Source organism: Pseudomonas fulva NBRC 16637 = DSM 17717 (assembly GCF_000730565.1).
Taxonomy (GTDB): domain Bacteria; phylum Pseudomonadota; class Gammaproteobacteria; order Pseudomonadales; family Pseudomonadaceae; genus Aquipseudomonas; species Aquipseudomonas fulva.
Window position 1 is genome coordinate 276645 of the sequence record NZ_BBIQ01000002.1, and the last position, 56226, is coordinate 332870.

The following is a 56226-nucleotide window of genomic DNA, read 5'->3' on the forward strand; positions in this document are numbered from 1 at the left end:
CCCAGGCACTTACTGCCCGTTGTGGGGAGCGCTACCAGTTGAACAGTTCGCGTCGCGCCCCTTCGGTGATGGCAACGATGCCAGGATGCTTGACCTTGCGCTCGACCGAAATGGCGTAGAAGGACTCGTTCACGGCCTCGGTTTGCCCAATCAACTGTACGCCATACTGCCGACACACTTCTTCGGCAATCACGCTGGGCGCCACGAAGATGCCGCTGCCAGACTGCCCGAACGCCTGCATCAAGGCACTGTCGTCGAACTCGCCGACGATGCGCGGTTGAAGATGTTGATCACCAAGCCAGCGTAGAAGGCGGCTGCGCAGCACCGTTTCTTGCCCGGGTATGAGCAGCGGCGCATCGTGCAGGCATTCAGGGAACGGGCCATCGTGCTGAAGGGCCAATGTTGGGGTTGCGAAAAAGCTCAGGCCGCATTCTCCCAGTTTCTGGCTATACCCTTTGATGTCCAGGTGGGGCGGCATCGGGCTGTCTGAAATGACCAGGTCCAGTCGCTGAATGGCAAGGTCGGCCAGGAGCCGCTCCAGCTTGTCTTCACGGCAGTTGATGCGCAGCACGTTCTCAAGCTCCATGGTGGGTGCCAATAATCGATAGACAATGGACTTGGGCACCACGTCAGCCACCCCGACCCGGAACAGGATCTGCTCCTGAGGGCCGGCACGCAGCATGGCTTCGAGTTCGCCCCCCAGCTGGAACATCTGCTCGGCATACGTCAGCGCCTGGCGTCCGGTCTCAGTGAGTTCCAATTGCCGGCCAACCCGCTGGAACAGCTCGACGCCATAAGCCTGTTCCAATAGCGTGATCTGACCGCTGATGGTCTGTGGCGTCAGATTTAATTGCTCGCTCGCCCGAACGATGCTGCCGGTTCGGGCTACCACCCAAAAGTAGTGGAGCTGGCGATAGTTAAGCATTAGCGCAGATGCCGATTCGGAAAAACCGAAGTATATCGCTTGAAAATACGAATTTTACAGAAGTATTGCGCCCTCTAGAATCCACTTCATTCAGGCGGATACGAGCCTGCGCACATCATTCCGGAGGCGCCTATGCTGTATTTCAAATCAATGGGTACTGCGCTGGTCATGAGCATGACGCTGTTGGCCCTGGCCGGCTGCGATCAGGCCGAGAAGTCTGCCCAGCAAGTGCTTGACCAGGCGGCGAAGTCGGCTCAGCAGGTGATCGAGCAAACCAACCAGGCGGCCCAGCAGGCCTTGAGCGACGCGCTTGGGACCGACCGGCGAGAGCCCGAGCAAGATGACACCGCTTCCGAAACCCAGGACATTTGATCCCCAACCCGCGTGACAGGATGTGAACAATGGAATATTTGCTGGAACTTGCCGCTAGCCCGACAGCCTGGGTGGCGCTCGCCACGCTGGTGGCCATGGAAGTTGTACTGGGTATCGACAACCTGATCTTCATCTCCATCCTGACCAACAAACTACCAGTCGCGTATCGCTCCAAGGCACGCCGCATCGGTATCAGCATGGCACTGGTGATGCGCCTGGCACTGCTGAGCACCGTTGCCTGGATCGTGCAGCTGACCGACCCTGTGTTCGAGGTGTTTGGCAACGCCTTCTCCTGGAAGGATGTGATCCTGATCGCCGGCGGCCTGTTCCTGCTGTGGAAGGCCACTAAGGAAATTCACGAGAACGTCGACCCACACGGTGCCAAGGAAGAGTCCAAGGCTTCTTCTACCGTTACCTTGGGCTTCGCCGCAGCGATTTTCCAGATTTTGTTGCTCGATATTGTGTTCTCGGTAGACAGCATTATCACCGCAGTAGGCATGACTGAGCACTTGCCTATCATGATCATCGCCGTGATCACTGCCGTGATCGTGATGATGGTGGCGGCCGATCCGCTGGCCAACTTCATCAACGACAACCCAACCGTTGTCATGCTGGCGCTCGGTTTCCTGATCATGATCGGCATGACGCTGATCGCGGAGGGCTTCGGAGCCCACGTGCCCAAGGGCTATGTGTATGCCGCCATGGCGTTCTCAACCGCTATCGAGATTCTGAATATCCTGGCGCGTCGAGCACGGCTGAAGCGTGAGGCCAAGCAAGGGTGACAGCAGGCGGGGCGCATGGCGCCCCATTCGCTGCATGTTTCAGGTGGGTTCAGTGCGCCGCTGCTGCGTGTGGAGCACGCCGTGCAGGGGCGGGTTGAGGGCGTGGCTGTGGTTGCGCAACGGGTTGAGCGTGCCGCCGTGCGATGCGCAGTACGCCCCAGAGCATGGCCGCTGCAACGCTGAGCCACATGCACACCAGCATGATGATTGCCAAGGTCATATTCATTTGTGCCTCCATCTCTACGGCGAGCGCTTGATACGCCAGCGATTGCCTTCCAGACACTTGATTAGTGTAGCCCTTGCGTGGGTACGTTCCATCGAATAACGCCTGCGGTGCCGAGATGATTCGCCAACATGCCCTGTCGGACTGTACCGCCATCGTTGTGGGACCTATCATCGCGAACACAGCAGGGCGCTGCCTGCCCTGCGTTCAGCAAGCGAGTATCCATGCCCAATTTCACCTTCTCGTCGCCGACCAAGGTCGTTCGCCAGCTCATCCTGGCGTGCTGGTTGGGTGTCACCTTGGCAGGTTGTGCCGGGACACCTTCTACCGCACTCCAGGGCCTGCCCCAGCGGGTGGAGCTCAGCAGCGTTCCGTTCTACCGCGGTAACGCCAACCACAGCGCAGCCATGGCATTGGCCGCGATTCTGTCGCAGCAAGGTGCGCCCATCACGCCTGGGCTGCTCGATCAGCCGCTGAACCTGCCCACAGGTATCGACAGCCTAGATACCAGCATCCCGCGCGTTGCGCGCGACTACGGTAGGGTGGTGTACCCCTTGGACAAGCGGCTAGATGCCTTGTTGACGCAGGTGGCCGCTGGAAACCCGGTGCTGGTTCGCTACCAGGACGGTTCGGCATGGTGGAGCGAACCCAGGTATGCGGTATTGATAGGGTATGACCGTTACAAACAGCGTGTGCTGATGCGTGCAGGCATGCAGCGCCGCCTGGTGATGGCATTCGACGATTTCGCCTCTGCCTGGGCGAAAGAGGGCCGTTGGGCAATCCTGGTGCAGCCGCCGGGGGAGTTGCCGGCGAACGTTGACCGTCAGCGCTGGCAACAGGCCGCTGACGATCTGGCGCGTGCGGGCCAGGAACTGGCGGCCAGGCAGGCCCTGGACAGCCTCAAGTGAGGCTGCTCGCATCAGGCTTCCCACGGTCACTGAAGGCGTGGCCTTGCCGGGGCGCTGGGCTGGTCGGCATGGGCCGCAACGCGGCCCGGCGAACATGAGTGAACCCCATCACGCCAGTGGCAGCCCTTTACTGGTTGCCACGCCTTGACTCAGAAGCCCAGACGGTCACGCAAGCTGTAGTACCAAGCGCCCAAGGCACTGAAGGGCACGCGCAGCATCTGACCGCCCGGGAAGGGGTAGTGCGGCAGCCCGGCAAAGGCATCGAACCGCTCCGCCTGGCCACGCATGGCCTCGGCCAGGACTTTGCCTGCCAGATGGGTATAGGTGACCCCGTGGCCTGAACATCCCTGGGAATAATAGATGTTGTCACCGATACGGCCGACTTGTGGCAGACGCGACAAGGTGAGCAGGAAGTTGCCGGTCCAGGCGTAGTCGATCTTGACGTTCTTCAACTGCGGGAAGGCCTTGAGCATCTTCGGACGAATGATCGCCTCGATGTTGGCCGGATCCCGTGCACCATAAACCACGCCGCCTCCAAAGATCAGGCGCTTGTCGCTGGTCAGGCGATAGTAGTCGAGCAGGTAGTTGCAGTCTTCGACGCAGTAGTCCTGGGGAAGCAGTGTGCGCGCCAGTTCATCGCCCAAGGGTTCGGTCGTGATGACCTGTGTACCGCAAGGCATCGACTTGGCGGCAAGCTCCGGGACCAGGTTGCCCAGGTAGGCGTTGCCCGCCACGATGATGAACTTGGCGCGCACTTTACCCTGTGGGGTATGCACGACCGGGTTGGCGCCGCGCTCGATGCGCACCGCCGGAGTTTGTTCATAGATGGTGCCGCCCAACGATTCGACCGCAGCAGCTTCGCCGAGGGCCAGGTTGAGTGGATGGATATGCCCGCCGCTCATGTCGAGCATGCCGCCGATGTAGTTGTCGCAGGCCACCACTTCGCGGATGCGCTGTTGATCCATCAGCTCCAGCTGGTTGTGGCCGAAACGTTCCCACAGGCGCTTTTGCGATTCCAGGTGACCCATTTGCTTGCTGGTCAGCGCAGCGAACACGCCACCGTCCTTGAGGTCGCACTGGATGTTGTACTTGGCCACCCGCTCGCGAATGATGCGCCCGCCTTCGAAGGCCATCTGGCCTAGCAGCTGGGCTTGGCGAGCACCCACGGTGCGCTCGATGACATCGATGTCGCGGCTGTAGCTGTTGACGATCTGGCCACCGTTGCGGCCCGATGCGCCGAAGCCTACCTTGGCCGCTTCGACAATGCTTACCTTGAAGCCATTTTCCAGAAGGAACAGGGCGCTGGACAAGCCGGTGTAGCCCGCGCCGATGATGCAGACATCGGTTTGCACCTCACCCTGCAGCGCCGGACGTGGCGGCACCGGGTTGGCCGAGGCGGCGTAGTAGGACTGGGGGTAGGGGGTGTTAGCCATGCTGCAGAACCTCGTGTTTTATATTTTTAACGAATGTAGCGATGCTATCAATAATAATAAACACCCGCTAGTCGTCCGCCGAAAATCATGAACAGTGCTCGCGCCTGACGCCTCTTTATAAAGAGTTTGCAATTCAGTGGGTTAGCTTCAAAAAAACTGTTGACACGCCTTTGTAATTGCGTAGAATGCGCACCACGACAGGCACATAGCTCAGTTGGTTAGAGCACCACCTTGACATGGTGGGGGTCGTTGGTTCGAGTCCAATTGTGCCTACCAAATTGAAAAAGGGTGATCCGCAAGGGTCACCCTTTTTTGCGTTTAGCTTTGGAAGCTCTTAGAGGGCTCCAATTCTCCGGCTGCTCGAAAGTTTTTGATTTATATCGAAAAAAAAGCTTTACAGGTGTTCAGTGAGTCTCTACTATGCGCACCACACGACAGGCACATAGCTCAGTTGGTTAGAGCACCACCTTGACATGGTGGGGGTCGTTGGTTCGAGTCCAATTGTGCCTACCAAATCCCAAAAAGGGCGATCAGAAATGATCGCCCTTTTTGCATGCCCGGCGGAATCAGCCTGTAACCTTTGGCCGCAGTTCGATGCTCAGTCTCGCGTGGTAGAATCCGCCTCTTCGAACCTGGAGGTACACGCGTGCGCAAACTGGTGGTGGTAATGGCAGTGCTGGCCCTGGCGGGCTGTGACAACGAGGTGGAGGGCGTGCACAAGCGTGTGGCCGAACACCTGCAAAATCCCAAGACCGCCAAGTTCGGTAACGTTCGCATCGATACGCAGGGTACGATCTGCGGTCAGGTGCGCGGCAAGGACGATGCCGGCCAATTCCAGGCCTACCGCAGCTATGTGGCCATCAAACGCGACGGTCAGTACGAAATCATTGTCGACGACAATGGCGACAACCTGCGTATTCGGGAGCTGTGTGGGGGTGCTGAATTGCAGCGCCGTGCGCAAGCGCTCGAAGGTGAGCCCGCGCCAGAGGGATGGGACGTCGAAGTGGTCCAGGGCGCCAACATGGGTGCACTCAGCGACATGACCGCGCGTCTGATCGAGAAAGGTATTCCGTCTTCGGTGGAGTACCGGGACGGCAAGCCTGTGGTGCTGCTGGGGCCATTTCCTACCCGGGAGCAGGCGCAGGCCCGTCGCGATGAAGTCATGGCCAAGCTTGGCACCGACTCGGTGGTCATCCAGCACGGCGCAGCCCGCTAAGCGCTCGTGGCCGGTCGATCAGCTGCACGCCTTGAGGTCGACCGGCCCTACAAACGCATTACCGTGCCCCATCAGGCACCCGACCCGCTGGTTACGTTGATACTCCCAAGGCTGCGGCGGATACGTCTTGTTCCATGCCTCGAACAGCTGACGGTCCTGCCTTGAGAGGCGCAAGTTGTATTGCTTGCTCATGTAGAAATAGGTGCGTGCAATCATGCCGCGGATCGAAGGCCGCGGCATGACCTTCCTGGCCTTGAAATCCACCTGGGTAAGGCATTGGCCGTATTGCCCACGTTGTTCCGGCAGCCAGCCGAAGCTGTAGTTGCTGCGGTCGCCGTTGACCTCCCCAACGCTTGGCACCAGATTGTGCAGGTCGGCTTCGGCGCGTTTGTATACCTCGTCGTGCTGCGAGCAGGCCTTACGACCGCCGCTTTGCCAACACTGGCGCTGATGGCCGATTTGCCAGGCCGGCACGATGTGCTCCCACTCGATGCGTGAAGCGCGTTGGGCATTCTTGCGTGGTGAATACCCACATGAAGCCATATCGACTTTGTTGCCGTTGTATTTGCAACCGCAGTAGAACTCGGTGGATTGTGGTGCGTAGAGTTGCCTGGCCACCTTCTTGGCTTCCTGGAACGTGCGGGGCGCATCGGCATAGGCAAGCGGAGCCATCAGCAGGCAGGCAGCTGCAATAAGCGAAACTCTCATGCGCGGTCAGTCTTCCTTGGGCACGGTCCAGAAAAGCTGTACGCCACCATCGTCGCGGTGGGCGAGGGTAACGTTGTCATTTTCGGCAATCTCGGCCAGCAACGTGTCCCAGTCCTCTGGTGTTTCCTGTTCCAGGCGAAAAATCAAAGCCGCCCGGCTGCGCTGGGCAATGGGGTTGTTGATGATTTTCTGAATGCGCATGCCCAATTGTTGGTAGCTGGCAGGTGAGGGCGAGGAGGTAGACACAGGCATTTCCTTTTTTTGCTGTATGCACGTACAGTATTTCACTGTAAGGGATTTCGCAACAGTTTGAAGGGAAAGTTCTGTGGATCGCCCTCGCCATGTTCGCGATTCAGGCCAGGGTCTGCTGTAATAGCGGCACTTTCCGGAAATTGCTCATGTATCGATTGGTCTTACGCGTTACCTCTTCCACGCACCTCGCCCTGCTGTTTGTCGGTGGTGTCACTTCTCATAATCAAGCCTGGGCCGACCCGGCAACCGCGATCGTTATCGATCCGATGGTTGTCACGGGTGCCTACGCGCCTACCAGCAGCTTCGATCTGCCGTTCTCGGTGGACACGGTCGACCTGTCCAATGGCACCGATGGACAACTTGGCGTCAACTTGTCAGAGGTGCTGACGAAGGTCCCTGGCCTAGTGGTGCAGAATCGCCAGAACTATGCCCAGGACCTGCAGATATCATCCCGCGGGTTTGGTGCTCGCTCTGCATTTGGCGTGCGCGGTATCAAGCTGCTCAGCGATGGTATCCCAGCCAGCACCCCGGATGGACAGGGCCAGGCAGCCACGCTGAACCTGGATGTGGCCGACCGTATCGAGGTGCTGCGCGGCCCGGCCGCTACGCTTTATGGCAGCAACGCTGGCGGTGTTATCCAGATGTTCAGCCGTGACGGGGTGGGGCCGGCTCGCCTGGGTGTCGAAACCACCTTTGGCAGCGATGGCTTCAGCAAGCATCACCTGTCGGCACAGGGGGACAACGAGATTGGGGGTTTCGTGCTGGACGCTTCGCGCATGGACACCAATGGGTATCGCGACCATAGCGCGGCCAAGCGCGATCAGACGTTCGCCAAGGTGCACATCAGGCCAGATACCGATTCACGCCTGGCGCTGATCTACAGCAGCCTGGAACAGAACAACACGCAAGACCCGCTGGGTCAGCTTTGGTCCAGCTACAAGTACGACCCACGTTCGGTCGCCGATGGCGCAAGGGATTACAACACGCGCAAGAGCATCGATCACCAACAGGTGGGCATGAACTACGAGCGCTACGTTGGCGACGCTACCCTTCAGTTCAATCTCTACGCAGGGCGTCGGAGCGTGGTGCAGTACCTGTCGATTCCTCGGCAGGTCGCCTCCAACAGCCAGCGCGGTGGCGGTGTGGTGGATTTTGACCGCGAGTTTCACGGCGGTACGCTGCGCTGGATTCAGCCGGTACCGGCCGTTCCCGGCCATTTCACGTTCACCGTGGGTGCCGACTACGACCAGAGCACGGATGACCGTCGGGGCTTCCAGAACTTCCGTGGCGACCAACTGGGGGTCAAGGGCGAACTCAAGCGTGACGAGAAAGACGTCGCGACCAGTCTGGACCCCTATGTGCAGGCGCACTGGGAAATCGGTAACTGGACCAGCCAGCTGGGTGTGCGCTACAGCACCATGAAGATGAAGGTCGATGACCACTACCTGGAAAACGGTGACGCCAGCGGTGCCAAGCGCTATCAGCAGGCCAACCCGACGCTGTCGGTGATGTACGCCTTCACGCCTGATCTGCGTGGCTATGCCAGCGTAGGAAAGGGCTTCGAAACGCCTACACAGGCTGAAATGGCCTATGCGCCAGGCTTGCAGGAAAGTTTCAACTTCGGGCTGGACCCGGCCACCAGCAAGCAATATGAGCTAGGAGTGAAATATCGCCTGGGCGCGGCCACGCGGCTGAATGCTGCCCTGTTCGAGATCCGCACGGATAAAGAAATCGTGGTCGATAATTCCACTAACGGCCGCACCAGCTATCACAACGCCGGGCAGACCGTGCGCCGTGGTTTTGAAGCCAGCATGCAGAGCGATTTTGCCGAGCACTGGCAGACCACCTGGGTGTTCACCCATACCGACGCTCGCTACGCCGATGACTTCAAGCAAGGCGGACAAGTCATCGACAGTGGCAATCGCTTGCCGGGCGTGCCGCGAGACAATCTGTATGCAGAAGTGGTGTGGAAACCGACCGCTTCGGTCAGCATGGGGTTCGAGGGGCAGTACCGTAGCAAGGTATTCGTCGAGGACAGCAACCAGCAGAAAGCTGCGCCTGCCTATGCTGTGTTCAACTGGCGCACGCGCTTCGAGCAGCAGGTCGGCCCCTGGACTTTCCATCAGCTGGTGCGTCTGGACAACGTGTTCGACCGTCAATACGTGGGTTCGGTGATTGTCGGTGACAGCAATAAACGCTACTACGAGGCAGCCCCAGGGCGTTCGTGGTACGCCGGTGCTGGCCTGGAATATCAGTTCAAGTAGTGGGCTGGTAACGCTGGAGCCAGTGATCGGCTCCAGCGTTATTGGGATCAATATTCCCAGAAAATCCGCTGCAGCTCTTTGCTGTCCTGGGTCTTGGTCATGGCGACCATGGCCAGGATGCGCGCTTTCTGCGGATTCAGGTCATGTGCCACTACCCAATCGTTCTTGTCGTCAGGCTGCTCGGCGTTGCGTAGCACGAAGCCACCCTGGTTGACGTGGGAAGAGCGAATGATCTGCACGCCATTCTTGCGCAACTCCTGCAGTGCGGGCACTACGCGCGAAGATACCGAACCGTTGCCGGTGCCTGCGTGGATCAGCGCCTTGGCGCCGTTCTGTGCCAACGCCTTGTAGGCCGTATCGGTCACGTTCCCGTAGCCGTAAGCAATGTCCACCTGAGGCAGGCTGCTGATCTGCTTGATGTCGAATTCCGAGTCTAGGGTGTGGCGCTTGGCTGGCAGGCGGAACCAGTAGGACTTGCCTTCCACGACCATGCCCATCGGGCCCCAGGCGCTCTTGAAGGCTTCGGTCTTGATGTTCACGGACTTGCTGACGTCACGGCCCGACTGGATTTCATCATTGAGCGTCACCAGCACGCCCTTGCCGCGCGACTGCTTGTCGCTGGCGACGGCGACGGCGTTGTACAGGTTGAGCATGCCGTCTGCCGACATGGCGGTGCCGGGGCGCATGGAGCCGACGACCACGATAGGCTTGTCGGTTTTTTCGACCAGGTTCAGGAAGTAGGCGGTTTCTTCCAGCGTATCGGTACCGTGGGTGATGACGATGCCATCCACGTCCTTGCTGTCGGCCAGCTCAGCCACCCGCTTGCCCAGCTTGAGCAGATCGTCGTTGGAGATGCTCTCGGAGGCAATCTGCATGACCTGCTCGCCACGCACGTTGGCCAGGTCTGCCAGTTCGGGTACGCCGGCGATCAATTTGTCGACGCCCAACTTGGCGGCCTGGTAAGTGGCGCTATTGGCGGCGCTGGCACCGGCACCGGCTATCGTGCCGCCGGTTGCCAGGATGACCACGTTGGCGAGCTTCTGCTGGGTTTTGGCTTCTTCGGCCGAAACCGTGGTTGGCAGGATCAGCAGCAGGGCGAGTGCGCTGGGGGCAAAGGATTTAAGTGCGGCATTCATCGTTTTTGTGCTCTCTTCCTAATGAGATGGTTTTAGTACGTCGCGCAGTCGGTAAGGCATGTTCCGTACCAGGTCCCCGGGGGCCTCTGTAACAGCTCGTGACACCGCGCTCGGACAGGTTCGACCCCGCAGCGGGCGCTGTTGAGGATGATGTTTTGGCCGGGGCATCGAATGACTTGCGTAATCAGGGCCGGAAGTATTTCATTCGAAAACCCGATTAATTGTAGGGAAACGTGTTCGGTTATCCGGAAATTTACGGATAATCTTGCGCTGGCTTCAGCTAAACGTATTTGACAAACGCCTACCGCGTTCGCATAGTTACCCAGCGCAAACGTTTGCTTTCCGATAAAAAAACAAGATTCGGAGTCATCGCCCATGAAACTGCCTTTCCCAGGCCGCTTGTTGGCCGCCGCTGTTCTTTCTTCTTTGACCATGGCCCTGCCACTGTCTGCTGCTCATGCCGAAGACAAACCCAAGGTGGCGCTGGTCATGAAGTCATTGGCCAATGAGTTTTTCCGCACCATGGAAGACGGCGCCAAGGCCTACCAGAAAACCCATGCAGACGAATTCGACCTGGTTGCCAACGGCATCAAGAATGAGACCGACACGGGCGAGCAGATCCGCATCGTCGAGCAGATGGTCAACGCCGGTGCCAAGGCGCTGGTGATCGCGCCGGCCGACTCCAAGGCATTGGTCTCAGCTGTGAAAAAGGCGATGGACCAGGGGGTGGTGGTGATCAACATCGACAACCGCCTTGACCCTGAACTGCTCAAGAGCAAAGGCATCAGCGTACCGTTCGTAGGCCCTGACAACCGCAAAGGCGCACGCCTGGTGGGCGAGTACCTGGCCAAGGAAAAACTCAAGGCGGGCGATCAGGTGGGCATCATCGAAGGCGTGCCGACCACGACCAATGCCCAGCAGCGTACCGCAGGCTTCAAGGATGCGATGGACGCTGCGCAAATCAAGATCGTCTCTACACAGAGCGGCAACTGGGAAATCGACAAGGGTAATGCCGTCGCTGCGTCCATGCTCAACGAATACCCTGAGCTCAAGGCATTGCTGGCGGGCAACGATAGCATGGCCTTGGGTGCAGTCTCGGCGGTACGAGCCGCTGGCAAGGCTGGCCAGGTGCAGGTTGTCGGTTACGACAACATCAATGCCATCAAGCCCATGATTGCCGATGGCCGCGTACTGGCAACGCTTGACCAGGCAGCTAGCCAGCAGGCTGTGTTCGGTATCCAGGCCGCGCTGAAAATGGTCAAGGGCGAGAAGCCCGATGTGGATGCCGATAACTTCATCCAGACCCCGGTCGAACTGATCACGAAGAAGCCTTGATGCTGCCAGGAGACACGGCGATGTCCGCATCGGTCTATGACGTGGTCCTGACTGCCCGCGGCCTCGGCAAGACGTACGCCCAGCCAGTGCTGGGCGAGGTGAGCCTGGAGCTGCGTGCTGGTGAGGTACTGGCCTTGACCGGCGAGAACGGCGCCGGCAAGAGCACCTTGTCCAAGTTGTTCAGCGGCCTGGAAACCCCCACTGCCGGGCACATGCTGTACCGTGGGCAGGCATATGCGCCGGTCAGTCGCAGCGAGGCCGAGCGCCTCGGCGTGCGCATGGTGATGCAGGAACTGAACCTGTTACCCACCCTGACCGTCGCAGAAAACCTGTTTCTGGACAACCTACCCAGCCGCTTCGGTTGGATCAGCCAGAAGCGCTTGCGCCAGATGGCTGTCGATGCCATGGCCCAGGTCGGGCTCGAGGCGATTGACCCCGATACACCGGTCGGAGAATTGGGCATCGGTCACCAGCAAATGGTCGAGATTGCCCGCAACCTGATCGGAGACTGCCACGTGCTGATCTTCGATGAGCCCACCGCCATGTTGACCGCCCGCGAGGTCGAGTTGCTGTTCACCCAGATCGAGCGCTTGCGCGCCCGGGGGGTGGCCATCGTTTATATCTCCCACCGGCTCGAAGAACTGCAGCGCGTCGCGCAACGCATCGTCGTGCTGCGCGACGGCAGGCTGGTATGCGACGAGCCGATCCAGCGCTACAGCAGCGCCGAGTTGGTCAACCTGATGGTTGGGCGTGAGCTGGGAGAACACATCGACCTGGGCCGCCGCTCCATCGGTGGTCCATTGCTCAGGGTGGACAAGCTCAGCCGGGGTGAGAAGGTGCGTGAGGTGTCCTTCGAAGTCCGTGCAGGGGAAATCTTCGGTATCTCCGGGCTGATCGGCGCGGGTCGTACCGAGCTTCTGCGGTTGATCTACGGCGCCGACCGCGCTGACAGCGGTAGCATCGCCCTTGGCCAGCCGCCGCTGCCTGTCACCATCGATTCGCCGAAGTCCGCCGTCAGCGCGGGTATTGCCCTGATCACTGAAGATCGCAAGGGCGAAGGCCTGTTGTTGAGCCAGTCGATCAGCGCCAACATCGCCCTGGGCAACCTGGGTGCTGTGTCGCGGGCCGGTGTCCTGGACCGCGGAGCCGAACGCGAACTGGCCGAGCGGCAAATACAGGCCATGCGCATTCGCAGTGCCGGCGCCGATCAGGTCGTTGGCGAGCTGTCGGGTGGTAATCAGCAGAAGGTGGTGATCGGCCGCTGGCTTGAGCGCGATTGCCAGGTCTTGCTGTTCGACGAGCCCACGCGCGGCATCGACGTCGGTGCCAAGTTCGATATCTACGGGTTGCTCGCCGAACTCGCGCGGCAGGGCAAGGCTTTGGTCGTGGTCTCCAGCGACCTGCGCGAGTTGATGCTGATCTGCGACCGCATCGCGGTCCTGTCTGCCGGTCGCTTGATCGACACCTTCGAACGTGACCACTGGACCCAGGACCAGTTGCTGGCGGCAGCCTTCGCCGGCTATCAGAAACGTGACGCACTGCTGCACCCTGCAGCCCCCAGGATGGACGCATGAAAACCACACCGCTCGAAAACCAAAGCGCTGCCCCGGCACGCCGCAGCGGCACCTACCTGGGCCTTGGTACTTACCTGGGCCTGGCCGGCGCTTTGCTGGCGATGATCGTGCTGTTCTCGATGCTGAGCAGCCATTTCTGGTCATACAGTACCTTCAGTACCCTGGCCAACCAGATACCTGACCTGATGGTATTGGCCGTGGGTATGACATTCGTGCTGATCATCGGCGGCATCGATTTGTCGGTCGGTTCGGTGCTGGCCCTGGCCGCATCGACTGTAAGCGTGGCGATCCTTGGCTGGGGCTGGAGCATCGTGCCGGCTGCACTGCTGGGCATGGCGGTAGCCGCATTGGCTGGCAGCGTTACCGGCGTCGTCACCGTGGCCTGGCGTATCCCTTCGTTCATCGTCTCGCTGGGGGTGCTGGAAATGGCTCGCGGCCTGGCCTACCAGTTCACCGATTCGCGCACGGCCTACATTGGTGATGCCTATGCCTGGTTTTCCAACCCGATAGCCTTCGGGATATCGCCCGCGTTCATCATCGCCTTGCTGGTGATCGTGATCGCTCACCTGGTACTCACCCGTACCATATTCGGGCGCTACCTGATCGGGATCGGCACCAACGAAGAGGCTGTGCGCCTGGCCGGTATCGACCCGCGTCCCTACAAGGTGCTGGTCTTCGCCCTGATGGGGCTGCTGGCTGGCCTGGCTGCGTTGTTTCAGGTGTCGCGCCTGGAAGCAGCCGACCCCAACGCGGGCTCCGGCCTGGAGTTGCAGGTGATTGCCGCTGTCGTGATCGGCGGTACCAGCCTGATGGGTGGGCGTGGCTCAGTCATCAGCACCTTTTTTGGCGTGCTCATCATTTCGGTGCTGGCGGCAGGCCTTGCGCAGATCGGGGCCAGTGAGCCGACCAAGCGCATCATTACCGGGGCTGTGATCGTTATTGCCGTGGTGCTCGACACTTATCGCAGCCGGCGCGCAGCCCGGCGGAACTGAACCATGGCAACCATCAAAGACGTCGCGGCGCTGGCGGGGATTTCTTACACCACAGTGTCCCATGTGTTGAATAAAACGCGACCGGTGAGCGAGCCTGTCCGGCTCAAAGTCGAGGCCGCCATTCGGGAACTGGACTACGTGCCCAGCGCCGTCGCGCGGTCGTTGAAGGCGCGCAGCACGGCCACCATCGGCTTGCTCGTGCCCAACAGCGTCAACCCTTACTTCGCCGAGCTGGCCCGAGGTATTGAAGACGCCTGCGAGCGCAATGGCTACTGCGTGATCCTGTGCAATTCCGACGACGATCCCCAAAAACAGCGCAACTACCTGCGCGTGCTGCTCGAAAAGCGCATCGATGGGCTGGTGGTCGGGTCGGTAGGGCAGGATGACGACTTGTTGCAAAGCCTTGCAGGGGTTCGCACACCCATGGTCATCGTGGACCGGGAGCTCGAAGGCGTCGACGCCGACCTGGTGCGCATCGATCACGAGCTGGGCGCCTACCTGGCTACGCGCCATCTATTGGAGCTTGGCCATCGGGATATTGCCTACATCGGTGGGCCAGCAGAAACCGGGGTGACGCAGATGCGCCTGCGCGGCTTTCGTCGGGCCTTGGCCGAGGCGGGCGTTACCGTGGCCGCTGAGCGTGTGCGCCACTGCGACTTCACGAGCCCCGGCGGCCACGCTGCAGCTGCCGAGCTGTTGGCAGGGGCGCGGCCGACGGCCATCTTCGCGGGCAACGACATGATCGGCTTCGGCGTATTGCGCGCAGCGGCCGAGCGCCACATTGACGTGCCGGGTGCGCTGTCGGTCATCGGCTTCGATGACATCGAGCTGAGCCGCTACGTCTACCCACCTTTGACCACAGTGGGGCAGTCGATCCGCGAGCTTGGCGAGAGCGCTGCGGCACTGCTGCTGGCGCGTATCGCTCAGCCCTGCAACAGCGCATCGCAGCAGCGCATCGTCACCCCGCGCATCGTTCTGCGCGAGTCCACCGGGCCGCGCCCGGACCTGTTCAACGATTACCGCTAAGGAAACAACATGAGTGCCAAGGTCGTGGTAGTCGGCAGCCTCAACATGGACCTGGTGGCGCGCGCCCAACGCTTGCCACGGCCTGGCGAGACACTGGCCGGCGATACCTTCTTCACCGCCGCCGGAGGCAAGGGGGCCAACCAGGCCGTGGCGGTCGCGCGGCTGGGCGCCAGCGCGGCAATGATTGGCTGCGTAGGCGATGACGCCTACGGCCCGCAATTGCGCAATGCCCTGAAAGTAGAAGGCATTGACTGCCAGGGCGTGGTCACCTGCACCGGCGTGTCCACAGGGGTGGCGATGATCACCGTGGATGCGGCCAGCCAGAACTGCATCGTGATCGTGCCTGGGGGCAACGGGTTGCTGGTGCCAGACGCCGTAGCGCGCTTCGACGGCCTGCTGCAGGCGGCGCAGGTGATCATCTGCCAACTTGAAGTGCCATTGGCTACCGTGGCCTGGACGTTGGCCAGGGGTCGTCAGCTCGGCAAGCGGGTGATACTCAATCCGGCGCCGGCAACGGGGCCGCTGCCCGCCGAATGGTTCAGCCATGTCGATTACCTGACGCCCAACGAAAGCGAGGCCGAGGCGCTGACCGGTGTTGCTGTGCACGATCAGGCCAGCGCTTTATTGGCGGGCGCGCGCCTGCTGGCGCTGGGAGCTGGCAAGGTGATCATCACCCTCGGCGCACAAGGTGCCTTGTTGGTCACGCCCGCTGGCCACCAGCATTATCCAGCACCCGTGGTGCAAGCCTTGGACACCACTGCCGCAGGGGACACCTTCATCGGAGGCTTTGCGGCGGGGCTGGTGCAGGGCCTGGAGGAGGGCGAGGCAATCCGCTTCGGGCAACGGGCTGCTGCCCTGTCGGTGACCCGCGCCGGCGCGCAACCTTCCATTCCCAGGCTCGCGGAGCTACTGCCATGAAGAAGACTCCCTTGCTGAACATTGCACTGTCCCGGACCATTGCCAGCATGGGCCATGGCGACATCCTGATCATCGGCGATGCCGGGTTACCCGTACCGCCCGGCGTCGAGCTGATCGACTTGGCCGTCACCCCGGGGCTGCCTGATTTCGCCAGTGTGCTGCGTTGTGTGCTGAGCGAACTGCAGGTCGAGCGTCACCTGTTGGCCGAAGAAATACAAACCGTGGCGCCGCCGGCTTTTGCAGAAATCGAGCGCCTGAAGGGCACGCTGGGCGAGCGTGAATACATGCCCCATGAAGCATTCAAGCTACTGTCGCGTAAGGCGCGGGCCATGGTACGCACGGGTGAGTGCCAGCCCTACAGCAATATCGCCCTGGTGTCTGGCGTAACGTTCTGACACTGACGGTTTCCTACTCGTTATCCACTGGCAACAGGAGTGCCTCGTCATGCTAAAACCCCTGCTTCAAGGACTCGCTTTCATGGCCGCAGCGTCTGCCGTACAAGCGGCACCCATCGACTTGATCATCGACACCGATCCGGGGGCTGACGATCTGGTTGCACTCTTTCTGGCCATGGCTTCGCCTGATGAGCTTAAGATTCGTGCCATCACGACAGTTGCCGGCAACGTGCGTCTGAAGAAGACCGCCCGTAACGCCCGTCTTGCCCGCGAATGGGCAGGCCGTGAGGATATTCCGGTGTACGCCGGTGCGGGTCGCCCCTTGGTGCGCGCCCCCATTTACGCGGCCGAAGTGCATGGTGAAGAAGGTGTCACCGGGGTAGAGGTACATGAACCCAAGCAGCCTTTGGCGAGCGGCAACGCTGTTCAGTACCTGGTCGACACGCTAGATACCGCCCCGCCACACAGCGTGACGCTGGCCATGCTTGGGCCACAGACCAACCTGGCGCTGGCCTTGATCCAGCGCCCGGAGATCGCCAAGGGCATCAAGGAAGTGGTGGTGATGGGCGGGGCTCATTTCAACGGTGGCAATATCACACCTGCGGCCGAGTTCAACCTGTATGCCGACCCACACGCGGCTGCCGTGGTACTGGCAAGTGGCGTACCGTTGACCTACCTGCCCCTGGACGTTACCCACAAGCTGCTGACCAGCGACGCACGGCTCAAGCAACTGGCCGGCGTCAACACACAGGCCAGCAAGCGTGTGGTGGACATCCTCAATGCCTACATCACCCATGACATGGCGTTATACGGAATGCCCGGTGGCCCGGTGCATGACGCCAGCGTCATCGCCTATCTGCTCAAACCCCACCAGTTCAGCGGCCGGCGGATCCACATGACGATCGACACCCGCGAGGGGCCGACCTTCGGCCAGACAGTGGCAGACTGGTACGGGGTGCTCAAGCAACCGGCCAATGTCATGTGGGTAGAGGAGGGGGATGCCCAGGGGCTGTTCGACCTGCTTAGCGAGCGGCTGGCGCGTTTGAAGTAGCAAGGCGTGGCGCATACCGTTCGACCACCTGGTCGATGAAGCCGCGCGCTGCCTCTGCGCCGCGGTCGCGTACCAGGAGGTCGATGGCGATGAGCAGCAACTCCTCCGGGGTGCTGGGGCTATAGGCGCTTTGCCCCTCCGCCCATTTGACCTTGATGTCGGCATCGATGCTGTGGGTGCTCATGAAAAGCTCTCGCTTGCGGCGCGGGATGAAAGAACGAACGTCCAAACCTGGCATTCGTAGCAGGCACTATGCCTTCACTTCTTAAAGTAAATCATGACTTTGCAGGCCAAACCAAGCGGCGTGTGGGCCGGGCGGTAAAATTCGGTCACGATTGTGTCCCCCATCAGCCGCCCTGATGGTGCAGACTTGGCCAGTTTTGCAACGAATTTAAGGTGAGGCTGTCGGATCAGGCAGTTCCCAAATGATCTAGGAGGCTTCATGTTACGTACCCGTGCTTATCTGGCGACCCTGGCGGTGGCTGCTGTCCTGGCGGGCTGCAGCACTGGTGGAGACTCCAGTGGCGGCCAAGTGCCTGAGGCACCTGCGGGCAATGATGGACGCTGCCAGGCCAGCGGCGCTGATTTTGCAGTGGGCAAGATGGGGAGCGCAGAGCTGCTGGAGCAGGCCCGCAAGGCGAGCGGTTCGCAAATGGCGCGCATCCTCAAGCCCCACGATGTGGTGACCCTGGAATACCGCTCAGAGCGGCTCAACTTGAACGTCGACGAGCAAGGGCGCGTGACACGCGTCAACTGCGGCTAAAGATCTAACTCACGTATCGAGGGCGCCTGTGCCCTGTACGTGAGCCGTCAAAGCCAAGTCAAAAAAAACCCGCCACGAGGGCGGGTTTTTTTACGGCTATCCGAATTACTCCGGACGAACCTGCGCAGCCTGCATGCCCTTCTGGCCGCGCTCGGCGACGAAGGAAACAGTTTGGCCTTCTTTCAGGCTCTTGAAGCCGTCAGATTCGATGGCTTTGAAGTGAACGAACAGGTCGTCGCCGCCGCCTGCTGGGGTGATGAAGCCGAAGCCTTTCTCATCATTGAACCACTTGACGGTGCCTTGTTGGCGATTGGACATGGGTGAATCTCCAGAACATTTAGTATTTTCGGTGGTGCAATGTGGCCGAAGCTACGGAGCACGGGTACATCATAGTCTAATTCTGCGGCTGTCGCGTCTTTTACCTTCACCCCAGTGTGATCCAGCGCAATTTCTTGCCGGATCACCGGCAGCTACACAGCGTCAGCTTTTAGGTGCGCAGGCCTGTTTCACGACGCTTTGCGCCTTTTGCATGAGTTTGGCGTCAACGCCATCCTTGCTGTCGAGGTCGGCAATTTCAGCGTCGGAGAAATTCTTCTTGATCGCTTTTGCACCACAGTCGCAGTGCTTTTTCGCTGCGGCGGCATCAACGCCCTGACCAGTGGCAACTTGCGTGCACTGGGCCATATAGGCATTTTCCTTGCCGGCAGGGAAGTTGCCAGCGTTCGCGGCCATTGGCATCAGCAGGGCGCCAGCGGCCGCAAGGGCCAGAAGAGACGGAACTCGCATAACCGATTACTCCTTGGGTCAGTTCTCATCAAGAGCAGGTTGCTTCCACACGTCTGATAGGGAAGCTGTCGCGGAAGTTCACCGCCGGCGGCAATTTCCAAATATTCCTGCGCACGGCTCTGACTGCGTGCTAGCATGCCCGGCTTGCAGCTGACAACGTCCACGCTGCTGTTCTATTTTCTTTCCAGTCACTCTGGTTCGTCCCCGCAAGCCCAAAGGCTTCTGCCACTGTGAGGCAGGCTTCCCGTCAAACGGAAGGCAGGTTCGGATCTTGTACTGGCTCATCCCAACCCACGTGACCTTTGGTAGGGGTCACCACTAGGAGAGGAGGCGCCAATGCCCACCATTACTCTTCCCGATGGCAGCCAGCGTTCGTTCGATCACCCCGTGTCCGTTGCCGAGGTCGCCGCATCCATCGGCGCCGGTCTGGCCAAGGCCACCGTTGCCGGCAAGGTAGACGGCAAGCTGGTCGACGCGTGCGACCTGATTCAGAACGACGCTACGCTGCAGATCATCACCCCCAAAGATGAAGAGGGACTGGAGATCATTCGTCACTCGTGCGCCCACCTGGTTGGCCACGCGGTGAAGCAGCTGTATCCGACCGCCAAGATGGTGATCGGCCCTGTGATCGACGAAGGCTTCTATTACGATATCGCTTACGAGCGGCCCTTCACGCCGGATGACCTGGCGGCCATCGAGAAGCGCATGCAGCAGTTGATCGACACGGACTACGACGTCATCAAGAAGATGACTCCGCGCGCTGAAGTCATCGACGTGTTCACCGCCCGTGGCGAAGACTACAAGCTGCGCCTGGTCGAGGACATGCCGAACGAGCAGGCCATGGGCCTGTACTATCACGAAGAATACGTGGACATGTGCCGCGGCCCGCACGTGCCCAACACCCGTTTCCTCAAGGCATTCAAGCTGACCAAGCTGTCCGGCGCCTACTGGCGTGGCGATGCCAAGAACGAACAGTTGCAGCGCGTATACGGCACTGCCTGGGCGGACAAGAAGCAGCTGGCGGCCTACATCCAGCGCATCGAAGAAGCCGAGAAGCGCGACCATCGCAAGATCGGCAAGCAGCTCGACCTGTTCCATTTGCAGGAAGAAGCACCGGGCATGGTGTTCTGGCACGCTAACGGCTGGACTGTCTACCAAGTGCTCGAGCAGTACATGCGTAATGTCCAGCGCGAGAACGGTTATCAGGAAATCAAGACCCCGCAAGTGGTCGACCGCATCCTGTGGGAGCGTTCGGGCCACTGGTCCAACTACGCCGAGAACATGTTCACCACGTCGTCGGAGAGCCGTGACTACGCAGTCAAGCCAATGAACTGCCCGTGCCACGTGCAGGTCTTCAACCAAGGGCTCAAGAGCTACCGCGACCTGCCGCTGCGCCTGGCCGAGTTTGGCGCGTGCCACCGCAACGAGCCATCTGGCGCCCTGCACGGCATCATGCGTGTGCGCGGCTTCGTACAGGACGATGCCCACATCTTCTGCACCGAAGAGCAGGTAAAGAAAGAAGCGGCCGACTTCATCAAGCTGACCCTGGATGTGTACAAGGACTTCGGCTTCAGCGACATCGCCATGAAGTTGTCCACCCGTCCGGCCAAGCGTGTTGGCTCCGAAGAGCTGTGGGACCGTGCCGAGGGCGCGTTGGCCGATGCCCTGAACGAATCTGGCCTGGAGTGGGAATACCAGCCGGGCGAGGGCGCCTTCTATGGGCCGAAGATCGAGTTCACCCTGCGTGACTGCCTCGGCCGTAACTGGCAGTGCGGCACCCTGCAGTACGACCCGAACCTGCCGGAGCGTCTGGACGCCAGCTACATCGCCGAAGACAACAGCCGCGTGCGCCCGGTCATGCTGCACCGCGCCATTCTGGGTTCGTTCGAGCGCTTCATCGGCATGCTGATCGAGCACTACGCCGGCGTGTTCCCTGCCTGGCTGGCGCCGACGCAGGCGGTGATCATGAATATCACCGACAAACAGGCCGATTTTGCCCTTGAAGTTGAGAAAACTCTGAACGGTAGCGGTTTCCGTGCCAAGTCGGACTTGAGAAATGAGAAGATCGGCTTTAAAATCCGTGAGCATACTTTGCTCAAGGTCCCGTACCTTTTGGTTATAGGGGACCGCGAAGTCGAAACGCAGACCGTAGCAGTGCGTACTCGCGAAGGCGCTGACCTGGGCTCCATGCCCGTCGCCCAGTTCGCTGAGCTCCTGACGCAAGCGGTTTCCCGGCGTGGTCGCCAAACAACGGAGTAATGACTATTAAGCGTGAAATGAGAAATGATAAACGTGCTGTACCGAAGGCCCCGATCAACGAGAATATCTCGGCCCGCGAGGTTCGGTTAATTGGCGCAGACGGCGAGCAGGTTGGCATCGTCTCGATTGATGAAGCGCTTCGTATCGCTGAAGAAGCGAAGCTGGATCTGGTGGAAATCTCTGCAGACGCGCTTCCGCCCGTCTGCAAGGTGATGGACTACGGCAAGCACCTCTTCGAGAAGAAGAAGCAGGCCAACGAAGCCAAGAAAAACCAGAAACAGATCCAGATTAAAGAAATCAAGTTTCGTCCAGGGACGGAAGAAGGGGATTACCAGGTAAAACTACGCAACCTGGTACGTTTCCTTACCGAAGGGGACAAGGCCAAGATCTCTCTGAGATTCCGTGGTCGTGAGATGGCCCACCAGGAGCTGGGCATGGAGCTGTTGAAGCGGGTTGAAGCTGACCTGATCGAATACGGTTCCGTCGAGCAGCATCCTAAGATGGAAGGACGCCAGCTTATGATGGTCATCGCCCCCAAAAAGAAGAAGTAATCTCCCGGGCACGGCAGGCCTGATGATTATTGTGTAATTTTTATCGAATGCGGAGTTCCAACATGCCAAAAATGAAAACCAAGAGCGGTGCTGCGAAGCGCTTCCTGAAGACCGCTTCGGGCTTCAAGCACAAGCACGCTTTCAAAAGCCACATCCTGACCAAAATGTCGACCAAGCGTAAGCGTCAACTGCGCGGTGCCAGCTTGCTGCACCCGTCCGACGTGGCAAAAGTCGAGCGCATGCTGCGCGTACGTTAATTCTGGTTAAGATAGAGGAAGTTACTCATGGCTCGTGTTAAGCGTGGCGTCATCGCCCGTAAGCGTCACAAGAAAATTCTGAAACTGGCTAAAGGTTACTACGGTGCACGTTCGCGCGTATTCCGTGTTGCCAAGCAAGCGGTCATCAAGGCAGGCCAATACGCCTACCGCGACCGTCGCCAGAAGAAGCGTCAGTTCCGCGCACTGTGGATCGCTCGTATCAACGCCGGTGCCCGCACCAATGGTCTGTCCTACAGCCGTTTGATTGCTGGCCTGAAAAAGGCTTCGATCGAAATCGACCGTAAGGTTCTGGCCGATCTGGCAGTGAACGAAAAAGCGGCGTTTGCTGCGATTGTCGAGAAAGCTAAAGCCGTTCTGGCTTAAGTACCCGCGACAATCACCCGGCGACGCTTGCGTCGCCGGGCATTGAACGTCATCGATAGGGGAAGAGCCTTCAAAGCTCTTCCCCTATTTTCGTATCTGGAGTCTGTACATGGAAAACCTGGATGCGCTGGTCTCCCAAGCCCTGGAGGCCGTGGAGCGCGCTGAAGACATCAATGCCCTGGAACAGATCCGGGTCAACTATCTCGGCAAGAAGGGCGAGCTGACCCAGGTGATGAAGACCCTGGGCAACCTGCCAGCCGAGGAGCGGCCCAAAGTGGGCGCGCTGATCAACGACGCCAAAGAGCGCGTCACCGTTGTGCTGAACGCACGCAAGGCAGCCTTCGAAGAAGCCGAGCTCAGCGCTCGCCTGGCTGCCGAATGCATTGATGTGACCCTGCCAGGCCGTGGCCAGGCCACCGGTGGCTTGCACCCCATCACCCGTACACTCGAACGCATCGAACAGTTCTTCACGCACATTGGCTACGGCATTGCCGAAGGTCCTGAAGTCGAAGACGACTATCACAACTTCGAAGCGCTCAACATCCCGGGCCACCATCCGGCCCGGGCGATGCACGATACCTTCTATTTCAACGCCAACATGCTGCTGCGTACCCACACATCGCCGGTGCAGGTACGGACCATGGAGTCCACCCAGCCACCCATTCGCATTGTATGCCCTGGCCGCGTTTACCGCTGCGACTCGGATATCACTCACTCGCCGATGTTCCACCAGGTCGAAGGCTTGCTGATTGACCGCGGCATCAATTTCGCCGACCTCAAGGGCACCATCGAAGAATTTCTGCGTGTGTTCTTCGAAAAAGAACTGGCGGTGCGTTTCCGTCCATCGTTCTTCCCCTTCACCGAGCCGTCTGCTGAGGTGGATATCCAGTGCGTCATGTGCTCGGGCAATGGCTGCCGGGTATGCAAGCAGACCGGCTGGTTGGAAGTGATGGGCTGCGGCATGGTGCACCCGAACGTGCTGCGCATGTCGGGCATCGATCCTGAAGAATTCCAGGGCTTTGCCTTCGGCATGGGCGCCGAGCGCCTGGCCATGCTGCGCTATGGCGTCAATGATCTGCGTTTGTTCTTCGACAACGACCTGCGGTTCTTAGCCCAATTCCGCTAAGCCAATCGACGCAACCTTCAGGAGAAGAACAGCATGAAATTCAGTGAACAGTGGCTGCGCGGTTGGGTAAACCCGCAAGTCTCCCGTGACGAACTGGTGGCCCGCCTGTCCATGGCCGGCCTGGAAGTCGACAGCGTAACCCCTGCTGCTGGCCAGTTCAGCGGCATCGTGGTGGGTGAAATCCTTGCCACCGAACAACACCCGGACGCCGACAAGCTGCGTGTGTGCCAGGTCAGCAATGGTCAGGAAACGTTCCAGGTCGTGTGCGGCGCGCCTAACGCACGGCCAGGGATCAAGATCCCGTTTGCCATGATCGGCGCCGAACTGCCTGGCGACTTCAAGATCAAGAAGGCCAAGCTGCGCGGTGTGGAGTCCTTCGGCATGCTCTGCTCGGCGGCGGAATTGCAGATCAGTGAAGAAAACGACGGTCTGCTCGAACTGGCCAGCGATGCGCCGGTAGGCGAGGACATTCGCCAGTACCTGAGTCTGGATGATGCCAGTATCGAAATCGGACTTACCCCCAACCGGGGTGATTGCCTGTCGATCGCTGGCCTGGCCCGCGACGTCAGCGCGCTATACGACGTACCGGTTACCCGCCCGCTGGTACCCGCCGTGGCTGCCGCGCACGACGAAGTACGCCCGGTCGAGGTCCAAGCGCCGGCTGCCTGCCCACGTTACCTGGGTCGGGTGATCCGCAACGTTGACCTGAGCAAGCCGACGCCGCTTTGGATGGTCGAGCGTCTGCGCCGCAGCGACGTGCGCAGCATCGACGCTGCCGTAGATATCACCAACTACGTGATGCTCGAACTCGGCCAGCCGATGCACGCTTTTGACCTGGCAGAGATCAACGGCGGCATTCGCGTGCGCATGGCCGAAGAGGACGAAAAACTCGTCCTGCTAGACGGCCAGGAAGTTGCACTGCATGCCGACACCCTGGTCATCGCCGACCACACCCGCGCCCTGGCCATCGCCGGCGTCATGGGCGGCGAGCACAGCGGCGTCGATACTGCCAAAACCCGCGATCTGTTCCTGGAAAGCGCGTTCTTCGAGCCGATTTCCGTCGCAGGCAAAGCCCGCTCCTACGGCCTGCACACGGATGCCTCGCACCGTTACGAGCGCGGCGTCGATTCCCAGTTGGCCCGTGAAGCCATGGAGCGTGCGACCGCGTTGCTACTGGAAGTGGTAGGCGGTGAAGCCGGCCCCATCGTCGAAGCCGTCAGCGAACAACACCTGCCCAGCATCGCCCCGGTTACCTTGCGTGCCGAGCGCATCGCCCAGATGCTTGGCATGGAAATGGACCCGGCCCAGGTCGAGCAGTTGCTCAACAACCTTGGTCTGGCTACCGAGGCGGACGGGGCAGGGCAGTGGACGGTCAACGTTCCGAGCCACCGCTTCGATATCAGCCTTGAAGTCGACCTGATCGAAGAGCTCGCGCGACTGTACGGTTACAACAACTTGCCCGTGCGTTACCCGCAGGCACGCCTGGCGCCGCAAGCCCGTCCGGAAACCCGTGGCGAGCTGCCGAACCTGCGTCGTCTGCTGGTTGCTCGTGGTTATCAGGAAGCCATTACCTACAGCTTCATCGATCCCAAACTGTTCGAGTTGTTCAGCCCAGGCGTAGAGCCACTGTTGCTGGCCAACCCCATCTCCAGCGACATGGCGGCCATGCGTGCCTCCTTGTGGCCGGGCCTGGTCAAGGCAGTGCAGCACAACCTCAATCGCCAGCAGGACCGGGTGCGCTTGTTCGAAAGTGGCCTGCGTTTCGTTGGCCAACTGGGCAACTTGGCGCAGGAGCCGATGATTGCCGGCGTCGTTACGGGCAGCCGCTTGCCTGAAGGCTGGGCCAATGGCCGTGACACCATCGACTTCTTCGACGTGAAGGCCGATGTGGAAGCCTTGTTGGGTCATTCCGGCGCGTTGGACGATTTCACCTTCGTCGCTGGCAAGCATCCAGCCTTGCACCCTGGTCAGACGGCTGAAATCCAGCGTGAAGGCAAGGTTGTTGGCTATTTGGGCGCGCTTCATCCCGAGCTTGCAAAAGCCCTGGACCTGGACCGTCAAGTCTTCGTTTTCGAGTTGGTGCTGGCCGATGTGGTCGAAGGCCGGTTGCCGAAATTCAGCGAGCTGTCCAAGTTCCCGGAAACTCGTCGTGACCTGGCGTTGATCGCAGGACGTGATGTAGCGTCTCAAGACGTACTTGACGTAATTCGTGACAATGCAGGCGAATGGCTCACAGACCTCAGGCTGTTTGATGTCTACCAGGGTAAAGGCATTGATCCTGATAGAAAAAGCCTGGCAGTCGGCTTGACCTGGCAGCATCCATCGCGCACTCTTAACGACGATGAGGTGAACACTACCTTGCACACTATCCTCACCTCGCTCGAACAAAGGTTGAACACCACGTTAAGGAAATAACGGCATGGGTGCTCTGACGAAAGCTGAGATGGCCGAGAGGCTGTACGAGGAGCTGGGGCTTAACAAGCGTGAGGCCAAGGAGCTGGTCGAGCTGTTTTTCGAAGAAATTCGGCACGCACTTGAAGAGAACGAGCAGGTCAAGTTGTCCGGTTTCGGCAACTTCGACCTTCGCGATAAACGCCAACGGCCGGGCCGCAACCCCAAGACTGGGGAAGAAATCCCGATCACCGCACGGCGCGTCGTCACCTTTCGTCCAGGGCAGAAGTTGAAGGCCCGGGTTGAGGCCTATGCTGGAACCAAGCCATAACGACGAACTGCCCCCCATACCGGGCAAACGGTACTTCACCATTGGTGAAGTGAGCGAACTTTGCGCTGTAAAACCGCACGTGCTGCGGTATTGGGAGCAGGAGTTCGATCAGCTCAATCCTGTGAAGCGGCGGGGCAATCGGCGTTATTATCAGCGCCAAGACGTGCTGATGATCCGCCAGATCCGCGCATTGCTTTACGACCAGGGCTTCACCATCGGCGGGGCGCGCTTGCGGCTTTCCAGTGATGAGGCCAAGGATGAGTCGAGCCAGTACAAACAGCTGATTCGTCAGATGATTGTGGAGCTGGAAGATGTGCTGGTGGTGTTGAAGAAGTGACCGTTGTTTAAGATGAGTGGAAATTTTTGAAAAAAAGCTTCCATTAATCAAAAGGTTAGGGTATCTTCTTCATCGTTCTCAGCGGTAACGAGAACATGCTTCAAACCGAGTCGGGGCGTAGCGCAGCCCGGTAGCGCACTTGCATGGGGTGCAAGGGGTCGAGTGTTCGAATCACTCCGTCCCGACCATTATATTCAATGACTTAGGCCATTTCCGAAAGGGGTGGCCTTTTTCATGTCCGTGACTTTTGCGTGACTTCTCAGGGTGTTACGCATGGTTCCTCTTCAACCTGCTCAGCCTTGGCCAACCAGTCCCTGGCTGGAACTTTGTTTGCCGCCTCAATGAGTTGGCTGATCTCCGTGCCCGGAGAGTAACTGGTCACGCTGCCATTCTTGTGTCCTAAGACGGCTTGCGGTCTTCTTTGGTTAACCCTGCAGCCTTCAGGCGCCGACCTAAAGTGTGCTCGAAATTGTGAATCCTGATCGAGGCCTAGACTACAGTGCTGCGCTCGTCGGCAGCGGTCAGCGCTATCAGCCAAGCGTGCCAGCGTGGCTGGAAGATGACTCGGTCATTGCCGTCTCGGCAATGACCCTGCCTGAGCGTCGCTGAATACAGGGCAACACCGAGCTGGCTGACTCAAACTTTGACTGATGCTGCGTGGCGAATGGGCGCTGGCGGGTGGGGCTGCATGCCGCCCCGACCGGTTTTCAGTGAGTGGCAGCAGGCTTGAGCCTGTCTTTGCAGAGGGCGCCGTACGCATCATCGATCGGCTTGGCATCTGGGCTGCCGAGATCTTCCATCGCCAAGCGGTATGTCTCAGGCGCGACATAGGCGGCTAAGGCACAGATGCAGGTGATGAAAAACGCCGACCCCCCCACAATAAGCCAGATGTTGTCCGAGCCCGGTGGTGCAATGGCAGCAAAGATGGCTGGCAGCATGGCGGTGCACATGGTGCTGACGTTCTGTGCGATGGCCATGGCCGAGACGCGGTAGCGCGTGTTGAACAGCTCCGGGAAGAAGCTTGGGAAAACTGCATTGTAGCCTTGGTAGACCATACCCCACATGAGGATCGAAGCGGCAAAGGCCAGCGGCACGCTCTGGATACTGATCGCATACAGATAACCGAAAGCCAGCAGCCCCGAGCCCAGACAGCCAGTGATCATGATCGGACGCCGGCCGATCTTGTCAGACAGGCTACCAACGAACGGGATCAAGAGCACTGCGACGATGTTGCCCACTACTGGGATCCACAGGTAGACGCTTTGGTCAAAACCAATGCCGTAGGCCGGCTGAACTGCATAGGCTGCGCCGAACACCGTCGCAACCACCGGAATGACGTTCATCAGCGCCATGAACACGACCAGCACCATGTGCTTCCAGCTGTACTTGAAGGCTTCTTTGACGGGCGAGCGGGCGATCTTGTCTACCTGTTCGCCCTCGACGAAGGCCGGGGTCTCATGGACCTCCTTGCGGATGATGAAACCGGCTACCAGCACGAATGCGCTGAGCAGGAAAGGAATGCGCCAGCCCCAATCGCTGAACGCTTCGCTTGGCATGAAGTAGGCCAGTGGCAGGAACACCGCAGCAGCCATTATCTGACCGGCCTGAACCCCCTGCAAGGTGAAGCTGGCGTAGTAACCTCGCCGTCCGAAGGGCGCATGTTCCATGATCATGGCGCTAGCACCGGAGATTTCACCAGCGACTGCAAAGCCCTGAACCAGGCGCAGCAGCGCAAGAACAATTGGGGCAATGATGCCAATGTCGTGGTAAGTGGGCAGCAGGCCTACGGCCATGGTCGAAATACCCATCAGAAACATGCACAGCAGCAAAACGTTTTTGCGACCGCGGGTATCGCCCCAGTGACCGAGGACAACCGCACCCACGGGACGGGCCAGGTAACCGACGCCATAAGTTGCCAGCGACGCGATGATGGCCATCGTGGGGTCCATCGAAGGGAAGAACAACTGCGGGAAGATCAGAGCTGCGGCTTGGGCGTAGATAAAAAAGTCATAGTACTCGAGGGCCGAGCCTATCCACCCACTGGCGGTCGCTTTCTTAGCTTGGGAGCTGGAGTGAGCCATTGTTGTCTCCGTTGTTCTTGTTATTGAACTTGTTAGGTCGTGACGCTGGGCTTGTAGGTCAGGATCTGCTGAGCGTTCGCAGGGCAGTGAAATGCTCGAATGATCTGTAACTGGATCCATGTTCAACCAGGCGTGAGCGGCGAATCAATTCGATAAACCCGCTTTCGTTCGGTAATCGAACGAAAACTAACCATTTCGTACAAAACCCATTGATGGCGTGACTTTACCCGCGAATAATCGAGTGCGCCAAGCGCCTGCAAGGGTTCGTTGGCTGATGCCTTTCAAATAAAGGGAACCCCAGCATGCAGCGTTCGATTGCCACCGTATCCTTGAGCGGCACTCTGCCGGAGAAACTCGAAGCCATCGCCGCAGCCGGCTTTGACGGCGTCGAGATTTTTGAAAATGACCTGCTCTACTACGCCGGTAGCCCGCGCGAGATCCGTCAGATGTGCGCCGATCTAGGCATCGCCATCACCCTGTTCCAGCCATTTCGCGATTTCGAAGGCTGTCGCCGCGAGCGTCTACAGAAAAACCTCGAGCGCGCCGAACGCAAATTCGACCTGATGCAGGAATTAGGCACTGATCTGATGCTGGTGTGCAGCAACAGTCAGGCGGACGCACTGGGCGATGGGCAGCTTCTGGTCGACGACCTGCGGCTGCTGGCCGAACGCGCCGGTGTCCGCGGCCTGCGTATTGGCTATGAAGCGTTGGCCTGGGGCCGGCACGTCAATACCTACCAGCAGGGCTGGAACCTGGTCCGCCAGGCCGATCATCCGGGGCTGGGCGTGATCCTCGACAGCTTCCATACCTTGTCACTGCGGGGCGACCCGAGCGCTATCCGTCAGATTCCAGGCGACAAGATTTTCTTCGTGCAAATGGCGGATGCACCCATCCTGGCCATGGATGTACTGGAGTGGAGCCGTCATTTCCGCTGCTTCCCAGGGCAGGGCGAGATGGACCTGGCGGGCTTTCTCGCACCGATTCTGCAAACCGGCTACCGCGGGCCGTTGTCGCTGGAAATCTTCAACGATGGCTTTCGCGCCGCACCTACCCGGCAGATTGCCGCCGATGGACTGCGTTCACTCCTGTATCTGGAAGAAAAGACGCGCCTGCAATTGCAGCACGAAGCCCAGCGGATCGAGCCTGGGGTACTGTTTGACCCAGCCCCCGCCAGTGCCTACGACGGTGTAGAATTCCTTGAGTTTGCCGTCGATGAGTCAGTCGGTGCACGTCTGGGTGGTTGGCTCGAGCGTCTGGGTTTTGTCGAAGCCGGCGCTCACCGCAGCAAGGGTGTTCGACTGCTGCGTCAAGGCGATATCAACATCGTGCTCAACGCTGAGCCCTATTCATTTGCACACAACTTCTTCGAAGCCCATGGTCCCTCGTTGTGCGCCATCGCACTACGGGTCAAGGACGCTCAGGCCGCCTTGCAGCGCGCTACCGCCTACGGTGGTCAGCCGTTCCGTGGCCTGGTCGGGCCCAACGAACGCGAGATCCCGGCCGTGCGTTCGCCGGATGGCAGCCTGATCTACTTGGTCGAGCAGGCAGGTGCCGGGCATACCATCTACGACAGCGATTTCCGCCTGGATGCCGCCCCCGACGCTGGCGGCGGCCTGCAACGCATTGATCACATGGCCCTGGCCATTCCGGCCGAATCGCTGGACAGCTGGGTGCTGTTCTACAAGAGCCTGTTCGACTTCGAGGCCGACGACGAAGTGGTCTTGCCCGATCCCTATGGCCTGGTCAAGAGCCGTGCCTTGCGCAGCCAATGCTCCACACTGCGCCTGCCACTGAACATTTCCGAGAATCGCAACACCGCAATTGCTCACGCGCTGTCAAGCTACCGTGGTTCGGGAGTGCACCACATCGCCTTTGACTGTGCCGACATCTTTGGCGAGGTGGCGCGGGCGAAAAACGCTGGCGTGCCGCTGCTGGAGATCCCGTTGAATTATTACGATGACCTCGCGGCCAGGTTTGATTTCGACGACGAATTCCTTAGCGAACTGGCTTACTACAATGTGCTGTACGACCGTGATGCGCAGGGTGGCGAGCTGTTCCATGTGTATACCGAGCCCTTCGAGAAGCGTTTCTTCTTCGAAATCATTCAGCGCAAGGGTGGGTATGCCGGTTATGGCGCTGCCAATGTTGCGGTCCGCCTGGCGGCCATGGCCAAAGCCCGCAGCGGGGCCCCGCGCAAACCGGTGTTGTAAGGCAGATGCCGGCCCTGGGCCGGCGCCCCTGTGACAAAACCTGACCGGTGCCACCCTCCGCGCGCTTCCCTGCGTCGCACCAGTGACGGATAATCCCACCCATTCCAATAATCAGGCTGTGAGTGGGTATGAATGATTCCGTAGTCAGCCTTGGCGAGCCTGCCTCCGACGGGGGCCGTAAATCGCGCAAGAACAACCCGGAGAAGACCCGCGAGGATATCCTTCAGGCCGCAATTGGCGAGTTCGTCCAGCAGGGCCTGGCCGGTGCCCGCGTCGACGCCATCGCCGAGCGTACCGCTGCTTCCAAGCGCATGATCTATTACTATTTTGGCAGCAAGGAGCAGCTCTACGTCGAGTGCCTGGTCAAGCTTTATGGCGACATTCGCAAGACCGAGCACAGCCTGGATCTGGAGTCATTGCCGCCGGAGCAGGCCATCCGCCGACTGGTGGAGTTCACCTTCGATCACCATGATCACAACGTCGACTTCGTGCGTATCGTCTCGACCGAAAATATCCACTATGGCGAATACGTCAAGCAATCACCGGTGATCCGCGAGATGAGCAGCGTGGTGTTGAAGACGCTCGGCCGCTCGCTGGAACGCGGCGTTGCCGAGGGCGTTTTTCGCGCGGGTATCGAAGTCATCGACCTGCATATGCTGATGAGCTCGTTCTGCTTCTATCGGGTCTCCAACCGACACACCTTCGGTGAGATCTTCCAGATCGATATGACCGACGAGCAGATCAAGCAGCGCCACAAACAGATGATCGGCGACGTGGTGCTGCGCTATATCCAGGCATGAAAGAGACGGCACGTGCTGTACCTGCCCAATGACCGCAAAACGCCTGATCGTCATTGAGCAGCCAAAGCGTGATGCCCTTGCTGGGCTGATCCACGGCGAATGCATCGAAGCGGTCCGGCAAGGGCATCAGCACGGTGCGGCGCTCATGAACGACTGCCTGATCAGGCGCCCTGGGCCCGTCAGTGTCAGGTATCTACACCAACAGGCGAGCTCACTTCAGTCCATGCTGGCGAAATGCGCCTGCATCCTGCCAGCATCAGCAGCATTGCCGCTGATCAGCTCGAATGCCTTGACCGCCTGGAACACCGCCATCTTGCCACCGTCCAGGGTCCGGCAACCGAGTGCTCGAGCGTGGCGCAGGAGTGGCGTATCAAGCGGGAAGTAGATGATCTCGGCGACCCATAGCCGTGCATGCAGCAATCCGACGGGCACGGGTGTGCCCGGTAGCTTGGCCATACCCACCGGCGTTGTATTGACTAGGCCATCGGCGTCAGCCAGGGTGGCGGCCAGGTCAATGCCAAGGCTGGTTCGGCCTGCACCGAAGCGCTCGTTGAGGTTGTCGACCAGAGCTTGCCCGCGGGCGAAATCTATGTCGAACAGCGCCAACTGTTCGACACCTTCGGTCAGCAGCGCATGGGCGACGGCAGACCCGGCGCCACCGGCGCCCATCTGCACCACACGCCGTTTTTGGACGTCAGCCAGGCCGTGTCTGAACCCCTCGGCGAAGCCCAGGCAATCGGTGTTGTGGCCCATCCGCTTGCCGTCCTTGAAGACCACCGTGTTGACCGCGCCGATGCTACGCGCCTCATCGGACAGTTCATCGAGCAACGGCACGACCGCTTGCTTGAACGGGAAGGTGATGTTGAGTCCGGTAAAACCGGTGCGCTGAGCAGCATCGAGCAGATCGGGCAGGGCGCTGTCTTTGAGTCCTAACTCATCGGCATCGATCAGCCGGTACAAGTAACGCAACGATTGCGCGTCGCCCTCACACTCATGTAGAGCAGGGGTGCGCGATGCCTGGATGCCGCGGCCAATCAGGCCAACCAGAATGCTTTGCTCGCTCATGCTGCTCGCTCGACACACATGTGCCCAAAGTGTGCCAGCGCCATGCGATAACCTGCGCTGCCCAGACCGCATATCACCCCGACTGCAATCGATGAAACGAATGAGTTATGCCGGAACGGCTCGCGCTTGTGCACATTGGACAAGTGCACTTCGATCACCGGTAGCTCGCTGGCCACCAGTGCATCACGAATGGCCACCGACGTATGGGTCCACGCGCCTGGGTTGATCACAATACCGGCGCAACGGCTGCGGGCAGCGTGGATCCATTCGATCAATTCGCCTTCGTGGTTGGTCTGGCGGAATTCGATGTCCAGGCCCAGATCGCGAGCGCTGGCGCCGCAGCTGTCAGCGAGGTCGCTAAACGTTTCGCGACCGTACTGGTCCGGCTCGCGGGTGCCAAGCAGATTGAGATTGGGGCCGTTGAGCACGAGGATGCGGGGCGTCATTGGCAGATCACTGTGTTGTTATTGGGAGCTCCGATGTTTGTACTATCTGGTTAATTCGTCAATCGATGTACGTGATTGCACGTTGAATATGTGCGATTACCGAACCACGAAGTTCGGCTGCCTGGCAGCGCGAAACTTGAATGCGCTGTGTTGGGGCCTGTCTTACAGGTCCACGCGTAGCTTTGTTGCTACAGCCGTGTTCGCGCCGTCTAGCTATCGCCATGCCCGACCATGGGGCGTCTCGTTGCCCCGACCCCAGGGGCTGCAAGCATGACGAGAGGACACCCAGGAAGCGGAAAGGACTACCAAGCCGTGCCATCCAGAGCGCTTCAGAAACTGGCCTTGACCTGCAATCCGACTACCAGCGCATTATCAATATCAGCGCCGGTAAATGCCCCAGGCTCGATGATGTACTGCAGATCCGGTCGCAGATTGAGCCAGGGTGTGACCTGATATCCATAGCTCAGCTCGATCAACTGCTCGGCACTGTCGATGGTCGGGAACTCCTGATCATTGCGCGCAGCTGCATCCTCCAGCACAGCTCGACTACGGGGGTTCGGTACGGCGCGGCCGTAGCCCAGCGACAAGGTATCCCGCGGGCGCCCTGCAAACGGCTGATACAGCACAACACCCGTGCCATACCATTTTGTAAACGGCGATGCAGCCTTGCTCGATGCCGAGTACTGACCAAAGGCATGCAAACTGCGGCCTGCCACGCCCGGGTCATTCCATACCGCCTGATCGATCAGCAGGTAGTGCCCACCACGGCCGGCCACTTCGTCATTGCGGCCAATGCGCTTGACGTTTGAGCTGTCGTAGTAATAACCCACTTTGTACTCACCCGGTAGCTCGCCCAGCAGCCTGTACACCAGCTCCACCGGCACCACCGTGCCTGTGGTGTGCTTGGGGCCAAGCTTCCAGGCACGGCTGGAGTTGCCGTTGCTCTCGGGGTCGACATTGAACGCCGCCACGCGCACTTGCCAGGCTGGCGACAGGTCGTATTTGACCCGTGCACCGAGCCGCGCGTTGGGGTAATTGGTCCAGCCACTGCCGCCGGACATGTTCAGCGGATGCCCGCAAAAGCCGGCATTCATGAAGTTGCACAGGATCCCGCTGTCGAGGCCGCCAAGGTCGTTGCCCATGGCCATGTAGCCGAGCTTGATATTCAGCGCCGGGGTAAAGTTGCGCTCATAGCTGAGCTCGGTGAGGCGGGTGTACAGGCCACCGAAGTTTTCCTGGATCGGCAGGCGGTTGCCTACCAGTTCTTCCGAAGCGCTGTGCCCGCGGCGGTCGTTGATGCTCAGTTGGACCTTGCCGGCGTTGTCCAGTCCGTACAAGCGGGACAAGTCGAACTGCACGCCAAGCTTGATGTTCTGCGAATAGCGCGCCGAGCGGTGCAGACCGCCATCGGTGTTGTAGGCGGTTTCGCCGCTGTAGTCAGCGCTGAACTTGACGCCGTTGTCTTCTAATTGATGGCGCAGGCCGCCCCAGTCGCCAGTGAAGGTGCTGCGGCGCAGCAGATCGGCTTCGGCCATGGCACCGTTGCTGGCCAGGACCAGAAGCAGGCCGGCGGTGATGGGAGCAGGGGACAAACGGAACACGAAGGACATTGCGCAGCTTTCCTGGAAATCGCAAGGTGATGATGAACGGCGCCGCTAAATGCATGAGGCCGCCACTGCAACGTGTGTGCAGAAGCGGCCTCGTGCTGTACGGGAGAGGCGCCAGTTATGGCAAGGCGTAGGCGATTACATAATCGCCACGGTCAGTCGACTGGCGGGCACCGCCTGCGGTGACGACCACGTACTGCTTGCCAGTCTTGGGCGACACGTAAGTCATCGGGCCACCCTGGCTGCCGACGGGCAAGCGAGCCTTCCAGACTTCTTCACCGTTGCCACTGTTGAAGGCGCGCAGGTAAAAGTCCTGGGTACCGGCAATGAACACCAAGCCGCCTTGGGTCGACAGGGTGCCGCCCAGCGTTGGCAGGCCGATCTTGATCGGCAGGTGCATGCGGATGCCAAGCGGACCCGTGTCTTCAACGGTGCCGACCGGCACTTGCCAGGCGACCTGGCGGGTCTTCATGTCAATTGCGGTCAGGGTGCCGAACGGTGGCGCCTGACACGGGATTCCGGCAATCGACAGGAAGCGGTTCTTGTTCACTGCGTACGGCGTACCTTTGAGCGGTACCGCCCCCATCCCGGTGTTCAGTGCTTCGCCACCACTGGCAGCTTCAGCCTGATTCTGCGACGGAATCATCTGACTCCACAGCCCCAGGCGCATGTCGTTGACGAAGATGAAACCATGCACCGGGTCGGTGGAGATGCTGCCCCAGTTCATGCCGCCCAGCGAGCCCGGGAAGCTCAGCGATACGTCGGTGCCAGGTGCGGTGTAAAGGCCGTCATAGCGCATCTTCTTGAAGTCGATGCGGCACAATAGTTGGTCGTATGGCGTAGCGCCCCACATGTCCGATTCGGTCAGGGTTTGAGCACCGATCTGCGGCATACCGACCGACTTGGGCTGAGTGGGTGAGTACGGCTCGTTGGGGATGTTGCTTGGCTTGACCGGCACCTCGTCGACCTGGGTCAGCGGTTTGCCGGTAGCACGGTCGAGCACGTAGATCTGCCCGGCCTTGGTACCGATTACCACCGCAGGGACGGTCCGGCCGTCGTCCTTGGTGAAGTCGATCAGGCTCGGCTGCATCGGCAGGTCGAAGTCCCACAGGTCGTTGTGGACGGTCTGGTAAACCCACTTCTCGTCACCGGTAGTGGCGTCCAAGGCCAATACCGAGGCGCCGTAAGTGTGGTCGAGCTTGCTGCGTTCAACACCGTAGATGTCGGTGGACGATGAGCCCATCGGCAGAAACACGGTGTTCATCGCAGGGTCATAGGACATCGGCGCCCAGCTGTTCGGCGTACTGCGCACGTAGGTGCTGCCGTCGGCGGGGGCATTGCGGTCCTCAGGGTTGCCTGGGTCGAAGGCCCAGCGCATTTGCCCAGTGATGACGTCAAAGCCACGGATCACGCCACCTGGCATGTCGGTCTGTACGTTGTCTGCAACACGGCCGCCAACAACCACGGTGGTGCCGGCCATCAGCGGTGCCGAGGACAGCTGGTAGAAGGAGTCCGGTACATCGCCCAGGCCAGCCTTCAGGTTGACCTGACCATTGGTGCCAAAGCCCTGGCAGAACTGGCCAGTGTCAGCGTCGACTGCAATCAGGCGACCGTCGATGGTATTGGTCAGCAGGCGGCGCTGGCAGTTGGCGCCAGGCGCTAGCGCAGCTGCAACGACGGGTGAGCTGTTCGGCTGGGTGGGCTGGGCCAGTGGCGCAGTGGCGTCGAAGTAGGCCATGCCGCGGCAGCGCTGCCAGACTTTCGATTGGGCGTTGATGGTGTTTTTCCACAGCTCATTGCCGGTGTCGGCATCGAGTGCAATCAGATTGTTGTGCGGCGTGCAGATGAATACTTTGTTGCCGACCTGGAGCGGGGTCAGCTGGTCTTCGGCACCGTTGCCATCACTGATAGCGACATCGCCGGTGTGGTAGGTCCAGGCGACCTGCAGCTTGTCGACGTTACCGCGGTTGATCTGATCAAGGGCGGCAAAGCGGCTGCCCCCTTCGGTATTGCCGTAGTGAGCCCAGTCTTTTTGCGCATGCGCAGGTGCGACTGCGGTCACCCCCGGGCCTATTCCGGTCGGGGCCACGCTTGGGTGGGCGACGAACATGTTGCCGGCCGCGACCACAACCGCTACCGCCATCACACCAGCGACAGCGTAGGCACCGCGTCCAGTACCGGTACCGTTGGCGCGCTTGAGCAGCGGGTACACCAGCGCGACGACGGTACCGATCACGGCAAACATGAACAGGCGCGAGAACAATGGCCAGAACACCAGCCCGGTATCAATCACGGCCCACAGTGCGGTGCCGAGCAGGAACGCGGCATACAGCCAGGCCCCAGCGACCTTGCTGCGGGCGATAAGGATGCCGGCGATCGCCATGGCCAAACCGCCGATCAGGAAGTACCAAGAGCCGCCCAGACTGGCCAGCTTGGTGCCGCCAGCAGCCAGCAGTAGGCCAAGCAGGGCGATGACCGCGCCAAAGCCAACCAGAATGATTTTCGAGGCGCCAGATGCGCGCGGTGAGTCGTTCATGCCAAGGATCTCGCGATGGAATGCGCAAAGCATAAGCCCTTAGCAAGCTAATTAACAAGTTAGTACATTTATCTCCGAGATAGCGTATTGCAACGCCAACACTGCCAAGATGCGACGAAATTATCGAAATGTGTAGGTAATTTTCTCTAACATGCCGAGTTTAATGACGTGAAAATTTCGTCAAAAACATCGATTTGTCACGGCTGTGTGTAGGTTGAGCTTTCAGGCATCAGACCTGGCAGCCGCCTGGTCTCATCAATCTGACCTTTCTGACGGACATTGGCTGGCCACAGTGGACCCCAGTGATCGACGAAAATGACCACCTGAGTTACCGGCGCATCAGCGATTTATGCTCACCGTCGATTTATGCGCTGTTGTTTCTCTGCCTGTGCCACGTCTACCTTGGGCAGTAATAGGTCCTTGACGGGTAGCCAGCCCAACGTGAGCGTTTGATGTCGGCGTTACGGCGTTTATAGTAATCGGCCGCCGTGAGGTCAATTACGAGCAAAATGCTGCATTTGATCACTCAGCGCCTGCTCCAGGAGGCCAAGCGCAATTTGGCTACACCGGTATGACGGTACAGGCGTTCTCCGACCCGATGAGCCTTTGCGTGCTGGTGTACGTTCACGGCGTGTTCTAACCCGGCACGGGGTAGTGGCCCAAGGCCTTCTGGAGTGACCGATGAGCATCGACAAACGCATCAAGTTTCGTCACCTGCAGTGCTTCCTGGAGGTGGCACGCCTAGGCAGCCTGGCGCGTGCAGCCGATCGGCTAGCGATCAGCCAGCCTGCCGTCTCCAAGACGCTCAAGGAGCTAGAGGATGCGCTGACCGCACAGTTGTTCGAGCGTGGTAAGGAAGGCGCCACGCTGACTGAGGCCGGGGTGGTCTTCCTGCGTTATGCCGGGCCCAGCGTGCAGACACTGCGCGAAGGGGTGGAGAGCCTACGCGGCGGAGACTTCCAACCCAGCAACGTGCGCCTTGGCGTGCTGTCCACGGTCGAGGGCGAGTTTCTGCCGGAGGTGGTGCGCCGTCTGCACAGGCGCCATTGCTCGCTGGTGATCAGCGTGGTTACCGGGCCCAGCGCGCCTCTTCTGTCGCAATTGCGCGTGGGCGAGCTGGACTTGGTTGTCGGGCGCATGACTGATAGTCCGCAGATCCAAGGACTGACCTTCGAGCATCTCTACAACGAGCCCCTGACCCTGGTGGTACGAGCCGGCCATCCACTGCTCGAGAGGGCTTTCGATACGGTCGCGCTGGAGGACTATCCAATGGTCCTTCCGACAGTTGGCACTACTATCCGCAAACGCATCGAAAGCCTGCTCGTCGAGCACGGTCTGCGTTTGCCAAATCGACGACTGGAAACCCTGTCATTAAGCCTGAGCCGGCGTTATGTCGATACCAGCGAAGCGGTTTGGGTGGCGCCGACCGATGCCGTGCGCAGCCCCCTGGCCAAAGGGGAGTTGGTGGAACTGGCGCCGCAGCTGCAAGAGGGGGGTGGCTCGGTGGGCATCTGCAGCAACGCCGCCTTACCACTGTCCCTCGGCGCACGCTGGTGCCAGGAAGTGTTGCGCGAGCTAGGCCAGGAGTATCGCGTGCACGCGTATCCATAACCTGTTGGTTATGGATACGCGGCGCCTTTTCAGTTTTCAGATCCGGCAGGCTCGCGGAAACTGCGGCGCACATGCCTGATAGTTTCCAGGCTCCTATAACGCCAACAACAGGAGACCGCCATGTCCGAACTGGACACCGGCCGTTTCGTCATACGAGACCGCAACTGGCACCCCAAAGCCCTTACGCCCGATTATAAAACGTCGATCACCCGCTCGCCGCGACAGGCGTTGGTGAGCATTGCGCAGTCTATTTCGGAGACCACAGGGCCGGACTTTTCGCACCTGAAGATGGGCGATCATGACAACGACCTGCTGCTCAACTTCAACACCGGCAGCCTGCCGATCGGCGAGCGCATCATCGTCTCCGGCCGGGTCATGGACCAATACGGCAAGCCGATCCCGCATACCTTGGTGGAGATGTGGCAGGCCAATGCTGGTGGCCGCTATCGACACAAGAACGACCGCTACTTGGCACCGATCGACCCTAACTTTGGGGGTGTCGGCCGCACGCTGACAGATAGCGCAGGCAACTACATGTTTCGTACCGTCAAGCCCGGCCCGTACCCGTGGCGTAACGGACCCAATGACTGGCGGCCAGCGCATATCCATTTCTCCATCAGTGGCCCGTCGATCTCCGCTAAATTGATCACCCAGCTGTATTTCGAAGGCGACCCCTTGATTGCGATGTGCCCCATCGTCAAGTCGATCGCAAACCCGCTAGCGGTACAGAGCCTGATAGCCAAGCTCGACATGGGCATGGCCAACCCCATGGATTGCCTGGCCTACCGTTTCGACATCGTGTTGCGCGGCCAGCGCAAGACGCACTTCGAAGATCGCTAAGGACTCACGCACATGCCTATTGAACTGCTGCCCGAAACCCCTTCGCAGACCGCCGGACCTTACGTTCATATTGGACTGGCTCTGGAAGCCGCCGGTGTTGCCCCACGTCCGCAGGAAATCTGGAATCAACTGGCCAAGCCAGATGCCCCTGGCGAGCACATTCTGCTGTTCGGCCATGTCTATGATGGCAATGGCCATTTAGTGCGCGATTCCTTCCTTGAAATCTGGCAGGCCAACCATGAAGGGGTCTACGACACCCGCTTTGACTTGGAGAAGTCGTTCAACAGCTTCGGCCGTACCGCCACGACCTTCGATGCGGGCGAGTGGACGTTGCAGACGGTGAAGCCGGGTGTCGTGAAAAACGCCGCTGGAGTGCCGATGGCACCGCACATCAACGTGTTGCTTTTCGCCCGGGGTATCAATATCCACCTGCATACGCGTATCTACTTCGATGATGAAGTCCAGGCCAATCAGGACGATCCGGTACTCAACTTGATCGAGCAGCCACAGCGTCGCCAGACGTTGATCGCCAAACGCTGTGAGGTGAACGGCAATCTGGCCTACCGTTTCGATATGCGGATCCAAGGCGAGGGGGAAACCGTTTTTTTTGACTGCTGAGCGTACCCATTTGGCGCTGGCTCTGTTGCCGAGCCGTCGCCAGGAGCGTAGTCAGGGCTTGGCGCGCTGGCTGTCGAACGGGCCTGAGCTGCCCTTGCGGCCTCTCAGCTCGAAAGAAGGTCCGCGCAGCGGTCCTGATTTTGCCGGTGGGCCCCTGAGGCAGACGCTGTGCACCAGATAACTTTCCCGATTTTTGGAGTACCCGCTTGAGCAGCCCAAGCAATCTACTTTTCGACTTGTATTTCACCCGGCCGGCCATGCGTGCGATCTTCTGCGACAGTGGACGACTGCAGGGTATGCTGGATTTCGAGGCCGCGTTGGCACGTGCCGAGGCGAGCACCGGTTTGATTCCCGCTGAGGTGCTATCGCCGATCGTCGCCGCCTGCAACGCCGACCTCTACGATCCGGCGGAGCTGGCACATGCAATCGTCAGCGCTGGCAACTCGGCGATTCCACTGGTCAAGGCGCTGGGCAAGCGCGTCGCCGCCCTAAGCCCAGACGCAGAACGCTACGTACACTATGGCGCCACCAGCCAGGACGTCATGGACAGTGGCTTGGTGCTACAGCTGCGCGCCGCTGTCGAGGTGCTCGAAAGCGATCTCGCCGATCTGGCCAACGCCTTGGCAACGCAGGCCGAGCGTCATACCGATACCCCAATGATCGGGCGCACTTGGTTGCAGCAGGCCACGCCGGTAACCTTGGGCATGAAACTGGCAGGCATGCTCGGTGTAGTGACTCGCCACCGCCAGCGCCTTGAGCAGCTAAAGCCACGTCTACTGGTGCTCCAGTTCGGGGGTGCTTCCGGCACCCTGGCAGCATTGGGCGAGCAGGCTTGGCCAGTCAGCGAGGCCTTGGCCCGCGAGTTGGGGCTGAATTTGCCTGAACAACCTTGGCATACGCATCGCGATCGCCTGGTCGAGTTCGCGAGCCTGCTCGGCTTGATCGCCGGCAGCCTGGGCAAGCTGGGCCGGGACTTGAGTTTGATGATGCAGACCGAGGTCGGTGAAGTTTTCGAACCTTCCGCGCCGGGCAAGGGTGGCTCTTCGACCATGCCGCACAAACGCAACCCGGTCAGCGCCGCCGTGCTGATCGGCGTCGCCGTACGCGCGCCAGGGCTGGTCTCCACCATGCTCGCGGCCATGCCGCAGGAGCACGAACGCAGTCTGGGCTTATGGCATGCAGAATGGGAAACCCTTCCGGAGCTGTGTTGCATGATTTCCGGCGCACTGCAGCAGGCGTTGCTGGTGGTATCTGGGATGGAGGTGGATGCCGAGCGCATGCGCAGCAATATCGAACTGACACAAGGTCTGGTACTGGCCGAGGCGGTGAGCATTTCTCTGGCGCAGCGCATCGGACGGGATGCCGCCCACCACTTGATCGAACAGTGTTGCCGCGAGGCGGTGGAGGAGGGGACTCACCTTCGCGCAGTGCTGTCGGCCAACACCGAAGTCAGCGCACAGCTCTGTGCCACTGAGCTTGATCGCCTGCTCGACCCGGCCCAATACCTCGGTCAAGCGCGCCGATGGGTCCAATGTGCTGTCGCTGAACATTCGAACGTTTCGCGTGAGGAGCTTTAGATGCCTACCCTACAACTTGCCGATGGCGACCTCAACTATCAACTCGAAGGACCGCCTGGTGCGCCCGTATTGGTGCTGTCCAACTCGCTGGGCACCGACCTGCACATGTGGAATGCGCAAATGGTGGCTTTCACCGAGCACTTTCAAGTACTTCGTTACGATACCCGAGGCCATGGGCGGTCGCTGGTCAGCGAGGGCCCCTACAGCATCGAACAACTTGGGGGCGACGTGCTGACGTTGCTCAACGGACTTGATATTCAGCGGGCAAGCTTCTGCGGCCTGTCCATGGGTGGGCTGATTGGCCAGTGGCTGGCGATCCATGCCCCTGAGCGTATCGAGCGCCTGGTGCTTTGCAACACGGCTGCAAAAATCGGCAATGCGCAGGTGTGGAATTCGCGCATCGAAGTCGTGCTGGCCGGTGGCGTTCAGGCCATGCGCGATCTGCGCGATGCCTCGATCTCACGGTGGTTCACCGCCGACTTCGCCAAGGCCGAGCCCGCCAAGGTCGAGCCCATTGTCGACATGTTGGCCCAGACTTCACCGCAAGGCTACGCCGCCAGTTGTGCTGCGGTGCGCGACGCCGACTATCGCGAGCAGCTCGGTGCTATCGGTGTGCCGACACTGATCATCTGCGCCAGCAGCGATCCGGTGACTAACATCGAGCACGGCCGCCTGATGCAGGCGCGCATTGTCGGTGCCGAGCTGGTCGAACTCCACGCCGCGCACCTTTCCAACGTGCAGGCCAGTGATGCCTTCAGCCAGCACGTGCTGGCCTTCCTGACCGCCTAAGCGCGCGAGGACCATCCGATGGACGAGAAACAACGGTACGAAGCTGGTATGCAGGTACGCCGCGCTGTGCTGGGTGAAGCCCATGTTGATCACAGTCTCAAGCACCTGACGCCGTTCAACCAGGAGTTTCAGGAAATGATTACCCGCCATGCCTGGGGCGATATCTGGACTCGCCCGGGCCTGTCGCGCCACACACGCAGCCTCATCACTATTGCGATGCTCATCGGCATGAACCGCGAAGGTGAACTGAAGCTGCATTTGCGCGCGGCCAGGAACAACGGCGTAACTCGAGAGGAAATCAAGGAGGTGCTGATGCAGAGCGCCATCTACTGCGGCATCCCGGCTGCCAACGCCACCTTCCACCTGGCCGAATCGGTGTGGGACGAGCTTGGCGTGGAATCCCTCGATTCTGCCAGATGAATGCCTCGAGTCGCCAGGGTTGAAAGACGCGCCATCAATCGCCGAGCGGGCAGTTACGGTTGCAACGCGGCGCAGCCCTACGTACTAACTTTTTCGAACGGTCGAAGCGGGCTGTAGTTATCGGCGTTCAAGTAGGGGGGCTTGGTCAAGCATGGCTACCCTACCGAACACGCGTGCATGTAAGCTTGGATGCCCCGCACACATGAGTGCTAACAGGAGGTTCGATATGAGCAAGGTAGCTAAACCGTTTTACTTCGTCGCCATACCCCTGATTGCCGTGGGTACGGCATTTGCAGCCGTTGGCGCCTCAGGGCAGGCCGCTTTCGGGTATACCGCAGTCGGCTTGCTGACGCCTGGGCTGGCATTGCTCATAGCTGGGTATCGCAAGCGGGCCTGAGGCGCGTACTTGCCTAACTGATGGATGAGTGCAACTGCAAAATCTGACCCGTCAAACCACCTGAGGCAATAAAGGCGCGTCCCTCGATCCGCCGCGCAGCCCAGCTAACCTTGTGGCCAACTCATACTTTCGAAAGGGTTTGTTGAGCCGAGGCAGCGCCGGATCAATGCCTTCACGTTCTGCGTAGCCGGAGATGATCAGAATCGCAATGTCAGGTCTGCTAATGCGAACCGCTCTAGCCAGCTCGGTCCCACTGATGCCGGGCATGAGATGATCGGTGACAAGCAGGTCGAACGGCTGTTTAGTGTGCATCAATTCCAATGCCTGCTCACCGGACGCAGCCTCGACCACGCAGTATCCCAGCTCAGCGAGCATGTACGCCGTACTTGCCCGCACCAGTTCTTCGTCGTCCACCAGCAGCACGGTGCCGCGCACCAGCGGTGACTCCTGGAGTGGGTCGATGCGCAGTGCCTCATTGGGTTCGGTTGTGCTGCGAGGCAGCCAAAGCTCTACATTCGTACCTAGCCCTGGAGCGCTATGAAGGGTGAGCGCACCGTTAAGTTGCGAGGCCAAGCCATGCACCATGGATAAGCCCAGCCCGGTGCCTTTGCCGATACCTTTGGTTGAAAAGAATGGCTCCACCGCGTGGGCGAGGGTGGTCGCATCCATGCCAATCCCCGTATCAGCAACTGACAGGCACAGGTACTCGCCTGCCGGAAGTTTCGAGCGGTGGTCAATGTCGACCATTTCCGTGCTGGCGGAAATGCGCATCGTGCCGCCGTCAAGCATCGCGTCACGCGCATTCACCGAAAGATTGAGCATGGCCATCTCAAGTTGATTGAGATCCGCGATGGCCGCTGGCAGATTTGCCGGAACATCGACCACGACCTTGATTTGAGGCCCAATGGTGCTGGCCACAAGGTCGGCCATGCCGTTCAATAACTTTGCCACGTCCACCGAACTCGTCTGAAGGGGTTGTCGACGTGCGAAGGCAAGCAGCCGCTGGACAAGCGTCGTGGCACGTTCTGCCGACTGCATCGCACCAGCGATCAGCCGTTGCTCGCGTTCGCCGCCCACGCCCCGGCGCTGGAGCATGTCCAGGGTGCCGACGATAGGGGTGAGGAGGTTGTTGAAGTCGTGAGCGACGCCGCCGGTAAGTTGCCCCATCGCTTCCATCTTCTGGCTTTGACGCAATGCTTTTTGTACTTCTTCACGCTCTGCAATGGCTCTGGCGATCCGCTCTTCGAGGGAGGCGTTGAGCTCTTTGAGCGCGTTTTCGGCGACCTTGCGAGCAGTGATGTCTATCGCTGTCCCGGTCACGCGCAAGCACCGGCCGGCGTGGTCGAAGACGCCACGGCCTTTGGCCGCCACCCAGCGTACGATGCCGTCATCGCGGCCGACGGTTCGATAGTCCACGTCGTAGAGTGCACGGCGCAGCGGATCGATCGCTGCCGCGAATGCGTCGATCGTTGCCTCGTAGTCGTCAGGGTGTATGCCTGCATAGAAATCTTGGAGGGTGACCGGCGCGTCAGCTGACATCCCGAACATCGCCTTGGTCTGCGAAGGCCATACCAGCGTGTCATTGATAAAATCCACGTCCCAGAAGCCTACGTCAGCATGGTCAACTGCCAGACGCAGCCTCTGCTCACTGGAACGAACCGCGCAGTCCGAACGGGAGCGGTGCACGACCAGCCCCACGGTCTGGGTCACGAAATCGATGATTTCCATATCGGCGGGCAGTGGTTCCCGGCGCTCAGCGTGGTACAGGACGAATAGGCCAAGCACTTCGCCCTGGGCTGAACGGATCGATGTCGACCAGCAGGGGTGCAGCCCATGTTCGAAGGTCAAATCGCCAAGGGTGGCCCACCTAGAGCGTATGCTGATGTCCAATGCCGCCAGGGTGCTCGAGGCATCCAGCTCCAAGTCGATGGGGGCGCCCGCAAGGGCTTCACGGTAGACGCCAGGCAGGCTGGGGCTTGCACAGTGGTGCACATGGCTTACCCGCTCATCAAAGAGCAGAATGCTCCCAACGAAACCTGAAACCGATAGCCCCTCCACCTCGCGAACGATCGCCTCCAGCGTGGTGCTCAGAGGGGTCGATGTAACCGCCAGTGCCAGGATTCGGTTTTGCGCCGCTGCAAGTGCCGCCCCACGGTTACGCGCTTGGGTCAGACGCGCATTTTCGATGGCAATCGTTGCCAGCCGCGCCAGGTTCTCCAACCTGTTGATCGTATCGAGATCATGGTCTTTTGCCTCGGACCAATATGCGCCCAACGCAGCCACCGGCAAAGGCCGCCCGATGGGCACCATCACAAGGCTGCGGACGAAAGTCGAGGAGTACGCCTGGCTGGGTATGCGTGAGTCGAGCCGAATGTCAGCGATGACAACCGTTTCTTGATGCTGCATGGCCCACCCTGAAACACAGGTGTCGGCTGGAAAATCCTGCCCTTGCCATAGGGCAGATGCCGAATCCTCGGCTACGTAGAGGCACTTGCCGTGATTTTCGAGGATGACTGTAATACCTTCAGCTCCTACCGCCGCGCGTGCATTGTCTCGCAACACGGCAACGACTTCTTCCACGGATTCGGCCCTGGCCAGGCGCTCGCTGGCATTGAGCACGTGGTTGAGGCGGTCATCGCTGGCCGGGTGCTTGGAATCATTGCGCAAACGAATCTCCCAACGGCCACAGCGTCTTGATCTGTAGTCTGGTCAGTGCGAAAAAGAAGGGGAGTGCGTTACCGGCGTTTACTGGCGGACGCGTAGAACCGGGAGTCTCTCAGAAAAACCCACCTCTAGCACTAACAAGGTGGGGAATTCGTCCTGTTTGATCATGTTGGCGACATCACGCCAGCTGCATGCACAAAGCAGAGTTTGTTCCCTTCAATATCCCGGCAATAAGCACCGTAGTAATCCGAGGCATACTGCGGCCTCAACCCAGGTGCGCCCTCATCTTGAGCACCCATCGCCAAGGCTGTACGCCATGCCGCCTGCACCTGATCCTGCGAAGCGGCGGCAAAACTTATTTGCACGCCGTTTCCCCATGTCGCCGGCAGTCCGTTGAACGGCAGTTGCACGTAGAACTGAGGCCACTCCCTGTCCGGCCTTTGCCATCCAGCACCCTGCGGGCCGCCATCGTGGTTGTCGGGCATGCGGACAAGCCCCAGGGTGGCAAGTACGGCATCGTAGAACCTGATCATGGCCGGCAGGTCGCGAGCACCTAGCTGAATGTGGCTGAACATCTACGCTCCATAAGATCCGTTGATCGACAGCAGTAACACACAGCTCATCTGAGAAAGGCAATGCCATCGCTCACCCAGTCAGATGTCACGCCCAGGGTAGCTGGGTTCAGAAAGCTTAAGGCTCACTGGCGATGAGGGGTTAGGCCCAGCAGCGCCTAGATGACCCTCACTCGGCAAAAGCCGCAACAATCGCATCCACTACAACCCTCACCCGTGCCGTGTGTGCCAGGTCCCGATGCAACACGAGCCAGGCTTCATAGGGCGTGGCCCGCTGTCGATCAGGCCAGACGCGCACCAAACTGGCATCGCGCTGGGCCATGTATTCCGGCAGCTCACCCAGGGCCAGCCCGGCGCGCACGAAGGTCGCCAACATGAGGCTCGAGTCCAGCTCCGCGACTACCCGGCCGCCGGACCTGGGCTCTCCCGCCAGTGTATCGTCCTGCCGGGCGGTTACACCTTGTTGGTAAAAGGCGATGTCATTGCCTACCAAGGCGCTGCCAGGTTCTGGCTTTCCACGCAGGTCAAGGTACCGCTGTGCCGCATACAGCCCCACAGGCCAGTGAGCCAGCCGGCGCACGATCAGGTCAGGTTGCTCCGGCCGTACGGTGCGCACGGCCACGTCGGCCTCCCTGCGCCCCAAGTCCAGTAGACGAGTGGTGGTGGTCAGAATTACCCGCACCTGCGGATGAGTGACCCGCAGTTGCTCGATCGCAGGTATGACGAAATCCACGGCCAGCGCATCGGTGGTGGTGAGGCGCACCTCACCCGATGGATGAGGATCGTTGCCCTCACCCTGGCGCTCGAAGGAGACGGCCATCCGCTCCATCTCTTCAGCCTTCTGTACGAGCTGTTGCCCGGTGGTAGTCAACGCCAGGCCACCGGTGCTGCGAAGAAACAATCGGCTGCCCAGCGTCTGCTCAAGCCCCGCCAGACGCCGACCGACTGTGGTCTGGTCGATGCCCAACGCCGTGGCTGCGGCCCGCAGGGTGCCGGCACGGTGCACCGCGAGGAAAATACGTACGTCATCCCAATTCATCGTTGCACGCTTCCTGAAGATGCAAATATGCAGCCCTGGACTGCGATTACGTGCATTTTCGCATTGATACACGCTGCATAACATAGCGGGCTTGAATCACCGTCCGAATCACGCAGCCGGCTTAAGCCGGGTATCAGGAGCACCATGCCTCGCTTATCTTTCATCCTGACAGTCTCCATGCTGAGCGCCTTCGGCCTCGTCGCCTCGGATATCTACCTACCCGCGATGCCGGGCATGGCCACTGAATTTGGCGTTGCCAGTTGGCAAATGCCGCAAACCGTCTCGTTCTATTTGCTGGCACTGGCTTTTGCGCAGTTGGTTTATGGCCCACTGTCTGACCGACGTGGACGCAAGCCCGTGCTGCTGGCCGGTGGCGTTCTCTATCTGCTGGGCTCCATGGGCTGCGCGCTGTCCAGCAGCTACATGGGCTTTATAGCGTGGCGTATGGTAGAAGCGCTGGGAGCGGCGGCGGGGCTGGTGATTGGTCGCGCGTTGATTGCCGATACCTGCGACAAGCGCACTTCGGCGAAAGTCTACGCCGTGGTTTACCCCCTTGTGTCACTGTCGCCGGCCTTGGCCCCTGCAATCGGCGGGCACTTGGCCGTGGCGTTCGGCTGGCGAGCCGACTTTCTGTTCGTTGCCGCATTCGGGGCGCTAGCACTGCTTCTGGCACTGTTTGTATTGCCTGAAACGCTACCGGTCGCGACGCGTACCAGGACGGGACCCTTCGCCGGCTTCGGCCGCGTACTGGGTGACCGCAACTTTTGCCGCTACACAGTAGTGGTGTGTTCAATCTACTGCGCCTGGTTCGTTTATTTGACGCAGTCGCCATTTCTTTTCGTACAAGCAGGCTTGAGCGAGGCGCAAAGCGGGTGGCTGTACGTGCCGCTTACTTTGGGCATCATCGGAGCTAACCGGTTGACCCGGCGGTTGCTTGACCGCTTGCCTTACGACCGTATTGTCGCGATAGGCATTACCTGCTTCGTAGTGGGCGCCATGGGGTTCCTTCTGGCTTATACCATGGGGTGGCGCAGCGTGACGGCCGTGGTGCTGCCGATGTGCCTGGTCAGCCTGGCCAACGGCTCGTCGTTGTCGCTGGCGATTTCGGGGGCTATCGCCAGCGAACATGGGCATGCGGCCACTGCATCGGGGATGGTGGGGTTTTGCCAGATTGGCAGCGCAGCCGTTGTGGCAATGGGTGTGAGTGCGGTATCAGGCACAGGGTTTGGTGTACTCGCCGGGGCGGTGGCGGTGTTGAGCTGTGTGGCATTGTCTGCGTGCAACCCTTTGGCCTATCGCAAGCAACCGGCGCAGCGAGGGTAGCGCGCTCGGGTTGGCCTGCACGCTTAATGCTGGCTCAGCGCTTCGCCCAGTTGCGCGTCGTCAAGCAAGGCCTTGGCCATCGCGCAGAGGTAGTGGGAAGCCCAGATCAAGTGCTGCTTGTCTTCCATCAAGCCGTCAAGGGTCATGTCCCGAGCGTAACCCATTAGCTCCGAGGCCTGCTCGCGGGCCATCTCACAGGGTATACCGGGCTCGATACGGAAGAGAGGGCTTGTTTGGTCGGTGCCCTGATAGAAGGTGGTTTGGCCAACGGTAAACGTGGTTTCTTCTCCGGACATCTTCGTTCTCCTCAAAAGGGTGCAGTGCTTGCACGAGCCACATCGCTGGCGAACCAACACCCAGCGGGGTGAACGGACGGTTCGCCATGCGAGCGCACTTTTCAACAGTTACGGGTCAATGGCAGATTGGATGCTTCGGTCGCATCTGGACATGCGTTACCGCTGACTCGAGCAGAGCCTTCAGCGTCTCGAGTTCATGCAGAGAGGTCAGCATCAGCACCGAAGCGGGCGACCTGAAACCCAGTGACATGGCCTGTTGCACCACGGCGGCCGCGCACGTGGCGTATTCGGTGGCCTGGACCAAAATGTCTTCAAGGGAGCCACTGTGAAGAGGGGGATCGGGGACGATCTTGAGCATGGTTCAACTCCAACGTGGAAGGAGGAACTACCACATTCAGGCCGTCAAGCAATGAGGGTGGTAGCTGTACGCGGGTTGACGGACCGAGACGTTGGCACTCGGCGCACCACAGGGTGCCCGCACGTACAGCCACCATAAAGTGTGCACATGAGGCAGCGTTCTCGGTCCGTCAAAACCGGTCGCTGAATTGGCAGCGACCCGGCGAGACTAGAATCCACACCGTTCATGTGCAACAACAAATGGGCGCAGGGAGTATCTTTGGGAAATGGCCTACAGGGAAGGGCTTAAATCTGATTTTTTCGCAATGCGATTGCTGCACTGTCACCCCTTGGCGTCTTCGATGATTGAACACACGGACCTAGCTCATCCACCTTTGGCCAATACCTTGGTACGTTCGCCTATGGGCAACATGGATATCGAACCCACGCGTCAGTACCTGAAATCACTCATCACGCCAGACCAGGGCCGGTCATGACTTATCGCACGTGCACGCCTTCACTCCTTATCTTTTTTTGTGCAGCCTCGCTTACTGCCTGCGTGCCGTGGAAGCGGGAGCGCGCAGCGTACGCGGATGTCTGCGAAACGAAGCATGAACTTCAGGTTGCAGGCCTGCCAGACGGCGGACCCATCCACCTCGAAACCTACCTCTATGATTACTCCGCGCGCTGGCGCGACGAACCATTCGAGCAGGTGCTGCATGTACAGTACCCAGGGGAAAAATACCCGCGACCGGAATTCTATGTACAACTGATCGCTTACAACGAGGGGCGTCAGCGGCCTGCGTCCGGTTCCGCACGCGGGGCCGCGCCGATACCCATCCTCTATGACAGCCGGCAGGCGTTCATCACCCTCAATGACGGTTCGCGATTGAATGCCAGACCCGAGCTTTATCTGGGTGGCCCGGTATATGACTATCCGACATTCGCGCCGCAGCAGGCGCGACCTTCGCCGTATGACATCAACGCAGACGAAGTGCACAGCAAAATTCCGAAGATCACCAACAACAAGCATTACGGGTCCGTTTATGTGATTTTCCCGACGGACACGTTTGACGCCGAGTCCAAGTGGACCATTCACCTGGGCAATCTGCAGGTGCAGGGTCAGGACGTCGCCATCCCACCGTTGCAACTGTGCTATCAACCGGTCAAGACGTGGATCGGGATCGAGCCGCTGATGCGCCCCTGAGTGAGCGCGGGCCGGAGGTAATGTGATCTCTCTGTTTGAGGCAGCGTTGTGCCGCTATGGGCTGGCGCCCCTGCACAACCGCAGGGGATTGATCTTGTGCGAGCGCGTGCGCAGCCCATCCAAGGCTGCCTGGCAGCCCCGGATGTAGCAGTCACTATGGCGGGCAGGGGGGTCTACCCCCGCCGCTCCTCAGAAGCGAACCGTGATCCCGGCATTGACCGAATGGAACCGGGAATCAGAGCCAAACTGCCCTTGATACGACAGCCCTACATCGGTCTGACGGTTCAGCTGCACCTTCGCCCCCACTTCAGTGAGTGCCACGTTTCGCGTCTGGGCAATCCCTTGCACCTCGAAGTTCGGTCCGCCTGCAAACGCCTGCTCATTGCGTGGGTCCAGGTCGCCGTAGGCTCGGCGCCAGCCCAGGGAGCCGAACAGTTGGGTATCGTGATTGGCCACGCGTGTGTGGGTCGAGGCCCGCATGCCGACCGTGGAGAACCAGGTGTCCTGTTTCTCGCTCGACACGTTCAGGGCCGCTGCGCCGCCCTTTTCGCGGAAACGGTCGGCGTCGTAGTTCACGTAGGACACCCCTACGAACGGCTCCAACGCCACCGCGCCCAGGCCGATGCGGTAGGCCGCTTCGCCACTGGCTTGCAGCGTGTTGGCGTCGCGCTTGCCCTTGAGATGGTCGCTGTAACCGGCAAACGCAACGTTGCGGCTGCTGTCGAGCTTGTGCCAGGTGTAGCCCACATCTGCACTCAGGCGCAGCGCGTCGATCTGGGCGCCGGTGTACAGGCCCAGGTGATAGTTGTCGCTGTGACCCTTGGCATCGCGGTCATCGGCATCGAACTTGGAGCGGCTATAACCGCCGTACACGCCGGCACGCCAATCCTGGGTGATGCTGCCGTCTGCGCCGATCAGCACACCGCCGGTGCGTTGGTGCAAGCCGCTGGCGCCGTTGTTGCCATCGAGCTTCGACCAGTTGCCGAACACTTGTGCCCATGCGCCGCCTTGCGCCTCTGGGGTGGCCGGCATCAGGTTCGATGCCCCTGTCGGCATGCGCACGGTGTTGTTGTCCAACAGACCGCGAACGCGGGTGCCGAGCACCCCAGACACGACCTGACTGTTGGCAATCAGCGCGGTGCCCGTGCTGCTGTGGTAATCACCGGACAGCTGATCGATGGCATTGCGGGCACTGGCTGCATCCAGTACCAGCAAGTTGTTGTAAAGCCGCAGGGGGTCGCCGCTTTGTTGCAATCCACTCAGGGCACCCGCCGTATTCCACTGGTTCTGTGTGAGCGCCACGGTCTGGAAGATGCCCGGGGTGCCTGTCGTTGGCGGTTGAACAGGTGGCTCGACCGGCGGCTGTACCGGGGGTTCCACGGGTGGCTCGACCGGGGGCTGCACCGGGGGCTCGACGGGCGGTTCTACAGGCGGCTGCACCGGGGGTTGGACAGGTGGCTCGACCGGCGGCTGCACGGGCGGCTGCACGGGCGGCTCGACCGGGGGCTCTACAGGTGGCTGTACCGGCGGTTCCACGGGAGGCTCCACAGGCGGCTCCACAGGTGGTTCGACAGGCGGTGTAGTGCCTTTCTGCGCAATGGTCAGGTTCAGTTCATTGGCGGTGCGCTGCAGGCTGACATTGAGAAATGCCGAGTTGGTGAACGCCTGCGCATACGCGGTACCTGCTGCTGCGCCCTCCACCACGCCGCCCTGGGCGGCCAGCAGGGTGTAGGTCTGGCCGGTCTGATAGCTTTGCGCATCGTTGAGGGTGGTCACGTCTACACGCGTACCGCGCAGGGTTGCGCTGCCGCTGACGTTAACCCGGTCGGCGCCGCCATTGCCTGCAATGTCGGCGGCGTACCTGGAGCCTTCGGCCATGTCCAGGTCGCCCTTGATGTTCAAGGTGCCGAGTGCCGCTTCACCTGGCGACAGCGTACCGCCCGAGGCTACCTGCGTGCTCCCGACCTGTCCGTTACCGGCCAGCACGCCACCTGCCAGTACTTGGGCACGGTTGCTGTAGTTGCCAGAAGCGTCGGTATGCCCGACGGTACCGTTGACCACCAAGGTGCCGTTGCCCACACTCAGCAATGACGTGCCTCGTGGGTTGGTCTGGTCTACATCGCCGTCGAGTACCAGCCGCCCGCCACGCACTACCGTGCTGCCGGAAAGGCCCGTCAGGTCGCCGCCCAAGGTGGTGTCGCCACTGAACGCGTACACACGGCCCGCGCCACTGATGCGGTTGTTCACTTGCAGGTTGCTGTCGGTATGGTTGAACGCCAGCGCACCGCTGCCGGCGCCGAAGCGAATGGCGGTTTGCGGATCGAGACGGCCCGCCGCCTGGGCAGAACCGGCGCTGATGGCATCGATGTCGGTACGCGCATCGTCCCGCACGACGGCACCACCGATGCTTAGCGTGCCACGGGCGGCGGAGTTGATGCTGGTCAGCTCGCTGATGTCGATGCCGTCGGCGCTGCTCAGCTCGGCGCCGTTGGACAGGGTCAGGATGGTGCTGGATGTCGTGGTGCCCAGCGTCATGGCGCGCGTGGCCAGACGGGTGCCTTCACCGGAGACATTGACCTGGGTGTTACGGCTGACGTTGGCCGAGCCCAGCGCCATGGAGTCGCTGGTCAATACGGCGCCGTCGCTCAGGCTCAGGTCGTTGCGGTTTCTGAAGGTGCCGGTGTTGTCCCAGCGGGTGCCAGCGCCCGACAGTTCGCTGATCGAGTTGATGGCCACGCGCTCACTGACCAGTTGCCCACCATCCTTGAGGTTGATGCGCGAGTCGTACAGGAACACGCCACCGGACGTGACGTTGACGGTGTCTACTTTCGAGCCCTGGCCGCTGACCAGCAGGTTGGCCCGCGACAGGGCGTTGCCGGCATTGCCATTGTCACTCAATTGCAGGTCCCGCACCGACACCTGCCCACCGCCAAGCACGTTGAGAGTACCTTGCCCGGCGCCACCAATCACGATGGTGTTACCCAGCACCGCGCTGGTGCGTGGCACGTTCCAGCGCGTACCAGGGCCCTGCACGATGACCGTGGCCATCGCCGTGCTGGCCGCGTCGTTGGTAGACGACCCACCGATTCGGCCGCCGAAGCTGGTGACCTGGGCGCCATTGTTGAGCGTAAGCGTGGACGGCGTGCCGTTGCTGGGGCGCAGCACCACAGCGCCGTCAATGCCTCGGTCGCTGCTGAAGGTGTCCTGACCGCTGTCGAGCACATAGTCGGCCGCGTACGCGCCGGGTGCCATGGCGAGCGTTATCGCGAAGGTGAGGGGGGATAACTTGAACAAAGGGTTCATAACGACTCCGGAGACTCCATGAGATGCCACCTGCGTGGCCACCGAGCCCGAAGGGCTTGGTGTTCCTGTATACGGCGGTTAACAGGGGGAGTATCAGGAGCGACCCAAGACGGTGAAATAGTACGAGTGTGCTAGTGGGGCGCCCACTGTGACGCACTGCACACTTCTCAGCCACAGGTGGCCGATCCGCCGCGTTCAAAGGCTGTTACGCCAGTAATGGCCTTTTGGTTATGGCCCTAGGCCCTCAGCTCGCCGGGTCTTGCCCCAGCACCTTGCTCAGCGCCACACGGGCATCTTCGAGCTGCACCAGGGAGGCATGCCGGGCGCCAAGCGCATCGCCGTTCTGGATAGCCGTCAAAATGGCTTTGTGCCGGGGGAGGGCGAGCTCATCGAAATTCGGGCGCTGGTTGGAAAAACGCACCGATTCGCGCAATGCCATCGACAGCATGTTGCACAGGTAGGCGAGCAGGTCATTGTGGGTGGCGTCGGCAATACGGGCATGAAAGTCCAGGTCTGGCTGCAGCCGCTCATCCGGGGTACGCGCTGCCTCCATTCTTTGATAAGCCTCGCCAATCGACGCTACGTCCTCTGTCGTGGCATTGGTGGCGGCCAAGGCGGCGGCAGCGGGCTCAATGACCCAGCGCACGCTGGACAGGGTATTGAAGAACTCCTGTTGCGGCGTTGCCTGCATCAGCCAGTGCAGCACATCGGGGTCGAGCATGTGCCAGTCATGGCGGGGTCTGACCAGGGTGCCGACGCGGGGGCGCGCTTCTACCAGGCCCTTGGCCGTGAGGGCGCGCATGGCCTCGCGAAACACCGGCCGACTGATCGCGTAGGTTTCGCACAGGCTTGCCTCGGACGGCAGCTTCTGCCCTGGGGCGAGTTGGCCGGACACGATCTGCAGGCCCAGGTCCTGGACCAAGGTAGCGTGCATGCTCTTGCGCGTTGAGGGCTGGCGGTAGTTCATGGGGGTTGTGCGAGGTCCTTCTGGCGGGGCTCGCATCATAGCACTGATAAATGCAGGGCTGTTTTGCAGCGCCTTGAGGGCGGACAGAGGTGGTCCCTGCGGGCCTCGGCGCTCTAGCGGGCGCGGGAGCTGTCGGTGCATGGACGGCTCCACGGCGTTCAAGCGGCAAGCGGCACTGTGCGCCCCCGGTTGTATCGAGCCAGTCACGGCCCCGCTTGGGGTAATTTCCCTGGACTAGTGAGAGTGCTTGGGCACCGCCGCCCCGCGGCAGCCGACGAGAAAGTCGAAGTCGCAGCCCTCATCGGCCTGCATCACATGGTCCAGATAGAGCTTGGCATACCCCCCGGTAATCAGCTGTGGCGGTGGCTGCAGATCCGCCAGGCGGCCGGCCAGCTCCTGCTCGTCGATGTCCAGGTGCAAGCGGCCTTGCTGGCAGTCCAGCTCGATCCAGTCGCCTTCGCGTACCACGGCCAGGGGCCCACCTGCGGCAGCCTCTGGCGCAACGTGCAGCACTACGGTGCCGTAGGCCGTGCCACTCATGCGCGCGTCTGAGATGCGCACCATGTCGGTTACGCCTTGGGCAAGCAGCTTGGCCGGCAGCCCCATGTTGCCCACCTCGGCCATGCCGGGATAACCCTTGGGCCCGCAATATTTCATCACCAGGATCGAGTTGGCGTCCACATCCAGGTCTGGGTCGTTGATGCGAGCCTTGTAGTCCTCGAAGTGCTCGAAGACCACGGCGCGCCCCCGATGCTGCATCAGCGCAGGCGTGGCCGCCGAAGGCTTGAGCACTGCGCCCTTGGGCGCTAGGTTGCCCCGCAGGATGC

General features: G+C 60.3%; 54 protein-coding genes, 3 tRNA genes and 1 pseudogene (1 of these 58 cut by a window edge). 35 read left to right on the forward strand and 23 right to left on the reverse strand.

All coding sequences use genetic code 11. The features are described 5' to 3' along the window. Positions 1-31 precede the first annotated feature (31 nt). Positions 32-925, reverse strand: a complete 894-nt coding sequence (nhaR, locus tag PFU01S_RS03865) for a transcriptional activator NhaR (protein ID WP_028686432.1) — start codon at positions 923-925, stop codon at positions 32-34. Between the two features lie 132 nt (positions 926-1057). Between nhaR and PFU01S_RS03870 the strand changes: the two genes are divergently transcribed. Together PFU01S_RS03870 and PFU01S_RS03875 are read left to right on the forward strand one after the other, a co-directional pair. Next, positions 1058-1297, forward strand: a complete 240-nt coding sequence (locus PFU01S_RS03870; RefSeq protein ID WP_027916098.1) for a hypothetical protein — start codon at positions 1058-1060, stop codon at positions 1295-1297. A gap of 29 nt (positions 1298-1326) precedes the next feature. Continuing rightward, a complete protein-coding gene (locus PFU01S_RS03875; protein ID WP_027916097.1) occupies positions 1327-2079 on the forward strand; it encodes a TerC family protein in 753 nt (250 codons plus the stop codon). Positions 2080-2128: 49 nt separating this feature from the next. Here the strand turns inward: PFU01S_RS03875 and PFU01S_RS22340 are convergent, their stop codons facing one another. Continuing rightward, positions 2129-2305: a hypothetical protein gene (locus tag PFU01S_RS22340; protein WP_165919234.1), complete on the reverse strand. Its 177-nt coding sequence runs from the start codon at positions 2303-2305 to the stop codon at positions 2129-2131. Between the two features lie 221 nt (positions 2306-2526). Between PFU01S_RS22340 and PFU01S_RS03880 the strand changes: the two genes are divergently transcribed. After that, positions 2527-3210, forward strand: coding sequence for a peptidase C39 family protein (locus tag PFU01S_RS03880; RefSeq protein WP_027916096.1), 684 nt, complete (start codon positions 2527-2529; stop codon positions 3208-3210). A 149-nt stretch (positions 3211-3359) separates the two neighbouring features. Here the strand turns inward: PFU01S_RS03880 and PFU01S_RS03885 are convergent, their stop codons facing one another. Then, positions 3360-4643: an NAD(P)/FAD-dependent oxidoreductase gene (locus PFU01S_RS03885; protein WP_027916095.1), complete on the reverse strand. Its 1284-nt coding sequence runs from the start codon at positions 4641-4643 to the stop codon at positions 3360-3362. A gap of 199 nt (positions 4644-4842) precedes the next feature. On the opposite strand from PFU01S_RS03885, the gene PFU01S_RS03890 reads away from it, so the two are divergent. The 3 genes from PFU01S_RS03890 (at position 4843) to PFU01S_RS03900 (ending at position 5859) form a co-directional block, all read left to right on the forward strand. Beyond that, positions 4843-4919: transfer RNA gene (locus PFU01S_RS03890), tRNA-Val, on the forward strand. Positions 4920-5079: 160 nt separating this feature from the next. Then, positions 5080-5156: transfer RNA gene (locus PFU01S_RS03895), tRNA-Val, on the forward strand. 133 nt (positions 5157-5289) lie between these two features. After that, entirely contained in the window at positions 5290-5859 is a 570-nt protein-coding gene (locus tag PFU01S_RS03900) for an SPOR domain-containing protein (protein WP_027916094.1), read from the forward strand. An 18-nt stretch (positions 5860-5877) separates the two neighbouring features. Here the strand turns inward: PFU01S_RS03900 and PFU01S_RS03905 are convergent, their stop codons facing one another. Both PFU01S_RS03905 and PFU01S_RS03910 read right to left on the reverse strand, forming a co-directional pair. Continuing rightward, positions 5878-6567, reverse strand: coding sequence for an endonuclease (locus PFU01S_RS03905; protein WP_028686431.1), 690 nt, complete (start codon positions 6565-6567; stop codon positions 5878-5880). Between the two features lie 6 nt (positions 6568-6573). Continuing rightward, on the reverse strand, positions 6574-6819 hold the full coding sequence (locus tag PFU01S_RS03910) for a DUF1654 domain-containing protein (RefSeq protein WP_028686430.1): 246 nt from the start codon (positions 6817-6819) through the stop codon (positions 6574-6576). Positions 6820-7085: 266 nt separating this feature from the next. Here PFU01S_RS03910 and PFU01S_RS03915 point away from each other — a divergent pair, with 266 nt between their 5' ends. Further along, entirely contained in the window at positions 7086-9083 is a 1998-nt protein-coding gene (locus tag PFU01S_RS03915) for a TonB-dependent receptor family protein (protein WP_248694586.1), read from the forward strand. A gap of 47 nt (positions 9084-9130) precedes the next feature. Here PFU01S_RS03915 and PFU01S_RS03920 read toward each other — a convergent pair whose 3' ends face one another. Continuing rightward, positions 9131-10219, reverse strand: coding sequence for an asparaginase (locus PFU01S_RS03920; RefSeq protein WP_028686428.1), 1089 nt, complete (start codon positions 10217-10219; stop codon positions 9131-9133). 375 nt (positions 10220-10594) lie between these two features. Between PFU01S_RS03920 and PFU01S_RS03925 the strand changes: the two genes are divergently transcribed. The 7 genes from PFU01S_RS03925 to PFU01S_RS03955 are packed head-to-tail and all read left to right on the forward strand — an operon-like array spanning position 10595 to position 17510. After that, complete coding sequence (locus PFU01S_RS03925) at positions 10595-11554, forward strand: sugar ABC transporter substrate-binding protein (protein ID WP_028686427.1); 960 nt, start codon at positions 10595-10597, stop codon at positions 11552-11554. Between the two features lie 20 nt (positions 11555-11574). Next, a complete protein-coding gene (locus PFU01S_RS03930; protein ID WP_028686426.1) occupies positions 11575-13128 on the forward strand; it encodes a sugar ABC transporter ATP-binding protein in 1554 nt (517 codons plus the stop codon). Beyond that, the gene (locus PFU01S_RS03935) at positions 13125-14120 is read left to right on the forward strand and encodes an ABC transporter permease (RefSeq protein ID WP_028686425.1); all 996 of its coding nucleotides are present in this window, start codon (positions 13125-13127) and stop codon (positions 14118-14120) included. The genes PFU01S_RS03930 and PFU01S_RS03935 overlap by 4 nt, the downstream gene beginning before the upstream one ends. A gap of 3 nt (positions 14121-14123) precedes the next feature. Continuing rightward, positions 14124-15146 (forward strand): LacI family DNA-binding transcriptional regulator, encoded by a 1023-nt coding sequence (locus PFU01S_RS03940; RefSeq protein WP_027916085.1) that lies wholly within the window; start codon positions 14124-14126, stop codon positions 15144-15146. Positions 15147-15155: 9 nt separating this feature from the next. Further along, positions 15156-16064 carry a ribokinase gene (gene rbsK, locus PFU01S_RS03945; RefSeq protein WP_028686424.1) on the forward strand — a complete coding sequence of 303 codons (909 nt, stop codon included), beginning with the start codon at positions 15156-15158 and terminating at the stop codon, positions 16062-16064. Then, a complete protein-coding gene (gene rbsD / locus PFU01S_RS03950; RefSeq protein ID WP_027916083.1) occupies positions 16061-16459 on the forward strand; it encodes a D-ribose pyranase in 399 nt (132 codons plus the stop codon). Before rbsK ends, rbsD begins: the two co-directional genes overlap by 4 nt. Positions 16460-16508: 49 nt before the next feature. Beyond that, positions 16509-17510: a nucleoside hydrolase gene (locus PFU01S_RS03955; RefSeq protein ID WP_028686423.1), complete on the forward strand. Its 1002-nt coding sequence runs from the start codon at positions 16509-16511 to the stop codon at positions 17508-17510. Here the strand turns inward: PFU01S_RS03955 and PFU01S_RS03960 are convergent. Next, positions 17482-17694: a hypothetical protein gene (locus tag PFU01S_RS03960; RefSeq protein ID WP_027916081.1), complete on the reverse strand. Its 213-nt coding sequence runs from the start codon at positions 17692-17694 to the stop codon at positions 17482-17484. The two genes, PFU01S_RS03955 and PFU01S_RS03960, sit on opposite strands and share 29 nt — an antisense overlap. Before the next feature lie 258 nt (positions 17695-17952). On the opposite strand from PFU01S_RS03960, the gene PFU01S_RS03965 reads away from it, so the two are divergent. Next, on the forward strand, positions 17953-18273 hold the full coding sequence (locus tag PFU01S_RS03965; RefSeq protein ID WP_027916080.1) for an I78 family peptidase inhibitor: 321 nt from the start codon (positions 17953-17955) through the stop codon (positions 18271-18273). A gap of 105 nt (positions 18274-18378) precedes the next feature. On the opposite strand, the gene PFU01S_RS03970 is transcribed toward PFU01S_RS03965, so the two are convergent. Both PFU01S_RS03970 and PFU01S_RS03975 read right to left on the reverse strand, forming a co-directional pair. Further along, positions 18379-18591, reverse strand: a complete 213-nt coding sequence (locus PFU01S_RS03970; protein ID WP_027916079.1) for a cold-shock protein — start codon at positions 18589-18591, stop codon at positions 18379-18381. Positions 18592-18753: 162 nt separating this feature from the next. After that, positions 18754-19059, reverse strand: coding sequence for a hypothetical protein (locus PFU01S_RS03975; protein ID WP_028686422.1), 306 nt, complete (start codon positions 19057-19059; stop codon positions 18754-18756). Positions 19060-19395: 336 nt separating this feature from the next. On the opposite strand from PFU01S_RS03975, the gene thrS reads away from it, so the two are divergent. The 9 genes from thrS to PFU01S_RS04020 all read left to right on the forward strand — a co-directional run bounded on the left by thrS (position 19396) and on the right by PFU01S_RS04020 (position 26883). Further along, positions 19396-21318 carry a threonine--tRNA ligase gene (gene thrS, locus PFU01S_RS03980; RefSeq protein ID WP_027916077.1) on the forward strand — a complete coding sequence of 641 codons (1923 nt, stop codon included), beginning with the start codon at positions 19396-19398 and terminating at the stop codon, positions 21316-21318. Continuing rightward, positions 21318-21869, forward strand: coding sequence for a translation initiation factor IF-3 (infC, locus tag PFU01S_RS03985; protein ID WP_173645890.1), 552 nt, complete (start codon positions 21318-21320; stop codon positions 21867-21869). The genes thrS and infC overlap by 1 nt, the downstream gene beginning before the upstream one ends. A 62-nt stretch (positions 21870-21931) precedes the next feature. Further along, positions 21932-22126 carry a 50S ribosomal protein L35 gene (gene rpmI / locus PFU01S_RS03990; RefSeq protein WP_003250667.1) on the forward strand — a complete coding sequence of 65 codons (195 nt, stop codon included), beginning with the start codon at positions 21932-21934 and terminating at the stop codon, positions 22124-22126. Positions 22127-22153: 27 nt separating this feature from the next. Then, entirely contained in the window at positions 22154-22510 is a 357-nt protein-coding gene (gene rplT / locus PFU01S_RS03995; RefSeq protein ID WP_003250671.1) for a 50S ribosomal protein L20, read from the forward strand. A 109-nt stretch (positions 22511-22619) separates the two neighbouring features. Beyond that, complete coding sequence (pheS, locus tag PFU01S_RS04000; RefSeq protein WP_027916075.1) at positions 22620-23636, forward strand: phenylalanine--tRNA ligase subunit alpha; 1017 nt, start codon at positions 22620-22622, stop codon at positions 23634-23636. A 33-nt stretch (positions 23637-23669) separates the two neighbouring features. Continuing rightward, entirely contained in the window at positions 23670-26051 is a 2382-nt protein-coding gene (gene pheT, locus PFU01S_RS04005; protein ID WP_028686421.1) for a phenylalanine--tRNA ligase subunit beta, read from the forward strand. Positions 26052-26055: 4 nt separating this feature from the next. Continuing rightward, the gene (ihfA, locus tag PFU01S_RS04010; RefSeq protein ID WP_003250679.1) at positions 26056-26358 is read left to right on the forward strand and encodes an integration host factor subunit alpha; all 303 of its coding nucleotides are present in this window, start codon (positions 26056-26058) and stop codon (positions 26356-26358) included. Continuing rightward, a complete protein-coding gene (locus tag PFU01S_RS04015; RefSeq protein WP_003250681.1) occupies positions 26339-26695 on the forward strand; it encodes a MerR family transcriptional regulator in 357 nt (118 codons plus the stop codon). The genes ihfA and PFU01S_RS04015 overlap by 20 nt, the downstream gene beginning before the upstream one ends. Positions 26696-26806: 111 nt before the next feature. Continuing rightward, positions 26807-26883 (forward strand) — tRNA-Pro (locus PFU01S_RS04020). Positions 26884-26954: 71 nt separating this feature from the next. On the opposite strand, the pseudogene PFU01S_RS22565 reads toward PFU01S_RS04020, so the two are convergent. Both PFU01S_RS22565 and PFU01S_RS04025 read right to left on the reverse strand, forming a co-directional pair. Then, positions 26955-27184, reverse strand: a pseudogene (locus tag PFU01S_RS22565) (hypothetical protein); the annotation flags it as partial. 218 nt (positions 27185-27402) lie between these two features. After that, on the reverse strand, positions 27403-28776 hold the full coding sequence (locus tag PFU01S_RS04025; protein ID WP_028686420.1) for an MFS transporter: 1374 nt from the start codon (positions 28774-28776) through the stop codon (positions 27403-27405). A gap of 302 nt (positions 28777-29078) precedes the next feature. Between PFU01S_RS04025 and quiC the strand changes: the two genes are divergently transcribed. Together quiC and PFU01S_RS04035 are read left to right on the forward strand one after the other, a co-directional pair. Further along, a complete protein-coding gene (quiC, locus tag PFU01S_RS04030) occupies positions 29079-30986 on the forward strand; it encodes a 3-dehydroshikimate dehydratase QuiC (protein WP_028686419.1) in 1908 nt (635 codons plus the stop codon). Positions 30987-31114: 128 nt separating this feature from the next. Beyond that, positions 31115-31786, forward strand: coding sequence for a TetR/AcrR family transcriptional regulator (locus PFU01S_RS04035; RefSeq protein WP_027916070.1), 672 nt, complete (start codon positions 31115-31117; stop codon positions 31784-31786). 216 nt (positions 31787-32002) lie between these two features. Here the strand turns inward: PFU01S_RS04035 and PFU01S_RS04040 are convergent, their stop codons facing one another. The 4 genes from PFU01S_RS04040 to PFU01S_RS04055 all read right to left on the reverse strand — a co-directional run bounded on the left by PFU01S_RS04040 (position 32003) and on the right by PFU01S_RS04055 (position 37440). Further along, entirely contained in the window at positions 32003-32851 is an 849-nt protein-coding gene (locus PFU01S_RS04040) for a shikimate dehydrogenase (RefSeq protein WP_028686418.1), read from the reverse strand. Further along, positions 32848-33297: a type II 3-dehydroquinate dehydratase gene (gene aroQ / locus PFU01S_RS04045; RefSeq protein WP_028686417.1), complete on the reverse strand. Its 450-nt coding sequence runs from the start codon at positions 33295-33297 to the stop codon at positions 32848-32850. The genes PFU01S_RS04040 and aroQ overlap by 4 nt, the downstream gene beginning before the upstream one ends. A 329-nt stretch (positions 33298-33626) precedes the next feature. After that, complete coding sequence (locus PFU01S_RS04050) at positions 33627-34907, reverse strand: carbohydrate porin (protein WP_042139108.1); 1281 nt, start codon at positions 34905-34907, stop codon at positions 33627-33629. Positions 34908-35022: 115 nt separating this feature from the next. Next, positions 35023-37440, reverse strand: coding sequence for a glucose/quinate/shikimate family membrane-bound PQQ-dependent dehydrogenase (locus tag PFU01S_RS04055; protein WP_028686415.1), 2418 nt, complete (start codon positions 37438-37440; stop codon positions 35023-35025). A 681-nt stretch (positions 37441-38121) separates the two neighbouring features. Between PFU01S_RS04055 and pcaQ the strand changes: the two genes are divergently transcribed. The 7 genes from pcaQ (at position 38122) to PFU01S_RS22345 (ending at position 43692) form a co-directional block, all read left to right on the forward strand. Continuing rightward, positions 38122-39051 (forward strand): pca operon transcription factor PcaQ, encoded by a 930-nt coding sequence (pcaQ, locus tag PFU01S_RS04060; protein ID WP_027916065.1) that lies wholly within the window; start codon positions 38122-38124, stop codon positions 39049-39051. Positions 39052-39171: 120 nt separating this feature from the next. Beyond that, complete coding sequence (gene pcaH / locus PFU01S_RS04065) at positions 39172-39891, forward strand: protocatechuate 3,4-dioxygenase subunit beta (RefSeq protein WP_027916064.1); 720 nt, start codon at positions 39172-39174, stop codon at positions 39889-39891. A 12-nt stretch (positions 39892-39903) separates the two neighbouring features. Beyond that, entirely contained in the window at positions 39904-40509 is a 606-nt protein-coding gene (pcaG, locus tag PFU01S_RS04070; protein ID WP_027916063.1) for a protocatechuate 3,4-dioxygenase subunit alpha, read from the forward strand. A 206-nt stretch (positions 40510-40715) separates the two neighbouring features. Then, positions 40716-42086: a 3-carboxy-cis,cis-muconate cycloisomerase gene (locus PFU01S_RS04075; RefSeq protein ID WP_028686414.1), complete on the forward strand. Its 1371-nt coding sequence runs from the start codon at positions 40716-40718 to the stop codon at positions 42084-42086. After that, positions 42087-42875, forward strand: coding sequence for a 3-oxoadipate enol-lactonase (pcaD, locus tag PFU01S_RS04080; protein ID WP_028686413.1), 789 nt, complete (start codon positions 42087-42089; stop codon positions 42873-42875). It abuts the gene before it with no gap. Positions 42876-42893: 18 nt separating this feature from the next. Then, on the forward strand, positions 42894-43295 hold the full coding sequence (gene pcaC, locus PFU01S_RS04085; protein ID WP_027916060.1) for a 4-carboxymuconolactone decarboxylase: 402 nt from the start codon (positions 42894-42896) through the stop codon (positions 43293-43295). 226 nt (positions 43296-43521) lie between these two features. After that, positions 43522-43692 carry a hypothetical protein gene (locus PFU01S_RS22345; RefSeq protein WP_166741483.1) on the forward strand — a complete coding sequence of 57 codons (171 nt, stop codon included), beginning with the start codon at positions 43522-43524 and terminating at the stop codon, positions 43690-43692. A 51-nt stretch (positions 43693-43743) separates the two neighbouring features. Here the strand turns inward: PFU01S_RS22345 and PFU01S_RS04090 are convergent, their stop codons facing one another. The 3 genes from PFU01S_RS04090 to PFU01S_RS04100 form a co-directional block, all read right to left on the reverse strand. Beyond that, complete coding sequence (locus tag PFU01S_RS04090; protein ID WP_033736508.1) at positions 43744-46359, reverse strand: GAF domain-containing hybrid sensor histidine kinase/response regulator; 2616 nt, start codon at positions 46357-46359, stop codon at positions 43744-43746. Between the two features lie 161 nt (positions 46360-46520). After that, complete coding sequence (locus PFU01S_RS04095) at positions 46521-46931, reverse strand: VOC family protein (protein ID WP_027916059.1); 411 nt, start codon at positions 46929-46931, stop codon at positions 46521-46523. 166 nt (positions 46932-47097) lie between these two features. Beyond that, positions 47098-47967: a LysR family transcriptional regulator gene (locus PFU01S_RS04100; RefSeq protein ID WP_028686412.1), complete on the reverse strand. Its 870-nt coding sequence runs from the start codon at positions 47965-47967 to the stop codon at positions 47098-47100. 144 nt (positions 47968-48111) lie between these two features. Here PFU01S_RS04100 and PFU01S_RS04105 point away from each other — a divergent pair, with 144 nt between their 5' ends. Beyond that, positions 48112-49290, forward strand: coding sequence for a multidrug effflux MFS transporter (locus PFU01S_RS04105; RefSeq protein ID WP_028686411.1), 1179 nt, complete (start codon positions 48112-48114; stop codon positions 49288-49290). A 23-nt stretch (positions 49291-49313) separates the two neighbouring features. On the opposite strand, the gene PFU01S_RS04110 is transcribed toward PFU01S_RS04105, so the two are convergent. Next, positions 49314-49586, reverse strand: a complete 273-nt coding sequence (locus tag PFU01S_RS04110) for a DUF3077 domain-containing protein (protein ID WP_028686410.1) — start codon at positions 49584-49586, stop codon at positions 49314-49316. Between the two features lie 115 nt (positions 49587-49701). Further along, positions 49702-49944: a hypothetical protein gene (locus tag PFU01S_RS04115; protein ID WP_027916055.1), complete on the reverse strand. Its 243-nt coding sequence runs from the start codon at positions 49942-49944 to the stop codon at positions 49702-49704. Between the two features lie 471 nt (positions 49945-50415). Between PFU01S_RS04115 and PFU01S_RS04120 the strand changes: the two genes are divergently transcribed. Continuing rightward, entirely contained in the window at positions 50416-51129 is a 714-nt protein-coding gene (locus tag PFU01S_RS04120; RefSeq protein WP_028686409.1) for a hypothetical protein, read from the forward strand. 189 nt (positions 51130-51318) lie between these two features. Here PFU01S_RS04120 and PFU01S_RS04125 read toward each other — a convergent pair whose 3' ends face one another. The 3 genes from PFU01S_RS04125 to PFU01S_RS04135 form a co-directional block, all read right to left on the reverse strand. Continuing rightward, complete coding sequence (locus tag PFU01S_RS04125) at positions 51319-54351, reverse strand: autotransporter domain-containing protein (RefSeq protein WP_028686408.1); 3033 nt, start codon at positions 54349-54351, stop codon at positions 51319-51321. A gap of 325 nt (positions 54352-54676) precedes the next feature. After that, the gene (locus PFU01S_RS04130; protein WP_027916052.1) at positions 54677-55399 is read right to left on the reverse strand and encodes a FadR/GntR family transcriptional regulator; all 723 of its coding nucleotides are present in this window, start codon (positions 55397-55399) and stop codon (positions 54677-54679) included. A gap of 234 nt (positions 55400-55633) precedes the next feature. Next, a protein-coding gene (locus tag PFU01S_RS04135) for an IlvD/Edd family dehydratase (RefSeq protein ID WP_028686407.1) crosses the window boundary here: on the reverse strand, positions 55634-56226 show its 3' portion. 1141 nt of this gene lie beyond the right edge of the window; only the last 593 of its 1734 coding nucleotides appear in the window; the start codon falls outside the window, past its right edge; its stop codon occupies positions 55634-55636.

Bases quoted from the DNA above. Each gene is read 5' to 3' on its own strand.
- nhaR (WP_028686432.1), bottom strand. From the start codon at position 925: ATGCTTAACTATCGCCAGCTCCACTACTTTTGGGTGGTAGCCCGAACC.
- PFU01S_RS03870 (WP_027916098.1), top strand. From the start codon at position 1,058: ATGCTGTATTTCAAATCAATGGGTACTGCGCTGGTCATGAGCATGACG.
- PFU01S_RS03875 (WP_027916097.1), top strand. From the start codon at position 1,327: ATGGAATATTTGCTGGAACTTGCCGCTAGCCCGACAGCCTGGGTGGCG.
- PFU01S_RS22340 (WP_165919234.1), bottom strand. From the start codon at position 2,305: ATGAATATGACCTTGGCAATCATCATGCTGGTGTGCATGTGGCTCAGC.
- PFU01S_RS03880 (WP_027916096.1), top strand. From the start codon at position 2,527: ATGCCCAATTTCACCTTCTCGTCGCCGACCAAGGTCGTTCGCCAGCTC.
- PFU01S_RS03885 (WP_027916095.1), bottom strand. From the start codon at position 4,643: ATGGCTAACACCCCCTACCCCCAGTCCTACTACGCCGCCTCGGCCAAC.
- PFU01S_RS03905 (WP_028686431.1), bottom strand. From the start codon at position 6,567: ATGAGAGTTTCGCTTATTGCAGCTGCCTGCCTGCTGATGGCTCCGCTT.
- PFU01S_RS03910 (WP_028686430.1), bottom strand. From the start codon at position 6,819: ATGCCTGTGTCTACCTCCTCGCCCTCACCTGCCAGCTACCAACAATTG.
- PFU01S_RS03915 (WP_248694586.1), top strand. From the start codon at position 7,086: ATGGTTGTCACGGGTGCCTACGCGCCTACCAGCAGCTTCGATCTGCCG.
- PFU01S_RS03920 (WP_028686428.1), bottom strand. From the start codon at position 10,219: ATGAATGCCGCACTTAAATCCTTTGCCCCCAGCGCACTCGCCCTGCTG.
- PFU01S_RS03925 (WP_028686427.1), top strand. From the start codon at position 10,595: ATGAAACTGCCTTTCCCAGGCCGCTTGTTGGCCGCCGCTGTTCTTTCT.
- PFU01S_RS03930 (WP_028686426.1), top strand. From the start codon at position 11,575: ATGTCCGCATCGGTCTATGACGTGGTCCTGACTGCCCGCGGCCTCGGC.
- PFU01S_RS03935 (WP_028686425.1), top strand. From the start codon at position 13,125: ATGAAAACCACACCGCTCGAAAACCAAAGCGCTGCCCCGGCACGCCGC.
- PFU01S_RS03940 (WP_027916085.1), top strand. From the start codon at position 14,124: ATGGCAACCATCAAAGACGTCGCGGCGCTGGCGGGGATTTCTTACACC.
- rbsK (WP_028686424.1), top strand. From the start codon at position 15,156: ATGAGTGCCAAGGTCGTGGTAGTCGGCAGCCTCAACATGGACCTGGTG.
- rbsD (WP_027916083.1), top strand. From the start codon at position 16,061: ATGAAGAAGACTCCCTTGCTGAACATTGCACTGTCCCGGACCATTGCC.
- PFU01S_RS03955 (WP_028686423.1), top strand. From the start codon at position 16,509: ATGCTAAAACCCCTGCTTCAAGGACTCGCTTTCATGGCCGCAGCGTCT.
- PFU01S_RS03960 (WP_027916081.1), bottom strand. From the start codon at position 17,694: ATGAGCACCCACAGCATCGATGCCGACATCAAGGTCAAATGGGCGGAG.
- PFU01S_RS03965 (WP_027916080.1), top strand. From the start codon at position 17,953: ATGTTACGTACCCGTGCTTATCTGGCGACCCTGGCGGTGGCTGCTGTC.
- PFU01S_RS03970 (WP_027916079.1), bottom strand. From the start codon at position 18,591: ATGTCCAATCGCCAACAAGGCACCGTCAAGTGGTTCAATGATGAGAAA.
- PFU01S_RS03975 (WP_028686422.1), bottom strand. From the start codon at position 19,059: ATGCGAGTTCCGTCTCTTCTGGCCCTTGCGGCCGCTGGCGCCCTGCTG.
- thrS (WP_027916077.1), top strand. From the start codon at position 19,396: ATGCCCACCATTACTCTTCCCGATGGCAGCCAGCGTTCGTTCGATCAC.
- infC (WP_173645890.1), top strand. From the start codon at position 21,318: ATGACTATTAAGCGTGAAATGAGAAATGATAAACGTGCTGTACCGAAG.
- rpmI (WP_003250667.1), top strand. From the start codon at position 21,932: ATGCCAAAAATGAAAACCAAGAGCGGTGCTGCGAAGCGCTTCCTGAAG.
- rplT (WP_003250671.1), top strand. From the start codon at position 22,154: ATGGCTCGTGTTAAGCGTGGCGTCATCGCCCGTAAGCGTCACAAGAAA.
- pheS (WP_027916075.1), top strand. From the start codon at position 22,620: ATGGAAAACCTGGATGCGCTGGTCTCCCAAGCCCTGGAGGCCGTGGAG.
- pheT (WP_028686421.1), top strand. From the start codon at position 23,670: ATGAAATTCAGTGAACAGTGGCTGCGCGGTTGGGTAAACCCGCAAGTC.
- ihfA (WP_003250679.1), top strand. From the start codon at position 26,056: ATGGGTGCTCTGACGAAAGCTGAGATGGCCGAGAGGCTGTACGAGGAG.
- PFU01S_RS04015 (WP_003250681.1), top strand. From the start codon at position 26,339: ATGCTGGAACCAAGCCATAACGACGAACTGCCCCCCATACCGGGCAAA.
- PFU01S_RS04025 (WP_028686420.1), bottom strand. From the start codon at position 28,776: ATGGCTCACTCCAGCTCCCAAGCTAAGAAAGCGACCGCCAGTGGGTGG.
- quiC (WP_028686419.1), top strand. From the start codon at position 29,079: ATGCAGCGTTCGATTGCCACCGTATCCTTGAGCGGCACTCTGCCGGAG.
- PFU01S_RS04035 (WP_027916070.1), top strand. From the start codon at position 31,115: ATGAATGATTCCGTAGTCAGCCTTGGCGAGCCTGCCTCCGACGGGGGC.
- PFU01S_RS04040 (WP_028686418.1), bottom strand. From the start codon at position 32,851: ATGAGCGAGCAAAGCATTCTGGTTGGCCTGATTGGCCGCGGCATCCAG.
- aroQ (WP_028686417.1), bottom strand. From the start codon at position 33,297: ATGACGCCCCGCATCCTCGTGCTCAACGGCCCCAATCTCAATCTGCTT.
- PFU01S_RS04050 (WP_042139108.1), bottom strand. From the start codon at position 34,907: ATGTCCTTCGTGTTCCGTTTGTCCCCTGCTCCCATCACCGCCGGCCTG.
- PFU01S_RS04055 (WP_028686415.1), bottom strand. From the start codon at position 37,440: ATGAACGACTCACCGCGCGCATCTGGCGCCTCGAAAATCATTCTGGTT.
- pcaQ (WP_027916065.1), top strand. From the start codon at position 38,122: ATGAGCATCGACAAACGCATCAAGTTTCGTCACCTGCAGTGCTTCCTG.
- pcaH (WP_027916064.1), top strand. From the start codon at position 39,172: ATGTCCGAACTGGACACCGGCCGTTTCGTCATACGAGACCGCAACTGG.
- pcaG (WP_027916063.1), top strand. From the start codon at position 39,904: ATGCCTATTGAACTGCTGCCCGAAACCCCTTCGCAGACCGCCGGACCT.
- pcaD (WP_028686413.1), top strand. From the start codon at position 42,087: ATGCCTACCCTACAACTTGCCGATGGCGACCTCAACTATCAACTCGAA.
- pcaC (WP_027916060.1), top strand. From the start codon at position 42,894: ATGGACGAGAAACAACGGTACGAAGCTGGTATGCAGGTACGCCGCGCT.
- PFU01S_RS22345 (WP_166741483.1), top strand. From the start codon at position 43,522: ATGAGCAAGGTAGCTAAACCGTTTTACTTCGTCGCCATACCCCTGATT.
- PFU01S_RS04095 (WP_027916059.1), bottom strand. From the start codon at position 46,931: ATGTTCAGCCACATTCAGCTAGGTGCTCGCGACCTGCCGGCCATGATC.
- PFU01S_RS04100 (WP_028686412.1), bottom strand. From the start codon at position 47,967: ATGAATTGGGATGACGTACGTATTTTCCTCGCGGTGCACCGTGCCGGC.
- PFU01S_RS04105 (WP_028686411.1), top strand. From the start codon at position 48,112: ATGCCTCGCTTATCTTTCATCCTGACAGTCTCCATGCTGAGCGCCTTC.
- PFU01S_RS04110 (WP_028686410.1), bottom strand. From the start codon at position 49,586: ATGTCCGGAGAAGAAACCACGTTTACCGTTGGCCAAACCACCTTCTAT.
- PFU01S_RS04115 (WP_027916055.1), bottom strand. From the start codon at position 49,944: ATGCTCAAGATCGTCCCCGATCCCCCTCTTCACAGTGGCTCCCTTGAA.
- PFU01S_RS04120 (WP_028686409.1), top strand. From the start codon at position 50,416: ATGACTTATCGCACGTGCACGCCTTCACTCCTTATCTTTTTTTGTGCA.
- PFU01S_RS04130 (WP_027916052.1), bottom strand. From the start codon at position 55,399: ATGAACTACCGCCAGCCCTCAACGCGCAAGAGCATGCACGCTACCTTG.